The following is a 56,121-nucleotide window of genomic DNA, read 5'->3' as shown; positions in this document are numbered from 1 at the left end:
GGCGGCAGGAACAGTCGCCGTGATTGGTCTGGACATGCTCAAGTAACGGCAATAATCTCGAACTTGGTCTAGACCTGCACGCGAGCCCGCGCACGGCTCACTGAAGCTCACTGAACTGCTCACTGAACTCCCCACGTTCTCCAGGAGCGGCAGCATGCGCACAAAGGCCATACGCAAGAAGACCAAGCTCTACGCCGCCGTGGTGGGCCTCGCCACCACCGGAGCCTTCGTGCTCGCGTCCGGCGGTGCGAGCGGCCACGGCTACACCGACCTCCCCGTCAGCCGGCAGAAGCTCTGTCAGAACGGCTCGGTCGCCAACTGCGGCGACATCCAGTGGGAGCCGCAGAGCGTCGAAGGTCCGAAGGGCTTCCCGGGCTCAGGGGCGGCCGACGGACAGATCTGCTCGGCGAACAACACGCGCTTCGCCCAGCTCGACAGCCCGAAGACCCCGTCGGGCGGGGCCTGGCCGACCACCCGGGTGACGGGCGGTCAGAGCTACACGTTCCGCTGGCAGTTCACCGCGATGCACGCCACGACCGACTTCAAGTACTACGTGACCAAGTCGGGCTGGAACCAGAACCACAACCTGGCCCGCTCCGACCTCAACCTCACCCCGTTCCTGACCGTCCCCTACGGCGGCCAGCGCCCCCCGTCCACCCTCTCCCACAGCGGCACCCTGCCGTCGGGCCTCAGCGGCCACCACGTGATCCTCGCGGTGTGGACGATCGCCGACACGGGCAACGCGTTCTACGCCTGCTCGGACGTCACGTTCTGACCCTTCGTAGGAGGAACGCACCCTTTCGGGCAAGGTCCGCGTGCGCCGGAACCGGAGCAGGAGCCGGTACCGGCGCACGCGCCGTTTTTCTGAGCTTCCCTTGAGTCAGACCCGCAGGTCCCGGGGGTACGTTCCCTGCACGCGGGCCGCTCCGGCCGGCGTGCAGACCACGGGGGGTCTCATGGCGGTCCTGATCTACGTTGTCCCGTCGCTCGTCATCGCGCTGGTCCTGTTCGGCATGGCCTGGATGATCCGCGCCGCCCGGCGGACCCACCAGGCGTGGAACGGGCTCACCGCGCAGGCGCGCTGTCTGCGGACGTACACCACGACCAGCGGGGGCGGCGGCGACAGTTCGGTGACCACGACGCTGCACCACGTCTTCGAGTTCGCGACGCACGACGGCCGCACCGTCCGCTTCAAGGAGGACGACGCGTCGTCGACGGTGCTCGAAGGCGACGTCGTCACCGTGTACTACGCGCCGGACCGCCCGGAGGAGGCCACGGCGGAGCCTCCCTCGGTCGGAAAGCTCGTCGCGCGCACCGGGTGCGGGCTGCTGTTCCTGAGCCCGTTCATCGCCGCCTGCATCGTCGCCATGGTGCAGCTCTCGTCGCACGTCGGCGACTAGGACCTCGGGGGACCACATGGAAATCTTCTTCGTCATCATTCCGTCGGTGATGATCGCCGGACTGCTCTTCGCCGTCTACACGGTGATCGACCGCTCCCGTCGGGTCGCCCGGGCCTGGAGCAGCGGGCTCACCGCCGAGGCGCGCTGTCTGCGGTCGTACACGACCACCAGCGGCGGCGGCGACCACAGCGTGTCGACGACGCTGCACCACGTCTACGAGTTCGCCGCCCGCGACGGCCGCGTCGTCCGGTTCGAGGAGGCGGGCGGGCCGGGGACGACCCTCGAGGGCGACATCGTCACCGTGCACTACACGGCCGACCGCCCCGACCAGGCGACGGCCAAGGCTCCGGCCCGCGGGAGGCTCTTCGCGGAGTCGGGCTGCCTGCTGGTCTTCCTCGGCGTGGCCCTCTCCTTCTGCGTCTTCTTCATGATCACCGCCCACTGGATCTTCGCCGAGTCGGAGGGCATGTTCCCCTAGGGCGGACGCCTGTTCATCTGACGGTCCGTCAACTACCGTGCCCGCCCATGGAGTCCAGCGAATCCAGCGAATCCAGCGAATCCAGCGGGTCCAGCGGGTCCATTGGGTCCAGTGGGTCCACGAGGGGTACCGTCGCCGAACTCGTGGCGGCGCGGTGGGGCGACCACCGGCCGGGGCTGTGGTGCGGGGATCTGGTGCTCAGCCATCACGAGGTCGCCGCCGGGGCCGCCGCCCGGGCCGCGCTGCTGGCCGACCTGCTGCCGTCGGACGGGCCGCCGCACCTGGGGGTGCTGCTGGACAACACCCCGGAGTACCCGCTGTGGCTGGCCGCGGCCGCGCTGGCGGGCGCGGCGGTCGCCGGGATCAACCCCACCCGGCGCGGCCCCGAGCTGGCCCGGGACATCCTGCACACCGAGTCCCGCCTGCTGATCACCGAACGCGCCCACCTCCCCCTCCTCAGAGGCCTCGACCTGCCATGGGCGTCCCGCGCGAGCGCAGTCGAGCGTGGGGGAGTACGCCTGCTGATCACCGGCACCCAGGAGTACGACGAGCTGCTCGCCCCCTACGCGGACGCCCGCCCGGACCCCTCCCGCGCCGTCCCCGCCGACCGTCTCCTCCTCTACTTCACCTCCGGCTCGACCGGGGCCCCCAAGGCCGCGCTGTGCACCCAGGGCCGACTGGTCGGAGCGGGCCGCTCGCTGGCCCGGCAGTTCGGGGTCGGCCCGGACGACGTGCACTACGTCTGCATGCCGATGTTCCACGGCAACGCGGTGATCGCCGACTGGGCCCCCGCGCTGACCGCCGGGGCCGGGGTGGCGCTGCGCCGGCGGTTCTCGGCGTCGGGGTTCCTGGCGGACGTACGGCGCTACCGGGCGACGTACTTCACCTATGTCGGCCGGGCGATCCAGTACCTGCTGGCCACCGAGGAGCGCCCCGACGACCGGGACCATGTGCTGCGGCTCGGCTTCGGCACGGAGGCGGGGGCGGTGGACGCGGCGGCCTTCGAACGGCGGTTCGGGGTGCGGCTGGTGGAGGGGTACGGCTCGTCGGAGGGCGGGGCGGCCGTGCAGTGGACGCCGGGGACCCCGACGGGCGCGGTCGGCCGGGCGGGGCCGGGCCTCGTCGTCCTCGATCCGCAGACGGGCGCGGAGTGTCCGCCGGCCGTCCGCGACTCGGGCGGCCGCCTGCTGAACGGGGACGAGGCGATAGGCGAGCTGGTCAACCGCGGCCCCAACCCCTTCGAGGGCTACTGGCGCAACCCCGAGGCGGACGCCGAGCGCCGCAGGGACGGCTGGTACTGGACCGGCGACCTCTTCTACCGGGACGCCGACGGCTTCCTGTACTTCGCGGGACGCGGCGACGACCGCCTCCGCGTCGACAGCGAGAACCTCGCCGCCGCCGTGATCGAGAACATCCTCGCCCGGTACGACGGAGCCGACGCCGTCGCCGTCTACGCGGTGCCGGACCCGGTCGCCGGGGACCAGGTGATGGCGGCGCTGGCCGGTTCCTTCGACCCGCTCGACTTCGCGGAGTTCCTGCCGGCCCAGCCGGACCTCGGGACGAAGATGGCCCCACGGTTCGTGCGGGTGGTGGAGCGGATGCCGGTGACCGCCACCAACAAGATCCACCGGGCGGGGCTCAGACGGGAGGGCTTCCGGTGCGCCGACCCGGTCTGGTGGCGGCCGCCGGGGGAGGCCACGTACCGCCTGCTGACCCCCGACGACGTCGAGGCGCTGCTCGCGGAGTACCGACTGCACGCACGCGAAGGGCTCCTCACGCCTGTGAGGAGCCCTTCGTCCGTGCGCCGCCAGGGACTCGAACCCCGGACCCGCTGATTAAGAGTCAGCTGCTCTAACCAACTGAGCTAGCGGCGCATGACTCTCGCCCTCCGCCTTCGGCGGCTGGCGACGAAGAAAATACTACCCGGTCCGCGGGGGTGCTTCGGACCACCCGCTGGAGGGGGGCCTAGAGGGCGAGGGAGAGCAGTACCGGGGCCGCGTTCCTGTTCAGGGCGTCGGCGGCCTGGCGGAGGCGGTGGGCGTGTTCGACGGGCAGGGACAGCGCGAGGCAGCCCGCCGTGCTGCCGGCGGTGATCGGGACGGCCGCGCAGACCGTGCCGATCGCGTACTCCTGGAGGTCGAGCACCGGGACCGTGGGCGGCTGCGCCTCCAGGCGGGAGAGCAGCAGCTTGTCGCTGGTGATGGTGCGCGAGGTGAGGCGGGCCAGCTTGTGCCGGGAGAGATGGTCGCGCCGGCCGTTGTGGTCGAGCTGGCCGAGCAGGCTCTTGCCGAGCGCGGTGGCGTGTGCGGAGTAGCGGAAGTCGACCCACTCGTTGACGGCGGGGGTGGCGGGCCCGTCGGCGTACTGGGCGATCGTGACCTCGCCGTCGACGTACCGGCTGACGTAGACGGCCGCGCCGATCGTGTCGCGCAGCCGGTCCAGGGTCTGCTGGAGCGTGTCGCGCAGGGCCTGCTGATGCCCCTGGCTGGAGCTCAGGCGGGTCAGCGCCTCGCCGGTGACATACGCCCCGTCGGCGATCTGCTCGACGTAGCCCTCGCGGCGCAGCATGCGCAGCAGGGCGGTCAGTCGCTCCGGGGCGAGGCCGCTCTCGCGGGCCAGTTCGACGTCGGTGACGCCCGTGGAGTGCCGCGCCACCGTCTCCAGCACGCGCAGCGCTTCGTGGGCCGAGTGGTACGGCGCGGTCGGCTCGTGCGTGAGCGCCACGGTTCCCCCCTGGTCGCTTCTCTGGCCGTGATCCTGGCAGCCAATCACTGTCCACGATAACGGCCGAAGGGGCGCGGGGGAGGGGTTGTCGACGAGAATGTGTTCCACCTTCGATCCCCTCAACTGCGAGGCTGAACCTCTGGCATATGCCTGAGTCATGCCCCGACCCCTGGGCCTGCGGCCTCACAGCACCGCGCGCCTCACACCCCCGCGTCTCACGCCCTCACGCCCCGCGCCTCACGCCCCCGCACCTCACAGCACCGCGCTGAGGAACTCCCGTGTCCGCTCCTGCTCCGGATCGCTGAAGATCTTCTCCGGGGTGCCCGCCTCGACGATCCGGCCCGCGTCGAACATCAGCACCTGGTCGGAGATGTCCCGGGCGAAGTTCATCTCGTGGGTCACGCAGAGCATCGTGATGTCGGTGGAGTCGGCGATGTCCCGGAGGAGGTCGAGGACGCCCGCGACCAGTTCGGGGTCGAGCGCCGAGGTCACCTCGTCGAGGAGCAGCACCTGCGGCCGCATCGCCAGCGCCCGCGCGATCGCCACCCGCTGCTGCTGCCCGCCCGACAGCCGGGACGGCCGGGAGTCGCACTTGTCGGCCAGGCCGACCAGGTCCAGCAGCTCCCGCGCCCGCGCCTCGGCCTCGTCCTTGGACAGGCCGAGCACGCTCGTCGGGGCCTCGGTGAGGTTTCTGAGGACGCTCATGTTCGGGAACAGGTTGAACTGCTGGAAGACCATCCCGATCTGCTTGCGGATCTCGCGGACCTGCTTCTCGGGGGCCGGGAAGAGCTGCTGCCCGTCGACGGTGATCGTGCCCTCGTCCGGCCGGGTGAGGGTCATCAGCATGCGCAGGATGGTCGTCTTGCCGGACCCGGAGGGCCCGATGAGCGTGACATGGCTGCCGGCCTTCACGGAGAAGTCCAGCCGGTCGAGGACCGTATGGTCGCCGAACCGCTTGGTGACGTTGCTGATCTCAACGGACAAGGCGTCGCTCCAGGGTGCGCAGAAGGAAGGAGGCAAGGGAGGAGACGAGGACGAAGGCCACGCCGATCACCGTGAGGGGCTCGGTGAACTGGAAGTGCTGCTGGGAGAAGAGCCGGGCCCGGCCGAGCATCTCCAGCACGGTGATCGCCATCAGCATCGGCGTGTCCTTGAGCATCGCGATCACGTAGTTGCCGAGCGCCGGAACGACCCGGCGGACCGCCTGCGGCAGGATCACCGCACGCCAGGTCCGGTTCCGCGACAGGTTCAGCGCGGTCGCCGCCTCCCACTGCCCGGCGGGCACCGCCTCGATGCCGGCCCGGTAGACCTGCATCGTGTACGTCGAGTAGTGCAGCCCGATCGCGACGACCCCGGTGGTCATCGCCGACAGGGTCAGGCCCCACTCGGGCAGGACGTAGAAGAGGCAGAACAGCTGCACCAGCAGCGGGGTGTCACGGACGAACTCGGTCACGATCCCCACCGGCCACTGCACCCACCGCGTGGGCGTCCGCATCAGCAGCGCCCACACCAGACCCAGGGTGAAGGAGATCAGCGAGCCGAGGACCAGCGCCTGCAGGGTGACGAGCAGCCCGTCCCAGAACAGCGGCATGAAGTCGCGGACGGCGTTCCAGTCCCAGTTCATCGCGGACCTCCGTTCATGGCGGCCCGGTTCGTCCCAGCCCGGTTCGTCGCGGCCCGGTTCATCGCAGCCCCGCCTTCAGATGGTTCTCCAGCCCTCGCATCACCCGGGTGAGCAGGAAGGCGATCACGAAGTAGATGAGCAGGACGTACGTGTAGATCTCCGCGCTCTCCTGGAGGGCGAGGCGGACCAGGTTGCCGCTGAAGGCCAGGTCGCCCATGCCCATGACCGACACCAGGGCGGTGCCCTTGAGGAGCTCGATCAGCAGGTTGCAGAACGGCGGGATCATCTCCGGCACCGCCTGCGGCAGCAGGATCTTGCGCAGCCGCTGCCCGGGCGTGAAGCCGAGCGCGACCCCGCCCTCCCGCTGCGCCGGTTCCACCGCGCCGAGCGCCCCGCGCACGATCTCCGCGCCGTACGCGCCGTAGGTCAGGCCGAGTGCGAGCGTGCCCGCCCACATCGGCACCAGCTGCCAGCCGAAGGCGGGCGGCAGCACGAAGAACACCCAGAAGATCATCACGAGCGCCGAGGTGCCACGGAAGATCTCCGTGTAGCAGCCCGCGAGGAAGCGGACGACCCACCGCCGGCCGGTGCGCGCGATCCCGACGGCGAAGGCGACGGCCGCGCCCAACAGGGCACTGAACACCAGCAGTTGGACCGTCGTCCAGATCCCCTTGAGGACGAGTTCCCAGAGTCCCGAGGTCATCCGCCGCAGAGCTCCTTCGCGGTCAGGTCCGTCATCTCGGCCTTCGTGAACCCGAAGGGCCGCAGGATCCGCAGCAGTTCGCCGCTCCTCTTCAGCTTCCGCAGCTCGGTGTTGAAGGCGTCCCGCAGCCGTGTCTCGGTCGGCCGGAACGCGAACGCGCCCCCGTCGACGTGCGGCCTGCCGTCGACGAGCGGGCTGAAGGGCTTGGTCGACTCGGCCTTCGCGGACTTCTTCACGACCTCCCGGGCGGTGAGGGCCGTACCCGCGAACACGTCGACCCGCCCCGCCTCGACGGCGTTCAGCCCGGCGACCTGGTCCGGCACGATCAGGATCTCGCTCTCCTCGTACCCCGCGTCCACGGCGTACCGGATCTCGGCGTACCCGGTCCCGGTGGCGAACCTCGCCCGCTTGCGCACGACGTCCTGGTAGGTGTGCAGCCCCTTCGGATTGCCCTTGCGGACGATGAAGGCGTCCAGCATCCGGTAGTCCGGGTCGGCGAAGATCACCTGCTCACAGCGGTCGGGAGTGACGTACATCCCGGCGGCCACGACATCGAACTGCTGGGAGTTCAGCCCGGGGATCAGCGAGCCGAACTCGGTGGGCACGGGCTGCACCCGGTCCACCCCGAGCCGCTTGAAGACCGCCCGCGCCAGCTCGGGAGCCTCCCCGGTCAGCCGGCCGTCCCGGTCGATGTACCCGAAGGGGATCTCCCCCGCGATCCCGAGCCGTACGACCCCTGCGGCGCGCAGTCGCTCCAGCAGGTCGCCGCCGTCCGTCGTGGACGCGGTGGCCACCCGCGAGCAGCTCGCCACGGCGGGCACGCCGAGCGCCGCCACCCCCGCGAGCAGCGACCGGCGTGAGGGGGTGCGGGGACGATTTTCGGACTGTCTGTTCGGGGGAGCCATGGCGGCGCGGCTACCCGGGGTCATCCGGGATATGCCGGTGCGTCCTGTGAGGGGAGTGTCACGGGAATGTGCGGGAGCGTGCGGAACTGCTGTACGGCCTTCAGTGGCCGGGAACGTATCCGCGCTGCTTGTCGACCACGTTCTTCAGCGGCCGGCCCGCCGCCCACCGCTCGAACAGATCCACGAACTGCGCGGCGAGGTCGTCCCGCCAGCCGACCGTGTCGCCGCTCATGTGCGGGGACACATGCAACCCCGGAACCTGCCACAACGGGCTGTCGGGGGCGAGCGGCTCGGTCGCGAAGACGTCCAGCGCGGCCTCCGCGATCCACCGCCGCTCCAGCGCCCGCACCAGCGCGTCCTCGACCACCAGCTGCCCGCGGCCGACGTTCACGAACCGCGCGGAGGGCTGCATCACGCCGAACCGGCGCAGGTCGAACATGCCGTGCGTCTGCTCGGTGAGCGGGGCGGCGGCGATCACCCAGTCGGCGCGGGCCAGGAGCCGGTCGAGGTCCTCGGGGCCGTGGATGCCGGTGCGCGGGACGCGGCCGACGATCGCGGCGGTCACGCCGAGCGCCTTCAGGGTGCGGGCGATCGCCCGGCCGATCGGCCCCGACCCGACGACCACGGCCCGGGTCCCGGCGACCCGCCGGCTCTCCCGGTGCCGCCACTCGCGCCGCTGCTGCGACTCCCAGGTGCGGGGCAGCTCCTTCGCCATCGCCAGGACCAGCGCGGCGACGTACTCGGCGATCGGCTGGTCGAAGATCCCGCGCGCGTTGGTCACCACGGTGTCCGACGCGACGAGCTCCGGGCACAGCAGATGGTCCACGCCCGCACTCGCCGAGTGCACCCAGCGCGGCCGCGGCCCCTCGCCCGGCCAGGCGTCGCGCACCGCCCGCGAGGCGAAGTCCCAGACCAGGAGTACGTCCGCCGCCGGGAGCCGTGCGGCGAGACCGGCCTCGTCGGTGTGCACCACCCGGGCCTGCCCGGTGAGGCGGCCGAGCCGGGGGAGGGGTTCGGCGTCGAGGACGAGGAGCGTGGGGACGGCGGCCATCCGGTTCCTCGGGTTCTCGTGTGCGAGCAGTGCCTGACGTGCGCGGACGGACCACGTTCGCACCGCAGTCCACAGTCGTCAACACGTCCGCCTGTACGGCCCGTTGCCCTCGGGCCCGACTCGGCCGGCCGGGTGACGCCGGGGCGGCGTCGCGCCGACGGGGTACCCGGGCGATGGGAGCGTGACAGGCGCTGACAGGCGCCGACGGGTTTCGCCGGACGAACCGCGGCAGGAAGGCTGGACATGACCGCACTCGGATTCCTCTACCCGGGCCACTCGGCCGAGGACGACTACCCCCGGATCGAACAGCTCCTGGGCAGCGACGTCCGGCTGGACCTGGTCCACACGGAGACCGGCGAGGACGCGCACCGGGTCGACGTGCTGCGTCAGATGGGCGCGCCCGAGCGGCTCGCGTCGGGCGTGGGGCAGCTGCGGCTGGCCGGCTCCGAGGCGATCGTGTGGGCCTGCACCAGCGGTGGGTTCGTGCACGGCTGGGAGGGGGCCCAGGAGCAGGTGCGCACACTGGCCAGGACCGCCGGGATGCCGGCCTCCTCCACCTCCTTCGCCTTCGTGCACGCGGCCCGGGAGCTCGAGGCCGGCCGGGTCGCCGTCGGCGCGGCCTACCCGGACGACGTGACCGGCCTCTTCGTGGAGTTCCTGCGGGCCGGGGGCCTGGAGGTCACCGGGGTGCACAGCGCCGGGACCGGCGGCGCGGCCGAGGTCGGCGCCTGGGGCGAGGCGGAGGTGCTGGCCCTGGCCCGGGCCGCCGACGCCCCCGCCGCCGAGGCGGTCCTGCTGCCCCACACCGCCCTCCACACCGCCGCGAGCCTGACCGTCCTGGAGAAGGAGCTGGGCAAGCCGGTCCTCACCGCCAACCAGGTCACGGTGTGGGAGGCCCTGAGGCTGACGGACCGTCGGCTGAACGCACCCCGACTGGGAGTCCTGTTCACCCGGGAGCCGCTTGTGCAGGTGTGAGCCGATCGGCTGGGCGCGGGCCGTCGGGAATAAACGGGGACTGCCTCCTGTTAGGCGGCGTGGAGAGCGTACGCCGAGATCAGGAGGACCCCCGTGGCGGCAGACCAGACGCCGGACCCGACGCCGAACCCGACTTCGGATCAGACGCCGGATCGGCGGTCGGAGCAGACGTCGGCCGACGAGATCCGGGGCGTGGCGCACGGCAGCGCCCCCGTCCCCCTCTCCGTACTGGACCTGGTCACCGTCGGCTCCGGCCGCACCGCCACGGACGCCCTGCGCACCAGCGTGGAGCTCGCCCGGCTGACCGAGGCGCGCGGCTTCCACCGGTACTGGGTCGCCGAGCACCACTCGATGCCGGGCGTCGCCTCCTCCTCGCCCGCGGTGATCCTCGCCCACCTCGCCGCCCACACCGACCGCATCCGGCTCGGCTCGGGCGGCGTGATGCTGCCCAACCACGCGCCGCTGGTGATCGCCGAGCAGTTCGGCACCCTGGAGGCGCTCGCCCCGGGCCGCGTCGACCTCGGTCTCGGCCGCGCCCCGGGGACGGACGGCGCCACCGCGGCCGCCCTGCGCCGCAGCGACCGGCTGGCGGAGGGGGCCGACGACTTCCCCGAGCAGCTCGCCGAGCTGACCCGGTTCCTGGACGACGACTTCCCCGACGGGCATCCGTACCGCCGGATCCACGCCGTGCCCGGCCCGATCCAGGCGACGTCTCCCGGGGGCGTGCAGTCCCGGCACCGGCCGCCGGTCTGGCTGCTCGGCTCCTCCGGGTTCAGCGCCCGGCTGGCGGGCGTGCTGGGGCTGCCGTTCGCCTTCGCCCATCACTTCTCCGCGCAGAACACCGTCCCGGCCCTCGACCTCTACCGGCAGTCGTTCCGCCCGTCCGAGGCGCTCTCCGCGCCGTACGCCGCGATCGGGGTCTCCGTGCTCGCCGCCGACGACGAGCGCGAGGCCCGCCGGCAGATCCTGGCCACCGGCCTCAACATGGTCCGTCTGCGCGGCGGCCGCCCCGGTCTGTTCCCCACTCCGGAGGAGGCCGAGGCGCACGAGTTCAGCCCGCTGGAGCGGGAGTTCGTCGACTCCTGGACCGCGAACATCGTCCACGGCACCGCCGACGAGGTCCGCACCGGCCTCGACGACCTCCACAAGCGCACGGGCGCCGACGAGCTGATGCTCACCAGCCACGCCCACCGCGGCGACCTGCGCCTGCGCTCGTACGAACTCGTCGCCGACGCCTACGGGCTGCCCCGCACCTGACCTGCCCCGCACCTGACCTGCCCCGACCGGGGATTCACGCCTGCGGGCAGGCCCGTGCCCCCATCAGCTCGGAGATACGATCCGGCGGCACCGGACGGGAGTACAGCCAGCCCTGTCCGGTGTCGCAGCCGATGCTGCGCAGCCGGGTGGCCTGCGCGGCGGTCTCCACGCACTCGGCGGTGACGGTCAGACCGAGCCGGTGGGCGAGGTCGATCATCGCCTCGACGACGACCTCGTCGGCCGGGTTCGGCGGCGCGCCGGCGCCCTCGTACTGGAAGCCGCGCACGAAGGACCCGTCGAGTTTCAGCACCGACACCGGCAGCCGGCTCAGATAGGCGAGGTTGGAGTAGCCGGTGCCGAAGTCGTCGATCGCGATGTGCACGCCCATGTCGCTGAGCGCCTGCAGCGCCTGCAACGGTCGTCCCGCCGAGCCCATCACCGCGGACTCGGTCAGTTCCAGCTGGAGCAGCTGTGGCGCGAGACCGGTCTCGGCGAGGATCTCCGCGACGTCCGCCACCAGGTCGGAGTCCCACACCTGACGGACCGCCACGTTGACGCTCACGAACAACGGCGGCTCGTCGGGGTTCTCCTGCTGCCAGCGGCGGGCCTGCCGGCAGGCGGTGGCCAGAACCCATCGGCCGAGCGGCACGATCGAGCCGTCCTCCTCGGCCAGCGCGACGAACCGATTCGGCGGCAGCAGTCCGAACCGGGGGTGGTCCCAGCGCACCAGGGCCTCGACGCCGCGCAGCCGGCCGTCCGCCATGCCGACCAGCGGCTGGTAGTCCAGCCGGAACTCGCCGCGTTCGATGGCGGGCCGCAGGGTGGAGGCCAGGGCCTGGCGGGTCATCAGATGCGCGTTGCGCTCCGGGTCGAACAGCGTCCAGCGGTCCTTGCCGTCGACCTTCGCCCAGTACAGCGTCGTATCGGCGGCCTGCATCAGGCCGGTCGCGGTGGTGCCGACGGCGTGCCGCTCGACGACCCCGATCGACGCGGAGACGTTCATGCGCTGTCCGGCGAGGTCGAAGGGCGCCTGCAGGGCCTTCAGCACGGACTCGGCGAGGTCCGCGAGCTGTTCGGTGCCCGTGGAGTCCTCCACGAGCAGGGCGAACTCGTCGCCGCCGAGTCGCGCCACCAGCGGCACGCTCGGCCTGGTCTGCCCGGCCTCCTTGGCGCACTCCGTCAGCCGCTCGGCGACGGCGGCCAGCAGCCGGTCGCCGACGCGGTGACCGAGGGTGTCGTTGACGGCCTTGAAGCCGTCCAGATCGAGATAGCACAGGCCGATCCGGCCGGTCCCGCTCTGCTCGTACGACTCCGGCTCCAACGCGGCCGTCACCCGCTCGAAGAACAGGGTGCGGTTGGGCAGCCGGGTCACCGGGTCGTGCATCTGCAGATGGCGCAGCCTCGCCTGGAGGTCACGGCGGGCGCTGATGTCGGCGACGGACAGCAGGACGCCGGGCGCGCCGCCGGCGACCGGGGCGACGGGATCGAGGGGGTCGAGGCCTACGGGATCGAGGGGCGACACGGTGATCTGCGCCCACAGCGACCGTCCGTCGGGCCGCTTCAGCCGCCGGCTGCAGCGCAGTCGCGCCTGCCGGCCGCGCAGCACCTCGCGGTAGGCGTGCCAGGTGCGGGCGTCGGAAGCCAGGTCCAGCAGCTCGGCGGCCACCCGCCCGACCAGGCCCGCGGCCGCGCCGCCGAGCAGCTCGCCGAGCGCCTCGTTGGCGTCGACGACCTGGCCCTCGCGGTCGACGAGGGCCATGGCCAGGGGAGCCGCCGCGAAGACGGAACGGTAGGCCGGAGGGTCGTTCCCCACCGTTCCCTCCGTATGCCCTGGCGTTGCCTCCGTCGCACGAGGAGGCGCCTCTCGCGCACAGGGAGGCGCTCCCTCCCCACGGGGAGGTGTCTGGATGTCACTCTCTGTGACGGCGGACCGGTCGAGGTCTGCCGCGGGCGTCGGCCCTTCGGACGTTCCGCTCACCGCTCGCTCCCGCAGTGCACTCGATCTCTGTCCGCGCAGGAAAGTGTGCCGATCATAGAGGCTGCCCCCGGACCCGCGCAGCCACTGCCCAGTGTCCCCGACCAACCCACCCTTCTGACAGATCGTTTCTGCCCGCAGGTGGACTGGTTCTGCGGGCGGACGACCGCTTGTGACGTTCCGTGAGAATTCCGGGGGTGTCGGGATTGATGCCCGCTTTCCCCCTCCTCACTCTTCTGGTGCAGGCAAACAGGGCGTAGTGCGACAAATTCCCCCAGGCTGGGTGGCGGTGTCCCGTGAACCGCCTCCGGAGGTCTGACGTGCCGCGACTGCTCCCGCGCCCCCGACTGCGCAGCACCGCGGCCATGTTCACCACCCTGTCGGCACTCGCCGCGATGTCCCTGGTCACCGGCCCCTCGGTCGCCGAGCCCTTCTCCGTCGCCCCCTGCGCCCTGCAACGCACCGCCGCCCACCACTCGGAGGGCCTGGACACCTGGAACACCGCCTATCCGCGCCCCGCCCGCTCCCTCGACGCGGTGATGATCTTCCTGTCCTTCCCGGGCTGGGCCCCGATGTCCACCCCCGCCGAACTGGCCGCCGACCACTTCCCGGCCACCAGCCGCTTCTTCCAGCAGGCGTCCTACGGCAGGTTCACCCTGCGCCCGCACCCCCTGAAGCGCTGGATCCACATGCCGAAGCCGGCCGCCGCGTACGCCATACGGCGGGACTGGAAGACCGAGGACCGCGCCGCCTATCTGCACGACGCGCTCGCCGCCGCCGACGCACAGGTCGACTTCTCCCGCTACGACGTCGTCTACTTCGTCGCCGACCCGGACGCGCCCGGCGTCGACTCCGACGCCACGAAGGTCGTCAACCTGGACGCCCCGCTGCACGCCGACGGCGCCGACATCAACCGGGTCGTCACGGTCTTCGAGAAGCACCCCCCGGACCGGCTGGTTCTCGCCCACGAGACCGGCCATGTCTTCGACCTGCCCGACCTCTACCACCGCCCCGCCGACGGCAAGGGCGACTGGGACACCTACGTCGGCGACTGGGACCTGATGGGCAGCCAGTTCGGCCTCGCCCCCGACCTCTTCGGCTGGCACAAGTGGAAGCTGGGCTGGCTCGAACCCCGCCAGGTGGTGTGCGTACGGGGCATCGGCCCGACCCGGCTGACCCTGGAGCCGCTCGGCGCCGGACCGGGCGTGCCGGTCACCCGCGCCTCCGGCTCACCGGCCTTCGGCCTCGGCGACGGCGTCAAGCTCGCGGTGGTGCGCACCGGCACGGACAGCGTGCTCGCCCTGGAGGCGCGCGGCCCGGTGGGCAACGACCGGGCGGCCTGCCGCTCCGGCATCCTCGTCTACCGCGTCAGCAGCGACGCCCAGTCCGGCCGCGGCCCGGTCGAGGTGATCGACGCCCACCCGCACACCGAGGCCTGCTGGGAGGACTCCGTCTACCCACCCCTCGCCGACGCCCCGATCGCCCTCGGCGAGAGCTTCACCGTGCCGGGGGAGAACGTACGGGTGGACGTGGAGGGACGCACGGCGTCGGGGGCTTGGACGGTGAAGATCACACCGGGGGTGACCTCTCCGACGGACGGTCACGGCGGCGAACGGTAAAGGGGGTGCGGGTGGCGGAGCCCCCGCTACGCGCGGCGCAGCCGCGCAGAAACGACGATGGCGATGTTTGTTCGCGCTTTCCGCGAACAAACATCGCCATCGACAACGTGCGCCGCCAGGGACTCGAACCCCGGACCCGCTGATTAAGAGTCAGCTGCTCTAACCAACTGAGCTAGCGGCGCCTGCTGACGTCGTAGACCTTAGCATCCTGATCCTGGGGAGGAAAAATCGATATCCGCACGGCCGCGCGGGCCGCGCGCACGGCCGCCCAGAGCAGGATCTCGGGGCCCGGCAGCCATGGGTGGCGGGCGTCCGGGGCGACCATCCAGCGGGTCACCGAGCCCTCCGCGGCCGGGGTGAGCGCGGGCACGGTCACCGCGTCCCCGTTGCCGTGGCACAGCAACGGCGGCACCGAGCCCGTACGGCCGTCCTGGCGCCCGTCCGCGCTCCACTCCTCCCACTCCAGCAGCGAGGGCAGCCGCTGGGCGGTGCCCGGCGAGGCGAACAGCAGCGTCCGCCCGCGGAACGCGGCCACCGGACCGGAGCCCGGCCCCTCGCCCCACAGTCGGTCCAGCATCAGCCGCCCGAACATCGCCGGCGCGCTCACGATGTCGAACACCGATCCGCACGGCAGCACGACCGGGGCCTGCGGCCGCTCCTCCCAGAGGGCGAGGGTGCTGCGCGGATACGTTCCGGCGGAGGCCAGCCAGGCGGCGCCGTCCGAGGTGACCCCGGCGGCGTCGGCGGTGTCGGTGCGGTCGGTGAAGGTCGCGTCCCCAGTGCTGCTCATACCGCCAGGTCTACCGGGGGTGAGCGGTCGGTTTCACAGGGTTGCGGGAAATCGGGACGGGAGGGGGTGAGAGGGAGTATCTTGCCCGGTCGGCATATGCCAGGGTCGATGTCCGCGGGCGGGTTTCAGGGGCGGCTCACACGGGGTCGGCGTGCCCCCGCCCCTCCGCGTCGCCGCGCAGCAGATCCCGGCCGAACTCGACCATCTTCTTCGCGTAGTCCTCGGTCCACTCGGCCCGCTCGGCGATGTCCGCGTCCGTCAGCCGGTCGAACCGGCGCGGATCGGCGAGCTGCGCGGCCGCCATGGCCTGGAACTCCACGGCCCGGTCGGCCGCCGCCCGGAACGCGAGCGTCAGCTCCGTCGCCCGTGCCAGCAGCGCGCCCGGATCGTCTATCGACTCCAGATCGAAGAAGTGCTCCGGATCGCCGGCCGCCTCGGCCGGCTCGAAGAGCAGGGGCGCGGGGCGTAGCCGCGGTTCGTTCCGACGCGGCGTGGGCTCCGCCATGTCTGATCCTCCTCGTACGGTTCGGATGCGGACCGCCTTCCATTGTCCCCCGCCGACGCAAGGGGCCCTCGGCCCAGCCTTCTCAAGCCATCCCACCCCCGCGATGTTCCCCACAGATCAGTGCCGCCAAGCCACCCGGTGTTCCGCCAGATGTGCCAGGACCGCGTGGTTCGCCTCCCAGCCGTCGGGGCTGTGTTCATCGGCCGCCTGCGGCGGTGTGCCGGACTCCGTCCGGCGGGTGGGAGGTGTTGGGCCCGGTGCCGGTCGGGGAGGCGCCGATCGTCGGTCATGGTCTCCAGGTCACCCGGTGTTCCGCCAGATGTGCCAGGACCGCGTGGTTCGCCTCCCAGCCGTCCGGGAACTTCACGACCGTCCCCAGTTGGACCGGTTCCGTCGACGGGTAGTCGTCCAGGAGGTCGGTGACGCCTGCTCGGCAGACCACCACGCAGGCGTGGCGGTGGCGGGAGGCGAGGACGCAGAGGCGGCCTGTCTCCAGGTGGAAGGCGGTGGCGTCGGGGCGGCCGGAGAGGGGGTGGAGGATCACGGTGACGTCGAACTCCATGCCCTGGAGCCGGTTCGCGGTGTCCACGGTGACGTCCGTGACGCCCAGCTCGGCCAGGGCCGCCCGCACCGCCGCCGCCTGGTCGCGGTGGGCCGTGCCGACGGCGACCCGGTCGGCGGTCAGGGGGGTGGGGTGCGGGGAGCGTTCCGAGGTGGCCGCGCCGCCGCGGTCCAGCAGGCGTCGTACGACCGTGGCGAGCGCGCGCACCGCCTCCGGGTCCGTGCGGGGCGTGTGGCGCGCGGGCAGCTCCAGCAGGCCCCAGCCGGCCTGAGCCGCCTCGTCGATCACCCGGTCGGGCCCGGAGCCGTCGGAGGGGACGGCGAAGGAGAGCCGCCGGTCGCCGTGCCCGGTGCCGCTGCGGAACGGGGTGTACGGGTAGAACGCGTCGGAGACCAGCGGCGCGGCGGACGCCGGGAGCCGCCAGGACACCGGCAGCCGGTGCTGGGGCAGCTCGGGGTTGTGCGCGAGCAGCGTCGACACCGCTGACGCCGACGGGTCGTACGACAGCCCCGCCCACTGCTCGCTGCCCACGATCGCGAACGGGTCCAGCTGCCCGGGGTCGCCCACGAACAGCGCCCGCTCGAACAGCCCGGCCACGGCCAGCAGCCCGTCCGACCGCATCTGGTACGCCTCGTCCACGATCGCGTGCCGCCACGGCTCGTCGACCTTCACATGCGCCCACTTGGCCGCCGTGGAGATCACCACCGGAAGCCCCGCCAGATCCCCGGCCTTCGCCGACTTCCGTACGGCGGGCAGGTCGTCCAGCGCCTTGTCGTACGGGTCGGCGTCACTGCTGTGCAGGCGGCCGACGGGCAGCTCGGGGTTCTTCTCGGCGAGCCGCAGGACGAGGTCGTCGACCTGGGCGTTGGTCTGCGCGACGACCATCAGCGAGCGCCCCGCGTCGGCGAGTTCGAGCGCGGCGCGGACGACGAGCGTCGACTTGCCGGCGCCGGGCGGGGAGTCGACGACCACACCGCGCGCGGTGCCGTGCAGGGTGTCGCGCAGGATCGCGTCGGTGGCACGGCCGGCCGCGGCGCCCGGATCGAATGCGGTCTGGGCGGTCACAGCACGTCCTCCTGGGTGACGGAATCCGGCGCTTCGGGCGCCTGCTCCCCGGGCGGCCCGCCGTGCGTCCACGGCGTCTCCTCCGGGTCGGGCAGCTTGGCGCCGCCGCGCTGCTCGTGCTCGAAGAGCGTGAAGCACAGCCGGTCGCCCCGCGCGGGCACCGACCCCTCCTCGGGCTCCTTGCCGCGGCCCATCTTGTCGACGATCCGCAGCACCAGCAGCCCCGCCCCGTCCGCCCCGTCTTCGTCGGGCTCGCCTTCCCGCCCCACGAACTCGACGGCCTGCGGTTTCCCGCCCAGCGACCGGAACGCCTTCGCCCGCTCCCCGAGATACGGCCGGTCGTCCGTGCGCACCGTGATCAGCGGGCGCGGGCTGGGCCGCTTGCCCTCGCTGTACGTCATGACGACGTCGACGACCTCGCCCGCGAACGCCTCCCCGTTCAGCCGCCGCCCCGCCATCACCAGCGGGTCGTCCAGCGCCTCCTGGGCCTCCAGCCGGGCCTGTTCGCGCTCGCGCGTGGCGAGCTTGTTGGCGGCGGTGACCGCGTCGTCGCGGCGCGGCTGCGGGGGCTCGCCGGCGACGACGCGGTCGCGGTGGCCGGTGAACGACCAGCGGTCGCGCGTCCACCGCTCCTCGACGTGCGCTCCCTCGGGCAGCGTCCGCAGCAGGTCCAGGCCGTGCCACACCGCGTCCCAGGTGGGCAGGGTACGGCTGCTCACCAGCTCGCGGACCTCGCGCTCGGCGGCGCTCAGCACGGCCAGCCGGTCGTCGGCCTGCAGCCCGTCCTCGGCGGCGGCCAGGGCGGTGCGCGCGCGGTCGTAGCGCTCGAAGGCCGGGGCGAGCAGTTTGTTGTCGAACGCCGGGTCGGTGGCCGGACCGGCCGGCGGGCATAGCAGCTGGCCGTCGGCGTCCCGCGCGAGCTCCGCCCGCAGCGCGGCCTCGGCGCCCCGCTCCCCCTGCGGCGGGTCGATCCAGGCGAGCAGCGCGCCCAGATGCTGGTCCTCCAGGCTGGACTGTCCACTCGCCCAGTGCCGGCCCAGCACCTCGGTGAGCGCCAGCAGCAGCGACGATCCGGGCACCCGGGCCCGCTCCCCGAAGTGGGTCAGCCACCGCCCGAGCAGCGGCACGCGCGGGGGAGCGGGATACGGCGTCTGGGGGTCCTGCTCCGCCGTACGCCGGAAGCGCATGGAGCGGCCGAGGAGGCGTACGAGGTCGACGCCCGCGCGGCTCGGGACGATCAGCTGGGGGGCGTCGGCGCACAGCTCGACCTCGACCTTGACGCGCTTGCCGGTCTCCGGGTCGGTCTCGCTGCGCTCGGCGGCCTCGACGACGTCCGCGTAGGAGTCGATGTACGGCAGGAGCACGTCCGCCAGTTCGGCCAGGAACGCGAACCTGAGGTCGCGGTCGCGCGGCTGCGGGACGACGAGCAGCCGGGGCGCGTTCCGGTCGGTGCCGACCAGTGCGCCGAGCGGGGCGCCGGCCTCACCGGCGGTCGTCAGCGGCACGAAGACCAGGGGGCGCTCGGACAGGCGGCGGTGGCGGACGGTGGCGGTGGGCTGGGCGCGGCCGGTGGCGACGGCCTCGAGGCGGGCGAGGGTGGCGATCAGCGACACACCGCCTCCTGAGCCGTCGGCGCGTCCTGAGGCGCGGGGGCCGACCGGGCGGTCTGCTGACCGAGTGCCTCGGCGCGCAGGCGGGCCGCTCTGCGTAGGGCGGCCACCGCCGGGTCCGTGGGGTCGCCGGCCGTTCCGTGCGCGGCCGCCAGGACGTCCTCGACCGTCGTCAGCCCGCCGAGGTCGGCGCGGACCGAGCGGCCCAGGGAGGTCACCGCGCCGGCCGCGCGGGAGCGGTCGCGGCAGTGGAACGCCAGCTCGCACGCGGCCAGGCACTCCGGTGCGTAGGCCGCCGGGACCGCCTCGACGGCCGCCGTGAGCTCCTCGGCGGGCAGCTCGGGGGAGAAGCAGGTCCCCTGGGGGAGGGCGTCGGCGATGTCCTCGACGCGGGTGAGGCGGGCCAGCTGGCGGCTGGTCACCGCGCGCTGCTTGCGGACGTCCACGGCGGACGCGGTGGGCAGGTTGGAGAAGTCCTTGGGGCAGACGAGGAGGACCCGGTGGCGGACCCTGGGCGCCGGGTCGAGGCGGGCGGCGACCTGCTCCAGCGCCAGCACGTACACCGCGGCCTGGCGGGCGGCCGCGCCGACCTTCGCCGGGTCCGCCGAACCGTCCAGCATCGGGAAGGACTTGATCTCCACGACCGTCCAGCTGCCGTCCGGGTGCACCACCACCGCGTCCGGCTCCAGGAAGGCGGGGGAGCCGGCGACGTCGAGCGCGAGCATCGGGTGGTCGAGGAGCGTCCAGCCGCCGCGGCTCTTCTCGGCGGCCTCGCGCAGCGCCAGCGCGGTGCGCGCGGTGCGGCCCTCGGGGCCGATCGCGGCCAGGTCGGGCACGGCCGCCCCGGTCGGCGGCTCGGCGCCGGGATCCAGCCGCTCCCGGACCAGTCGCAGCAGTTCCGCGCCGCCGTCCGCCTTCACCTTCGCCTCGAACGCGTTCCCGCGGGTGAGGGCGAACTGCGACTGGCCGAACGTCGACGGCGAGCCCAGCGCGCCCGCCAGCGCCGCCTTGTCCACGCCGGCCCCGTCGAGGATCGCGCGCCGCTCGCAGCCGGGGTTCGCGGCGAGCGCCGCGAGGGCACGGGCGTCCAGCGCCTTGGCCGGTACGTCGGGACCGCGCAGCTCAGCGAGCCGCTGCCGGAGCGCCGTCCCCCGCGTCCGTGGGAGAGGCGTCCGGGTCGGGGTCCGCCCCGAACCGTGACTCGCGCTGCCGTGGAATTCGCTCACCCGGGGAAGTCTGGCATCCGCCACTGACAATCGAGGCGTTCGCGCCCACAGAGCCTGCCGGGACCGACGGGTTCGACGGGTCCGACGGGAGCGACAGGTCCGACGAGGCTGCCGAGGCCGCCGGGGTGCGACCCGCCGTGAACGAGGTCCGGATCCGGTCGGCGGTCCGCATCACGAGCGGCGCCAGCAGGAACCCGACCCCCATCACGGCCGCGCCCGCGGCCGCGTCGAGGAAGTAGTGGTTCGCGGTGCCCATGACCACGACCGTCGTCAGCAGCGGGTAGAGGACGCCGGCCGTCTTCGCCGTACGCGTGCCGCCGTGGCGCCACAGCATCACTCCGCACCACAGCGCCCAGCCCACGTGCAGACTCGGCATGGCCGCGTACTGGTTCGTCATGCCGCCCATGCCGCGCGGCGCGCTGGCCTCGCCGCCCCACCAGCCGTACGAGCTGTACTGGGCCATCGTGTCCACGAAGCCGTGGCCCGCCGTGAGCAGGCGGGGCGGGCAGGTGGGCAGCAGGGTGAAGCCGATGAGGCCCATGAAGGTGGACGTCATCAGCCAGGTGCGGGCCGCCCGGTAGTGGGCGGAGCGCGAGCGGAACAGCCAGACCAGGATCGCGGGCGTGACCACGTAGTGCAGCGACGCGTACCAGAAGTCGGCCGGGACGCCGAGCCAGGCGTGCTGGGTGAAGAGGCGGTTCAGCGGGTGCTCGGCGTTGAGGCGCAGGGCCTTCTCGACGCGCAGGATCGCCAGTCCGTGGTCGACCGCGGCGGAGACGTCGCCCCGCGCGAGCAGTCGGCCGGCGGAGTAGCAGGCGTACACCAGCAGGATCAGCGGCAGCTCCGTCCACCAGCGCAGCCGGGTCCGCGAGGCCGCCTCGGTGCCTGGTGTCTCGGTCTGCGGCATCCGATCGCCTCCCCCTTCATGTGGCTTCTTGTCGCTTTTCGTCGCTGCGCCGCCGACGGCACGGACGTGCCACTTTACGGCGTATGTACGCGCCCGCTTCGAGCGCCCTCGGACCTCAAAGACGCCGAGATCGCCCGCCGGGTTGCCCCTCTTCAGGGTGAGCGATGATGGAGGGGTACCGCCCCTGACTTCCCGCTGGTTCTCCCTCGGGTCTCCCCGGAAAGGTCCCCCATGGCACCGCGCATCCTGCTGGCCCGGCACGGACAGACGGAGTGGTCGCTGTCCGGAAAGCACACCGGCAGGACCGACGTGCCCCTCCTGGAGGAGGGCCGCCGCGGCGCCAAGCTGCTCGGCGAACGGCTGCACCGCGCGCCCTACGACGGCCTCGCGGACGTGGAGATACGCACCAGCCCGCTGTCCCGCGCGCGGGACACGTGCGAACTCGCCGGCTTCGGCGAGCGGGCCACGTCCTGGGACACGCTCATGGAGTGGCACTACGGCGCGTACGAGGGCATGACGCCCGCCGAGATCCAGGCCGTGCGGCCCGGCTGGCTCATCTGGCGCGACGGCGTCCCCGACGGCGAGAGCCTCGCCGAGGTGACCGCCCGCGCGGACGAGGTCGTCGCCTGGGCGCGCTCGGCCGACCGGGACGTGCTGGTCTTCGCGCACGGGCACATCCTGCGGTCCATCGGGGCGCGGTGGCTGGGCCTGCCGCTGGACTTCGCGGCCCGCATCCGGCTGAACCCGACGTCGCTGTCGACGCTGGGCTGGGCCTACGGGGAACCGGCGATCGAGAGCTGGAACGACCTGGGGCATCTCGCGTGACAGGGCGTTTCCCACGGTCTCAGGCTCGGTAGGTTCGGCATCAGATTCGGTCTCAGGCTCAGGCTGGGTCTCAGGCTCAGGTTCGGTCTCAGGCTCAGGCTCGGTCTCAGGTTCGGTCTCAGGCCATCCGCGGTGAAGAGGCGTGCCGTTCCAGGAACGTCGACACGCCGCCGGCCCGCCGGTGCGGCAGCAGCACGCGCGCCGTTCCCGCCAGCATCGTCTGGATGCGCGACGACTGGACCTGGTCCAGCAGATCCAGCACCCGCATCCCGGCCGCCGCCGCCTCGTCGGGGTGGCCCCAGCGGGCGAGGTCGTCCGCCAGCTCGGCCGTGTACAGCGCGATGTTCCGGCTGAAGTGGGGGTCCTGGAGGTTCGCCGCCCGCCCCGCGTGCCGGGCCGCCCGCGGCCAGTCGCCCAGGGTGGACCAGCACTGCGCCTCCAGACCGGCCAGCTCGGCCTCGCCGTAGAAGGTCATCCACTCGGGGTCGGCGTCCGTGGAACCCCGCCCGTAGAGGGCGTGCGCCTGGGCGAGGGCCTGCTCGCAGCCGGTGCGGTCGGCGAGGCCCGCCCAGCCGCCCGCCTCGCGCAGCGCGAGCAGCGACATCAGCCGGGGCGAGCCCAGCGGGCGGGCCACGCGCTGGGCGGCCTGCGCCGCCCGGACGGCCTCGCGGGGGCGGCCCGCGTCGCGGGCGAGGAACGCCATGTTGCAGAACGCGTGCGCCTCCAGCGCCTGGTCCCCGGTCATCCGCGCGGTCGCGAGCGCCTCCGCGTAGTGCGAGCGGGCGTCGTCGAACCGGCCCGAGTCGTGCGCCAGCCAGCCTACGGAGATGGCGAGTTCCCCGGCCCCCGAGTGCAGCCGGTCGGCGGTCGCCTGCCGGGTCGCCCCGGCGTCCAGCAGCGCGTACGCGGCGCGCAGCGGGGCCGCGGCACGCCGGTAGAGACCGTCGGCGCCGTGCCGGTCGTCCAGCAGCCGGATCCTGCGGACCGCTTCTTCGAGGGCGCCCGCCTCGCTCGCCCCGGCGCGGTGCGGGGGACGGTCCGCCGCCGACGCGTCGTGGGCGAGCCCCAGGGGGCCGAGTGAGGCGGCGGCCACCGTGGCGCCCCCGCGGGTCATGAATGCGCGACGCAGCACGTCGCTCTCCTCGTGGTCGTGGTGCGTGTCGTACGGGTTCTGCGTGTCATACGGCTCGTGCGCCCCGGGCGTCTCACTCGCACCCGGAGCGTCGCCGGTGGCGCAGGCCGGGCTCGTGGCGTGAGCGCGGGGCGTGTCCTCGGCGTCGCGCGCCCCCCGTCCACGTACGGACGCACGGGGTGCGAAGCCCAGATCGGTGAGCGTGCGGCCGGGGTACATGTGCAGGAACACCCGTTCGTACGCGTAGTTGGGGCAGCGGATCTCCCCTGCCTCGACCCGCCCGACATAGCGTGCGTCGCAGCTGACCTGCTCGCCGATCTCGCGGGCGGCCCGCCGTACCAGTGCGGCGAACTCGGCCGGCGAGCGCTGTCCGCGCAGCCGCCGGAAGGCGAGGTTGGGCCGGGGTGGCCGGTCGGGCCGAGGTGGGGGCACCGTTGACGACGCCATGGCCGGGTCCTCTCGTGCGAACCGTCGAACCATGCCGGTGTGGGAGCGAGTCGGTTGATGTGCCAACGTGATCACCCGTGTGTCCGGCGGGCAAGAACGTACCTGCTGTGGTCGGGCCGCCATGCTGTGTTTGGCTACAAACCGGATATCTCATCCGGGATCTGCCATGAACTGCCATCCTTTGCGGCGGACTTCCGCCGTAGCCCTTGACGCGGTGGCGCGTTGAAGCCGGTGGACCGGGAGCCGCCCGACTACCCGAGCCGCTCTCGTACAAGGAGGGGTGCCGTGGTGGAGGCCGGGATGCAGACCAGTCGGAGCGTCGACGTCGAGCGTGGCGAGCCGCCGCAGTCGGCCTGTGACGTGGTGACCGTGCCCACGAGGCAGGGACTGGAGGCCGTCGACATCCTGCGGAGGGGGGCGGCCGGGGACGCGGTCGGGCCCGTGCTGCACGACGACTGCTGCGACACGCTCGGCTTCGTGGTGCCGGCCGGCACGGCGGCCGCGTGGGACGTGCCCGGCAGCACCTGTATGCAGACCGACGGCCGGGGACTGAGACTGGCCCCCGAGCCGCCGGTCGAGGGATCGGACTGGCTTCTCCCGCCCGGCGAGGCGGACCTGGCCACGGATCCGGCGGTGCTGCGGCGGGCGCTCGGCGAGGCGGCCCGGTTGATCGAGGCGGCCGACAGCTGCCGTTGACGCCTGGCGCGGCTGGCCGAGTGCGCGGGGCGCCGGCCGGGCGCGCGGGGTGCACCCGCCGCCTGGGAGGATGCCTCCATGGCGAAGTCGGCGAAGTCCAGGAACACCCGGCGCGAGCGCGACGCCGACGCCGTCGTCGAGGCCGTCGACGGCGGGCTCGCGCAGCTCATGCCCGACCGGGACCGGGCGCGGGCCTGGACGCTGCTCCTCGACGGGGCGCCGCAGTCGCACGTCGACCTCGACGACCCGGCGTACCTCTCCTTCGAGTACCAGCGGCGACTCGGACATGTCGTCGACCTCGTCGCACCGCCCGGCAAGCCGCTGCACGTCGTCCACCTCGGCGGCGGCGCCTTCACCCTCGCCCGCTACGTCGCCGCCACCCGCCCCCGCTCCACCCAGCAGGTCGTCGAACGGGACGCGGCCCTCGTCCGACTGGTGCGCCGGGAGCTCCCGTTGGACCCGGGGGCCAGGATCAGGGTCAGGTCCGTCGACGCCCGGGAGGGGCTCGGCAAGGTGCCCGACGGCTGGGCCGATCTCGTCATGGCCGACGTCTTCAGCGGGGCCCGCACCCCCGCCCATCTCACCTCGGCCGAGTTCCTCGACGAGGTCCGCCGGGCGCTGCGGCCCGGCGGGGTCTACGCCGCCAACGTCGCCGACGGGCCGCCGCTCGCGTATCTGCGCGGCCAGATCGCCACCGCCGCCGCCCGGTTCGCGGAGCTCGCGCTGGTCGCCGATCCGACGGTGCTGCGCGGCAAACGCTTCGGCAACGCCGTCCTGGTCGCCTCCGACCTGCCCCTGCCGATCACCGAACTCACCCGCCGGGCGGCCGGCGATCCCCACCCGGGACGCGTCGAGCACGGCCGCCCGCTCCTCGACTTCACCGGCGGGGCCACGGCGGTCGACGACGCGTCGGCGGTGGCGTCCCCGGCCCCGCCGCCCTCGGTGTTCCGCTAGAACCGGGCCCTCACCCTGGCCCTGGCCCCGGCCCCGGGACCGTCACCTCTCAGAAGGCCAACCCCCGCGACAGCGCCGGCAGATGACGTGCGTACAGCGCCGCCAGGTCCTCCTTCCCGTCGCCCTCCACCCAGTGCCGTACGAGGGTGGTGAAGACGGCGATGATGGCGGCGGCCGCGCACTTGATCTCCAGGTCGGCGGCGTCGCGGCCGGTGCGTTCGGCGATGATCTCGGCGATGGCGCGCTCGCTGCGCTCCTGCTCGGCGATGCTGCGGGCGCGGATCGCGGGGTCGGTGAAGGTGATGCGGGTGCGCAGGAGCAGGTCCTCGCGGTCCTGCTGGAGCATCGCGCCCAGGGGGCCCCGCAGGGAGGCGAGGATCGCGTCGACGATCGGCTCGTCGGCGGGGCGCTCGCGCAGGGCGGTGGCGAGGGCGGGGTCGTACTCGTCCTGGGTGACCACGTCCTCCTTGGCGCCGAAGTACCGGAAGAAGGTGCTCGGCGAGACCTCCGCCGCGTCCGCGATCTGGTCGACCGTGGTCGTCTCGTAGCCCTGCTCGGCGAAGAGGCGGTAGGCCTCGCGGCGGATGCGCTCGCGGGTCTGTCGCTTCTTGCGTTCGCGCAGGCCGAGGACGGGTGCGGCGGAGGTCTCGTGCGGTGTCATGCGATCGATTCTGCGTGCTCGGCCGGGGCGGCGGCCACCTTCCGGGCGCAGCCGCGCGCCACCGTGCGGGAGCAGGCGGTGCGGCCCGGCAGGAAGGCCGCGGCCAGGACGGCGCCCAGCAGGGCGATCGCCCCGCAGGCCGCCAGGACCAGGTCCATGCCGTGGACGAAGGCGCCGCGGGCGGATGCCGTGAGCGCCGCGTCGTGCAGCCGGGCGGCCACCGCGTCCGCGCCGGAGACCGAGTCGCGGGCCGCGTCCGCCGCCTGCGCGGAGAGGCCGTCGGTGTGCAGGCGGGCCAGATAGCCGTAGCCGAGCAGGCTGCCGAGGCCGGCCACGCCCAGGACCGAGCCGAGTTGCTGCACGGTCTCCAGGAGGCTGGTGCCGGACCCGGTGTTCTCGGTGGGCAGGGCCGCCATCACCAGGCTGGTCGCCGGGACGACCGCCAGCCCGAAGCCGAGGCCGGTGAGAGCGAGCCACAGGGCGGCGAAGCCGTAGCCGTCGGCGGGGGCCGTGGTCGCGCCCAGCAGGGCGCCCGCGGCCAGGAGGGCGAGGCCCAGCGGGATCACCGTACGGACGCCGAGGCGCGGGACGACCGCCTCGCTCGCCGCGGCCGCCGCCATCAGACCGCCGATCAGGGGCAGGACGCGCAGACCGGTGCCGAAGGCGTCCTCGCCGAGGACGGCCTGGAGGTACTGGGGGACGACGAACAGGATGCCCATCACCGCGAAGTTGACGAAGACGGCGATCAGCGTGCCCCACAGGAAACGGCGGTCGCGAAACAGCGTGAGGTCGACGATCGGGTGCGGGACGCGGCGCTCGCGCACGACGAAGGCGGTGAGCAGCCCGGCCGCGGCGGCGAGGGAGAGGAGCACGGCCGGCGCGGTCCAGCCGTCGCCCGGGATCCGGATCGTGCCGTGCACCAGGGCGGTGATGCCCAGCCCGCCGAGGACCGCGCCGAGGACGTCGAAGGGGGCGTCGAAGGGGGCGTCCGACGAGGCGTCGAAGGGGGCGTCCGACGAGGCGTCGAAGGGGGCCGAGCCGTGCACGGCCCGGTCCTTCGGGAGCAGCCAGAGGCCGGCGGCGAGGGCCAGGGCGGCGACGGGGACGTTGAAGAGGAAGACCGAGCCCCACCAGAAGCGGTCGAGCAGCCAGCCGCCCACGACGGGCCCGACCGGCATGCCGAGCGCGGTGGCGGCGGTCCACACGGCGATGGCCCGGGGCAGCTCCTCCTTGGCGAAGACGCGCGGCAGGATCGCCATCGACAGCGGCATGATCGCGGCGGCGCCGAGGCCGAGGACGGCCCGGGCGGCGATCACCTGCGCCGGGGAGTGGGCCAGCGCCCCGCCGAGCGAGGCGAATCCGAACAGGGCGATGCCGGACAGCAGCAGCCGTCGGTGGCCGAGCCGGTCGCCGAGCAGGCCGACCGGGAGCATCGCGACCGACAGGGCGAGCAGATAGCCGCCGCCGATCCACTGCAACTGGGCGCTGTCGGCGTGCAGTTCGCCGGCCATGGTCGGCAGGGCGACGTTGATGACGGTGCCGTCGAGGCCGACGATCAGCACGCTCAGGGTGAGCGCGGCGAGCGCGAGCCAGCGGCGGGGCGACGGGCGTGGAGCGAGTGCGGTCATGGTGACCTCCCCTGGGAAGCAGCCTTAATGAGAGGCTACTGCCAAATGGGAGTCGACTGTCAATATGTAGTTGTCTCTCAGATTGTTCAGTAGGTCCCCACCTCCACGCGCGGCGGTCCGTCGTGCCAGGTGCAGAACACCGACACCTGGTCCGCGCCCGAGGTGAACTCCACCCGGATCCAGGTCTCCGTCTTCCACACCTGCATGGACCAGCCCGCGCCCGGGGTGGCCGAGACGAGGGTCGCGGAGGTGTCGCCGAGGTCGAAGACGACCCGCCCGCCGTCGGTGTCGTAGCTCTTGACCTCGCCGGAGGCGGTGGCGGTGGCGGCCGACGAGGGGGAGGGGGCGGGGCTGGTGGCGGGCGTCGGGCTCGACGGGGGTGCGGCGGTGGGGGTGCGGCTCGGCTTCGGGGAGGCGGACGGGCTCGGCGAGCGGGACGGGCGGCTCGTCGGGGAGGCCAGCGGCTTCGACTCCTGGGTGGTCGCGTCGCCCGCCGTCAGCGGCAGGGCGCGCGGAGGGTCGTAGGCCGTGCCCGCCATCACCGTGTGGACGCCCCACCACGACAGCGTGACCGCCGCGCCCGTGGCGAGCGACCAGGCCAGCAGGTGTACGAGTCCTCTGCGCATCGCGGCCATCTTGCCCCACGCGCCCCACCGGTGTCGCTCGGACGGAGCACCGGTCATCCACAGACGCCGAGTTGTCCACAGGCCCGGATGGCGCTCGTCGGCATGGCGTAGGTTGCCGCGCATGGCAAGTGTGCTCGTGGTCGAGGACGACCAGTTCGTACGCTCGGCGCTCATCCGGCAGCTGACCGACGCCTCGCACACGGTGCGCAGCGTCGGCACCGCGCTGGAGGCGCTGCGCGAGGTCGCCCATTTCCGTTTCGACGTGGTCGTCCTGGACCTCGGACTGCCCGATCTGGACGGCTCCGAGGCCCTGAAAATGCTGCGCGGCATCACCGACGTGCCGGTCATCATCGCCACCGCCCGCGACGACGAGACGGAGATCGTCCGCCTGCTGAACGCGGGCGCGGACGACTATCTGACCAAGCCCTTCTCGGTGGAGCACCTCTCGGCCCGCATGGCAGCCGTCCTGCGACGGTCCCGCGCCGGCGCCGGAGAGGCCCCGCCCTCCCCCGTCCTGCGCGTCGGCGGCCTGACCGTCGACCCGCTGCGCCGCCAGGCCGAGCTGGACGGCGCCCGACTCGACCTCACCCGCCGCGAGTTCGACCTGCTCGCCTTCCTCGCCGGCCGGCCCGGCGTCGTCGTCCCGCGCCGGGAGCTGCTCGCCCAGGTCTGGCAGCAGTCCTACGGCGACGACCAGACCATCGACGTCCATCTGTCCTGGCTGCGCCGCAAGTTGGGCGAGACGGCGGCCAGGCCGCGCTATCTGCACACCCTGCGGGGCGTCGGCGTGAAGCTGGAGCCGCCTGCCGCGGACGCTCCCGGGGGAGGGCCGGCGCGATGAGGTGGGCCCTGGTGAAGGTCTGTCTGGCGGTCACCACGATGGTCGTGATCGCCTTCGCGGTGCCGCTCGGACTCGTCATCAAGGAGATGGCCCGCGACCGCGCCTTCTCCAACGCCGAACGCGAGGCCGCGGTCGTGGTCCCTGCGCTGTCCATCACCACCGACCGCGACCAGCTGGAGCGGGTCGTCGCCTCCGCCGGCTCGGACGACGGGATGGCGGTGCACCTCCCGGCGAGCGACGGCCGGGCCGCCGTCGACCTGGGCCGCCGACGCGCTTCCGAGACCGACATCGCGGCCGTACGGAGGCTGGGCCGCGCCTCCACCGCCGAGGTGCCCGGCGGCTCCGCGCTGCTCCAGCCCGTGGCGCTGAGCCTGGGCACCGTGGTGATCGAGGTGTTCGTCCCCGAGTCCGAGGTGAGCAACGGCGTCGCCACGGCGTGGGCGGTGCTGGCCGCCGTCGGCGCCGCGCTGGTCGTCGGCTCGGTCGCGGTCGCCGACCGGCTGGGAGTACGGATGGTGCAGCCGGCGCGGCGGCTGGTCGAGGGGGCGCACGAGCTGGGGGAGGGGAAGCTGGGGGCGCGGGTCCCGGAGGAGGGGCCGAACGAACTGCGGCTGGCGGCGGTGGCGTTCAACTCGATGGCCGACCAGGTCGTACAACTTCTGGCGAACGAGCGGGAGTTGGCGGCGGATCTGTCGCATCGGCTACGGACGCCGCTCACCGTGCTGCGGCTCAACGCGGCCTCGCTCGGGGACTCCCCGGCCGCGGAGCAGACCAGGACGGCCGTCGCGCAGTTGGAGCGCGAGGTCGACACGATCATCCGGACGGCGCGGGAGGCCAAGCCGCAGACCGCGGCGGCGGGGCCGGGCGCGGGGTGCGACGCGGCGGAGGTGGTGCGCGAGCGGATGGCGTTCTGGTCGGCGCTCGCGGAGGACGAGGGCCGCAAGGTGCGGCTGGCCGGGGTCGACCGGCCGGTGCGCATCCCCGTGGCCCGCGCCGACCTCGTCGCCGCCCTGGACGCCCTCCTCGGCAACGTCTTCCGGCACACCGCCGAGGGCACGGCCTTCGCGGTCGACGTGCACAACGCCGAGGACGCGGTGATCGTGCTGGTGTCGGACGCGGGGCCGGGGATCCGGGATCCGCGGGCGGCGATGGCGCGGGGGCGCGGCTCGGGCGCGGCCGGGTCGACCGGGCTCGGGCTGGACATCGTGCGGCGGCTCGCGGAGTCGACCGGCGGAGACGTGCGGATCGGGTCGTCCGTGCTGGGCGGGACCGAGGTGCGGATCTGGATCCAGCTGGACGGGCGGGAGCGTGCGCCTCTTGGACGCGGGCACCGGGGGACCGTGCGCCGCCGCAGACGCGGCACACGGACCCGCTGACGCCCGCCGACCTCTCACCGGCCCTCACCGGCGCCCGTTCGGCCTCTCACCGGCTCCCGCCGGCTCCCGCTGCCCCCTCACCGGCGCCCCCGGCGCCCGTCGGCCTCTCACCGGCTCCCGCTGCCCCCTCACCGGCTCCCACCGGCCCTCACCGGCTCCCACCGGCCCTCACCGGCCCTCATCGGCTCCCACCGGCCCTCACCGGCCCTCATCGGCTCCCACCGGCCCTCACCGGCCCTCATCGGCTCCCACCGGCCCTCACCGGCCCTCATCGGCCCTCACCGGCTCCCACCGGCCCTCATCGGCTCCCACCGGCCCTCACCGGCCCTCATCGGCCCTCACCGGCTCCCACCGGCCCTCATCGGCTCCCACCGGCCCTCACCGGCCCTCATCGGCCCTCACCGGCTCCCACCGGCCCTCATCGGCCCTCATCGGCTCCCATCGGCCCTCATCGGCTCCCACCGGCCCTCATCGGCTCCCACCGGCCCCGCTGACTCCCGGCGGCCCCACCGGCCCCCACCGGCTCAGGCGCATCACGCATGAGCCGTGCGTGGGTCCGCACGCGGGCCACGCGGGGGTCGTACATGGCGCATAAGTGATCTAGGCGTGTCGATTACGTTTCGACAAATGAAGCCAACGGCTCTTGACGTATGACCGGACATACGGCTGTTATTGCGCCACCCAGTGTTCGGTCAAGTTGATTTCTGGTCGATTACGACCGGCTTTCAGCCAGACCTCCATGGCCGAACCTTGCGTCAGGAGCCGTTCATGCACGACCTCTCCCCTTCCGGCCTCGTCTCGGCCTCCGGCCTCTCCCGGGTCGCGCCCAGCCGTCGCACCCTGCTGCGCGGCATGGGCGGCGCGGCCGTCCTCGGCGCCGGCATACCCCTGCTGTCCGCCTGCGGCGGCAGCGGCACCGCGGCCGACCCGAAGACCGTCACCCTCGGCTCCAACGCGTCCGACGCCGTGCCGAAGAAGGCCTTCGCGGAGATCTACGCCGCGTTCAAGAAGCAGTCCGGGATCACGGTCGACGTGAACACCAAGGACCACAACACGTTCCAGGAGCAGATCAACTCCTACCTCCAGGGCACCCCGGACGACGTGTTCAACTGGTTCGCCGGCTACCGCATGCAGTTCTTCGCGGCCAAGGGCCTCGCCACGCCGATCGACGACGTGTGGCAGAAGATCGGCGGGAACTTCCCCGACGCGATGAAGCAGCTCGCCAAGGGCGAGGACGGTAAGTACTACTTCGTCCCGCTGTACACGTACCCCTGGGCCCTCTTCTACCGCAAGAGCGTCTTCCAGCAGCACGGCTACACCGTCCCCACCACCTGGGACCAGCTGGTCGCCCTGTGCAAGCAGATGAAGAAGGACGGGCTGGTCCCGATCGCCTTCGGCGACAAGGACGCCTGGCCCGCGCTCGGCACCTTCGACCAGATCAACTTCCGCACCAACGGCTACGACTTCCACGTCGAGCTGATGGCCGGAAAGGCCGCCTGGACCGACGCCAAGGTCCGCAAGACCTTCGACCACTGGGCCGAGATCCTCCCCTACCACCAGGACGGCGCGGTCGGCCGCACCTGGCAGGACGCCGCCCAGACCCTCGTCTCCAAGAAGGCCGGCATGTACCTGCTGGGCACCTTCGTGGCGCAGCAGTTCACCAACCAGGCCGACGCCGACGACCTGGACTTCTTCGCCTTCCCGGAGATCGACCCGGCCTACGGCCAGGACACCGTCGAGGCGCCCACCGACGGCTTCATGCTCTCCAAGGCCCCGAAGAGCAAGGCCGCCGCCGTCAAGCTCCTGGAGTACCTGGGCACTCCGGAGGCCGAGGCGATCTACCTCAAGGCCGACCCGAGCGTCGTCGCCGCCTCCAGCAAGGCCGACACCTCCTCGTACACCGCGCTGCAGAAGAAGGCGTACGCCATGATCAGCGGCGCCAAGAGCCTCACGCAGTTCATGGACCGCGACAGCCGGCCGGACTTCACCTCCACGGTGATGCAGCCCGCGCTGCAGAAGTTCGTCCGCGACCCGAAGGGCATCGACAGCCTGCTGACGTCGATCGAGCGCCAGAAGAAGACGATCTTCGCCTCCGGCTGAGACCGCCTCCGGCTGACCCTGCTGAAACGGATGAGCGCCGACACCATGAGCTCCGAAACGGGCACGACGTCCCCGGAGGCGGCCGCCGCGCCGCCTCCGGGCACCGCATCCCCCGCATCCTCCCCGTCCCCCGGATCCCGCAAGAAGCGGGTCCCCCGGGGGCACCGCCGACTCCTCACCCGCCGCGACCGGCTCACGCTCGGCCTGATGGCGGGCGTGCCGACGATCCTGCACGTCGCGCTCGTGTGGCTGACCGCCCTCGCGTCGATCGCCCTCGCCTTCACCACCTGGGACGGCATCGGCTTCGACTCGATCAAGTGGGTCGGCCTGGACAACTTCAAGGAGCTGTTCACCACCAACCCGCAGTTCTGGCCGGCCGTCGAGCACAACGTCATCTGGTTCGTCGTGCTCATCCTGATCCCGACCCCGTTCGGGCTGTTCCTGGCCGTCCAGCTGGACAAGAAGATCCGGTTCAGCCGGGTCTACCAGACGGCGTTCTTCCTGCCGGTCGTGGTCTCGATGGCCGTCATCGGCTTCGTCTGGCAGCTGGTCTACAACCCCGACACGGGCCTGATCAACAGCCTGATCGGCGCGAACAAGCCCGGCCACTACATCGACTGGATCGGCGACCCGAACCTCAACCTCTGGGCCATCCTCATCGCCGCCTCCTGGCGGCACGCCGGCTACATGATGATCCTGTACCTGGCCGGTCTGAAGGGCGTCGACCCAGCCCTGCGGGAGGCGTCCTCGCTGGACGGCGCCAACGAGTGGCAGACGTTCAAGAACGTCGTCTTCCCGACCCTGCGCCCGACCAACACGGTCGTCCTGGTCGTCACGATCATCGAGGCCCTGCGCGCCTTCGACCTGGTCTTCGTCTTCAACAAGGGCGCCCAGGGGACCGAGCTGCTGTCGATCCTGGTCACCAACAACATCATCGGCGAGTCCAGCCGCATCGGATACGGGTCGGCGATCGCCGTCGTCCTCCTGGTGATCTCCCTGGCCGTGATCATCCCGTACCTGATCGCGACCTTCCGGAAGGAGCGGCGCGCATGAGCACGACCGTCCCGCTCAAGCGGCGCACCCCCGTCCGCCCCGCCCGCGTCCTGCTGCACACGTTCCTCGTCGTGACGTCCCTGGCCTGGCTGGCGCCCCTGCTGTGGGCGCTGTTCGCGGCCCTGCGCCCGTACGCCGAGACCAGCGCCAAGGGCTACGTCTCCTGGCCCGACAAGCTGAGCTTCGACAACTTCACGAACGCATTCCAGCAGTCGGACATGCTGCACTACTTCGGCAACACGCTGCTGATCGCGATCCCGGCCGTGCTGCTGACCCTGTTCCTGTCCTCCTGCGTGGCGTTCTACGTCAGCCGCTTCGACTTCCGGGTCAACCTCTTCCTGCTGCTCGTCTTCACGGCCGGCAACCTGCTCCCGCAGCAGGTGATCATCACCCCGCTGTACCGGCTGTACCTGCTGGTCGACCTGCCCGGCATCACCGTCAGCGGCAAGCTGTACGACTCCGCGCTCGGGCTCGTCCTGATCCATGTGGCGTTCCAGTCCGGCTTCTGCGCCTTCGTGCTCAGCAACTACATGCGCTCGCTGCCCCACGAGCTGACCGAGGCCGCGCTGGTCGACGGCGCGTCCGTGTGGCGGCTGTACTGGCAGATCGTGCTGCCGCTGTGCAAGCCCGCGATGGCCGCCCTGGCGACCCTGCTCTCCATCTGGATCTACAACGACTTCTTCTGGGCCATCGTCCTGATCTCCACCGGCGAGAACATGCCGATCACCTCGGCCCTGAACAACCTCTCCGGCCAGTACTTCACCGACCCCAACCTGGTCGCCGCCGGCGCCCTGCTCACCGCGATCCCGACGCTGATCGTGTACTTCGTGCTCCAGCGCCAGTTCGTCAGCGGCCTGACGCTGGGCGCCAACAAGGGCTGAGCCCCTTCGTCCCGTTGTGAAAGAGACCTCCGTGCAGCACCCCTTCACCCCCGTCGCCTCCGTCCCCGTGGACCCGCGCCGCGCCCGCGTCCACGAGGAGGGCTGGCAGTCCTGGAGCCCGAGCGGGGCCTACGCCCTCGACACTGCCCCCCACCGCCCGACCAACGACAACTGGGCGACCGTCTGCTACCGGCCCGGGGTCACCGTGCCCGCCGGGGTCTTCCAGGGCGAGGGGCTGCTGGCCCTCGACCCCGGCGACGGCTCGCCGGTCCGGCTGTGGGCTGCGATCGACCCGACCCGCGAGGTCCCGTCCGTCCGGCTGACCGTGCGCGGCGACGTCGCCGAGGTCGGCGCCGACGGCCCGGTGAAGGAGTGGACGGGCGCGGACGTCCAGTCGGTGCTGGCGGACTGGGCCGACACCCTCGGCCTCACGGCCCCCCGTCCGGCCCCCACCGTCTGGTGCTCCTGGTACGAGTACTTCACCGCCGTCACCGAGGACGACGTCCACGAGAACCTCCGCGCGATGGACACCCTCGACCTGCCCGTCGACGTCGTCCAGATCGACGACGGCTACCAGCGCGCCCTCGGCGACTGGCTCACCCTCTCCGGCCGCTTCCGCTCCCGTGCCGGCATCGCGGACGCCATCCGCGCCCGGGGCCGGCGGGCCGGCATCTGGACGGCGCCCTTCCTGGTCGACCCGAGCAGCGAACTGGCGGCCGCCCACCCCGACTGGCTGGTCCGGGACGCCGACGGCGGCTTCGCGCACGCCGGCCACAACTGGGGCCACGACCTGCGCGTCCTCGACACCACCCACCCGGAAGCGGCGGCGTACCTGACCGAGGTCTTCACGACCCTGCGCGCCGAGGGCTACGACTACTTCAAGGTCGACTTCCTGTACGCGGGCGCGCTGGACGGCGTACGGCACGATCCGGCGGCCGACCCCCTGACCGCCTACCGCGACGGGATCGCGCTCATCCGGGACGCCATCGGACCGGACGCCTACCTGCTGGGCTGCGGTGCGCCGATCCTGCCCTCCCTGGGCCTGTTCGACGCGATGCGGGTCAGCCCGGACACGGCCCCGCACCGCCGTCCCGAGGCCGACGACTACAGCCAGCCCGGCCAGGACCCGGCCGAGTTCACCGGCGTGGGCCGGCAGTGGCAGCACGGGCGGCTCTGGATCAACGACCCCGACTGTCTGATGGCCCGCCCCGCGGTGGAGACCCGGGAGCGGTGGGCGGCGCACGTCGAGGCGACGGGCGGTCTGATGGCGTCCAGCGACCGGCTGCTGTCGCTGGACGAGTGGGGCGTGAACACCACGCGCCGACTGTTGTCGGGAGGCGAGCGATGAGCCGTGAACTGAACGTCCCGGGCCTCGCCTACGGCGGCGACTACAACCCCGAGCAGTGGCCCGAGGAGGTCTGGGCCGAGGACGTGCGCCTGATGGGCGAGGCCGGGGTGAACATGGTCAGCGTCAACATCTTCTCCTGGGCGCTGCTGGAGCCGTCCGAGGGCGTCTACGACTTCGCGCGCCTCGACCGCGTCCTGGACCTGCTCCACGCCCACGGCATCGCCGCTGACCTGGCCACTCCGACGGCCGCCCCGCCGGCCTGGTTCTTCCGCGCCTACCCGGACGCGCTGCCGGTGGACAGCGGCGGCCGCAGACTGTCGTACGGCAGCCGTCAGACGTTCTGTCCGAGCAGCCCGGCCTACCGGGAGGCGGCGCTGCGGATCGCGCGGGTGCTGGGGGAGCGGTACGCCGACCATCCGGCGGTCGTCATGTGGCACGTCCACAACGAGTACGGCTGCCACAACGCGGAGTGCTACTGCGACACGAGCGCGCAGGCGTTCCGGCGGTGGCTGCGGGAGAGGTACGGCGACGACCTGGCGGCGCTGAACCACGCCTGGGGTACCGCCTTCTGGAGCCAGTGGTACTACGACTGGGACGAGATCCTGCCGCCGAGGGCGACGGGCGCGGTCCCGAACCCGACCCATCGGCTGGACTGGCGGCGCTTCTGCTCCGACGAGCTGCTGGCGCTGTGCAAGGCGGAGCGCGCGGTGCTCGCGGAGGCCGCCCCGGCCCTCCCCGCCACCACCAACTTCATGGTGATGTACAACTTCGACGCGCTGGACTACTGGCGCTGGGCCCCGGAGCTGGACGTCGTCTCCAACGACCACTATCTCCGCTCGACCGACCCCGAGTCGGAGATCGACATCGCGATGAGCGGTGACGTGGTGCGCTCGCTCGCGGGCGGCCGGCCCTGGCTGCTGATGGAGCACTCGACGGGCGCGGTGAACTGGCAGCCCGTCAACAGGGCGAAGGGACCGGGGGAGTTGCGTCGTAACGCGCTCGCCCATGTGGCGCGCGGCGCCGACGGGATCGCCTACTTCCAGTGGCGGGCGGCGAAGGCGGGCGCCGAGCAGTGGCACTCGGCGATGCTGCCGCACGCGGGCACGGACAGCGTCATCTGGCGGGACGTGGTCCAACTCGGCACGGATCTGCGGGCGTTGGCCGAGGTGCGGGGCGCCGTCGGCACCGCTGAGACGGCCATCGTGTGGGACTGGGACGCCCGTTGGGCTCTTGAGCTGCCTTCGCAGCCGAGCGAGGAGGTCCGCTATCTGGACCTGGTCCGGTCCTGGTACGAGCCGCTCTGGCGGGCGGGCGTCGCCGTGGACTTCGTCCGCCCGGACGCGGACCTGTCGGCGTACCGGCTGGTCCTGGCCCCGAGTCTGTATCTGGTGGACGACGCGGGCGCGGCGAACCTCACCGGCTTCGCGCAGCGCGGCGGCACGCTCGCCGTCGGCTTCCACAGCGGGGCCGTGGACGAGAACTGCCATGTGCGGCTGGGAGGTTACCCGGGCGCGTTCCGGGAGACGCTGGGCGTACGGACGGACGAGCTGTTCCCGTTGCTGCCCGGGGAGTCGGTGGGGCTGAGCGGGGGAGTCGGCGAGGACAGGGGCAGGGACGGGGGCGGGAGCGGTACGGGTTCGGTGTGGTCGGAGCGGGTGCGGCTGGCCGGCGCCGAGGCCGTGGCCTCCTACACGAACGGCCCCTTGACGGGTGTCCCGGCGGTCACGCGCCAGGGCCACGGGACGGGCGCCGCCTGGTACCTGGCCACCCTTCCCGACCCGGACACCCTGGCGGCGCTGCTGGAGCGGATCCGGGAGGAGGCGGGGGTACGGCCGGTGGCGGAGGGCGTGCCGGAGGGGATCGAAGCCGTCCGGCGACGCGGGGCCGACGCCGACTATCTCTTCCTCATCGACCACGGAGGCGTCGGCGCCGACCTTCCCGTCGCCGCCGACTCCGTCGAACTGCTCACGGGCGAGCGGCTGACGGCGGGTACGGTCACCGTGCCGCCGGGCGGGGTCGCGGTGGTGCGGGAAGTGGTGGCCCGGTAGGCGGTAGGGCGGTGGTGCGGTGGGGTCAGTGGAGTGTGTCGTCGCCGGGGGCGGACGGGCCGCGTTTGTAGGTGTGGGTGACGACGTCCGTGTCCAGGTCGAGGATGTGCGGGAGCGATCCGAGCCGGTCGACGACAAACCCGTAGAGCCGGCTCTCGTGCTCCAGGCAGACGTCCGCCAGCAGGTTGTGGGAACCGGTCACGGCGGTGCAGCGAAGCACGTCGGGGCAGGCGGCCAGGGTCTCGCCGACCGTTTCGATGCCCGCGGGGTGGACCTTCAGCCGCACCCGCGCCTCGACGGGCCGGCCCATCAGGGCCGGGTCCACCACCGTGCGCAGATGGAGCACCCGGCGCTCCAGGAGGGAGGCCACCCGGCGGCCGGCCGTGGCCGTCGAGAAGCCCAGTTCCCCGGCGAGGTCCGTCAGGCTGACGCGCGCGTTGTCGATCAGGGTCTCGGCGACCCGCCGGTCGGTGGGCGTGAGTTCATAGTGGTCCGCCAGGCCGGGCAGGGGCTGGACCATGCTCGCCCGCAGGCGGCTCTTCTCCTCCTCGGTCAGGACGGGGGCGTGCCACTGCGCCTCGGTCTTGAAGTGGCGCAGGGTGATGTGGGCGTCGAGCACGTCGGCGTCGGGCAGACCGGGAACCCCGTCCGCCATCAGGGAGTGCAGCAGCGGCCGGGACGGCACCAGCAGCTCGCACCAGAGACGGCCGGCCCCCGCGGTCACGGCGGCGACGTGCGGCACGTCGGGGCGCTTTGCCAGTCCTGCGGCGACGTCTTCCAGACAGCCTCTGCGGGGTGTGAGGCGTAGCTGCACGGTGTGGCCGAGCCCGCACCGCACCGGGTCGTACTGGGCCGTGGTGCGCACGACCCGGGTGGCCAGGAGCCGTTGGACCCGGCGGGCCGCCGACCGCTCGTGCTCGCCGAGGATGCGGCCCATCTCCGCGACGCCGGCCCGGGGGTTGATCTGGAGGGCGCCCACGATGCGCTGGTCGGAACGATCAAGAGGGCCATCAGGGATGTCTGAATCATTCATCATGTCGCCATGATGGCAGGATCTTTCTCGGAAGATCGACGCCTGTTGTCGGAATCGATCTCCTGGGGCAGACTATTGATCTGTCACCAACTGTGATGCGCGGTGAGCTTCTTGTATCCGAACGGGCCGTCATACGCCGAGAGGACAGAGCTTGTTAGGCGAGAGCACCTCCCCGACAGTCCAGGTCCACGTCACTTCCAGCACGTTCCGCTCGGTCATGGGGCACTTCTGTTCCGGCGTCACCGTGGTCACCGCCATGGGGCCGGAGGGACCCGTGGGCTTCACCTGTCAGTCGTTCTCGTCGCTCTCCCTCGATCCGCCGCGCATCCTCCTGGGCGTCGGCCGCACCTCGACGAGCTGGCCCGCCGTCAGGGTCGGCGCGAAGTTCTGCGTCAACGTGCTGGCGCAGCACCAGCGTTCGGTCAGCGAGCGGTTCGGGCGTTCCGGCGGTGACAAGTTCGCGGACGTCGACTGGACCGTGTCCCCGTACGGCACTCCCCGGCTGGCCGGTGCGGCCGCGTGGGTCGACTGTCGGCTGCAGGCGGAGTACGACGGCGGCGACCACCTCGTGGTGATCGGCGACGTCCGCCGGCTCGAAGCACCGGCCGAGCCACAGGAGCCCCTGCTCTACCACCGGGGACGCTACGCGCGTATCGCCTACCTTCCCTGAGCCCTACCCGTCCCGCAGTGCCCTGTCCCACAGCGCCCTGCCCCGCAGTGCGGACACGCCTGCCCGCACACGTGCCTCATCGACGGTGCCGTGACGGTCGCGGCGTGACGCAGGGTCGTTACTCCCTCACTCCCTCACTCCCCCACTCCCTTCCTCGCCTCCATCGACCTTCCTCCCCCCTCCTCCCACCCTTCCTCCCCCCTCCTTCCCCACCTCCCTCCATGAACAGGAGCACTACCGCCATGGCAGAGAACACCGCTCAGAAGTCCGGTCTGCTCGCGGGCCTCGACGTCTTCGTCGGCGGACCGATCCAGCACGCCATCCTGGAGAACGGCTTCGTCGGTCAGTTACAGGACGCGATCACCACGGCCATCGGCACGGTCACCGACCACGGGGCCAACGTCTTCTCGGCGCACGTCGTCGAGAAGTTCGGCGCCGAGACCGCCGCGTTCACCCCGGAGCAGGTCTCCGTGCGGGACTTCCGCTGGATGAAGAAGTGCGACGTCTTCGTGCCCGTCCTGCCCGTGCAGGAGGACGGAACCCTGCGGCGCACGGACGGCACCCATGTCGAGCTCGGCTGGGCCACGGCCCTGGGGCGTCCGATCGTCCTCATCACGAAGCAGCCCTTCGTCGACTCCGCGAGCCACCTCCTCAAGGGGCTGCACCGGGTCGGCTTCGTGCAGCACATCGACTTCGACGAGTTCGTCGAGAAGCCGAGCCTGCTCATCGACGCCGTGCTCGCCACGACCGAGCGACAGCGCGAGGCGATCGGCGCGAGCCTGGTCGCCTAGGCGCGCCTTACCCGTACCCCCATCCGCACCTCCGGACGGAGCAACGAGTGTCCGACGTGTCCATTCTGGGCCTGTCGATCGCCAACCCCGTGATCGTCGGATCCGGCCTGCTGACGGACCAGGAACGCAACATCCGCAGACTCATCGAACGAGGAGCCGGCGCCGTAGTCACCAAGACCATCCACCCCAATCCGCCCCAGGGGCTGGACGAGCGGATATTACGGCTGCCAGTCGGCATGCTGAACAGCACCACGTACTCCAAGCGGCCGGTCAACCACTGGCTGGACGTGCTGCGTTCGTTCGCCGCCGACGGGCTTCCCGTCATCGCCTCCCTGCACGCCGACACCCCGGCCGAACTCGCCGCGCTGGCGGCGGACGTCGAGTCGACCGGCTGCCGGGCCCTGGAACTCGGCATCTCCTGCCTCAACGAGGAGGACGGGCTCGAGGACGACAACCCGGACCGGATCTACGCCTACACCTCCGAGACCCGTAGCCGCACCGGCCTGCCCCTGTCGGTCAAGCTCGCCATCGGCGAGGGTCTGCAGGACCGGGTCCGCGCCGCCATCGCCGGCGGGGCGGACGCGGTCACCGTCAGCGACACCATCGCGGGCGCCGCCGTCGCCCCCGACACGGGCGAGCTCGAACTGAACGGCGTCTACGGCTACTCGGGCCCCGGCATCAAACCGCTGGTCCTCGGCGCCATCTGGCAGCTGCGCCGCCGGGGCTTCGACCTGCCCGTGATGGGCTGCGGCGGCGTCGCCGGCGGACGTGACGTGGCCGACTACCTCAGCGTCGGCGCGAACGTGACGCAGGTCTACACGGCCCTGCACACCGACATGTACGACACGCTGGACCGGATCCTCGCGGAGACCCGGGAGCTGGTGGAGACCGGGGACTTGACGGAGACCCGGGACCCGGCGGACCAGGCAGCCGCCCCTCGCTCCACGCCCGAGGGGGCGGTCCTGTGACCCGCCTGACCGACCTGACGAGTTCCCAGGTCGCCGACGCCGTACGCGGACGCACCGTCGTCTGGCCCCTCGGCGCGATCGAGCAGCACGGACCGCATCTGCCGCTCTCGGTCGACCTGCTGCTCGCGGAGGCCTTCGCCGAGGAGATCGCGCGGGAACTGGACGCGTTCACCCTGCCCGCCCAGGCCGTCGGCGCGCGTTCGCTGCCGCAGAGCGGAGGCGGACTGTTCTTCCCCGGCACCGTGCACGTCGCCGGCGACACCCTCATCCGCTTCCTGCGCGAGACGCTCACCTCGCTGACCGCGCTCCCCATGGCCCGCCTCGTCGTGGTCAACGGCCACTACGAGAACGAGCCGTTCCTCTTCGAGGCGCTGGACCAGGTGCGCGAGCACGGGAAGCTGGACGGCACGGAGGTCTTCGCGTTCAGCTGGTGGAGCCTGGTCCAGGACACCTGGACCGACGCCGAGATCCCGGCCTTCCCCGGCTGGCACGCCGAGCACGCGGGAGTCACCGAGACCAGCCTGATGCTCCATCTGCGCCCCGACCTCGTCACCGACGAGCGCCCGGGCCACGACCGGCCGCCCCGCGCGGGCGTCTACCTCCACCCCGTGGACGTCGAGCAGACCACGAACCAGGGCGTCCTCTCCTCGACCTCGGGATCGAGCGCCGCCCTCGGCGAGAAGCTCCTGCGCCATGTCGTGGACGAGGCGACGACCCTGGTCCGGGAGGGCAAGGGCCTGCTGTTCGCCCAGACCCGCCCCGACCGCCGCCGTACGACCGGAGGGAAGCAGACGTGACCCGGAAGTTCCATCTCGCCTTCATCTTCAACTTCACGCCGGACGACTGGCAGGGCCCCTTCGGCACCGGCGGCGCCCCCTGGGACGGCGCGTTCCACACGGACGTGGCCAAGGCCCTCGAACGGGCCTGCTTCGACTACGTCATCGTCGAGGACAAGCTCATGGTCCCGGAGAGCTACGGCGGCTCCTCGGAGGCGGCGCTCAAGCAGGCCATGGTCGTCCCCAAGCACGACCCGGTGCCGCTGGCGGTCGCCATGGGCGTGGCCACCTCCCGGCTCGGGATCGTCGCGACCCTCTCCACGCTGGCCTATCCGCCGTTCATGACGGCCCGGCTCGCCTCGACCATGGACAGCATGCTCGGCGGCCGGTTCGGCTGGAACATCGTCACCAGCGCCGAGGACCTCGCCGCCCGCAACTTCGGCATGGACAAACTGCCGCCGAGGGACGTCCGCTACGAGATGGCCGACGAGTACGTCGACGTCGTCAAGCAGCTCTTCGCCTCCTGGGACGCGGACGCCGTCGTACTCGACCGGGAGAAGGGGATCTACGCCGACCACACCAAGGTCCGCCCGGTCCATTTCCAGGGCAAGTACTTCAGTGTGCGCGGCCCCCTCAACACAGTGCCCTCGCCGCAGCACCGGCCGGCGTTCGTGCAGGCCGGGGCCTCACCCCGGGGCCGGGCCTTCGCCGCGCGCAACGCGGACTCGGTCATCGCCATCGCGGGCGGGGTGCAGGGCATGAAGGAGTTCCGCGACGACGTGCGCCGCCATGCCGAGGAGATCGGCCGCGACCCGGACGACGTCAAGGTGCTGTTCTGCGTGACGCCGGTGCTGGGCGAGACGGAGCAGGACGCGCGGGACAAGCAGGCCCGGATGGTCTCCTCCCCGGAGTTCATCCAGGACATCCTGGCCCAGGTCTCGGCGCTCACCGAGATCGACTTCGCCCAGTTCGCGCTGGACGAGCCGCTGCCGTACCGGCTGACCACCAACGGCGAGCAGGGCACCCTCGACAAGTTCCAGCAGTGGGGGAGCGGCAAGGCGCTGCGGGACCTGGTCATCGACGGGGCAGGCGGTCTGGTGTCCTCCGTGGACCTGGTCGGCACTCCGGACCAGGTCGCCGAGCGGATGGGTGAGGTGATGGCGGAGGTCGGCGGCGACGGCTTCATGCTCACCACCCCGCTGCTGCGCCTCAACCGGCGCTACATCGCCGAGGTCACCGACGGGCTCGTCCCCGCGTTGCAGCGGCGGGGGCTGACCCGGTCGGTGTACACGCAGGGGAACACGCTGCGGGAGAACCTCGCGGAGTTCTGACGCCGGGAGTTCCGCTGCCAGGGCTTCCGCTGCCAGGGCTTCTGCTGCCAGGGGTTCCGCTGCCAGGGGTTCCGCTCGCCGTCAGGGGCTGGGGTCGGTGGGGGCCGTGCGTACCGTCTCCCGGTACCAGCGCCCCCACTTGTCCAGCTCGTCGGTGAGGGACTCCAGGCTGCGGCCGACCTCGGTGAGCCGGTAGTCGACCCGGGGCGGCACCTCCCGGTACACCGTCCGCGTGACCAGCCCGTCGGCCTCCAGCTCCCGCAGCTGGCGGGTCAGCATGCGCTGGGTGACGCCCGGCAGGGCCCGCCGCAGCTCGCCGAACCGCAGTGTCCCTGCCATCAGTTGCTTCAGGACGGCCAGCTTCCACCGCCCGCCGAGCCGCTCCATCGCGAACTCGATCGCGCACTCGTCCGGGGCGTCTTCGACGTCGGAACGCACGGCTGACCTCCATTGGTATACAGCGCGGCACTAGGGGACACAAAAGACCGTACTTGTGACCTGTGTCGGTACGTCCAGAAACTGAGGCTATGTCAAACAAGGAAGCGCCCGCGCCGGTACGAGCGGCACAGGACCAGGGCGCCGCGCCCGACCGGCGGCGGTGGCTGGTGCTGGCCGTGGTGTCCGGCAGCCTGCTGCTGTGCGGCATCGACCTCACCGTGCTGCATGTCGCCGTGCCCAGCATGAGCCGCGAACTGGAGCCGTCCCCGGCGCAGTTGCTGTGGATCGTGGACGTCTACTCGCTGACGCTCGCCGCCCTCCTCGTCACCTGCGGCACGCTCGGCGACCGGATCGGCCGGCGGCGCATGGTGCTCAGCGGCTTCCTCACCTTCGGCCTGGCCTCGGCGGCGGCCGCCTTCGCCATGTCCACGGCCCAACTCATCGCGGCCCGCGCGGCACTTGGCGTGGGCGCGGCGATGATCATGGCGTCCACGGTGGCGATCATCAGGGTCGTCTTCACGGACGACCGCGAACGGGCCGTGGCCCTCGGCATCTGGACCTCCGCGCACAGCGTCGGCGCGACCATCGGCCCGCTGGTCGGCGGGCTGGTCACCGAGCGGTGGGGCTGGGGCGCGGTCTTCCTGATCAACGTCCCCGTCATCGTCGTACTCCTGGCCGTCGGCGCGCGGGTCATCCCGGAATCCCGCAACCCCGTCCCGCGCCGCTGGGACCTGGCCAGCGTCGTGCTGTCCGTCACCGGCCTGGCGGGCGTCGTCTACGCGCTCAAGCAGGCGGGCGAACACGCCGGAGTGAACGCGGTCATCGTCACCACGGCGGCGGCGGGCGGCGCCCTGCTCTACGTCTTCGTCCGCCGCCAGCACCGCCTCGCGGAACCGCTCCTGGACTTCACCCTCTTCCGCGAACGCCGTTTCACCACCGCCACGTTGTGCGTGATCGGCTGCTTCGGCAGCTATGTCGCCCTGCTGTTCTTCCTCACCCAGTGGCTCCAACAGGTGGGCGACTACTCGCCGTTGCGTGCGGGCCTGGCCCTGATGCCACTGGCCGCCGCGAACGCCGTGGGCGCGATCACCGCGCCCTGGACGGCGGCCCGCTGGGGCGACCGCCGCTCCCTCACCGGAGCGCTCGCCCTCTTCGCGACCGCACTGGCGTTCATCGCGCTGGTCGGCGACACGGGCCACTACGGCGTACTGCTCCCGCCGCTGCTCGCCGCCGGCTACGGCGCCGGCATCGTCATGACCCTGGGCGCCGACTCCATCATGGGCGCCGCCCAGCCGGAGCGCTCCGGCGAGGCCGCCGCCATCCAGGAGACGTCCTTCGAACTCGGTGCGGGCCTCGGCGTCGCCGTCCTCGGCACCGTTTTGACCGCCGCGTACCGCACAGGCCTGCCCCAGGTGTCCGGCCTCACCCCGTCCGAACGGACCACGGCACAGGAGTCCTTCGAGGCGGCGGAAGGCCTCGCGGCCCGACTCCCGAACGGCACGGGGGACTCTGTCCTGCACGCGGCCCAACAGGCGTACGACCGAGGTTTCACGGCGGTCGTCGCCATCGCGGCGGTGGGCCTGGTGGCCACGGCGACCATGGCGGCGGTCCTGCTGCGCGAAAGAGAGGGGACGGAGGAGAAGGACGGTACAGGGGAGGCCGAGGCCCTCTTGCCGCCCGGTTGAGGGCCTCCTACCCTGCTCTTCCCACTGGTTGGCTGGGGGGAGCGGCGTTGGCCATGGGCGTACCGTCCGTACCGTCCGACGAAGAGATCCTCCAGGCCGTCGAGCGGTTCCTCTCCCGGCGCGGCGTGCCCGTCAGCCGCCTCGCCGACCCCGGTGCGGCGGCCGTGTCCTGGCAGTCGGTGCTGGAGTGCCGGATCGTAAGGTCCATCGAACGGCGCGAGGAGCGCCGGATCCGGGTCGAGGGCAGGAGGAGCGGGAAACGGGGCGTCGCGAGCGGCCCGACGTACACCGACCTCGCGACCCATTCCGTGGCCCCGCCCGCCGACCCGGCGACCCCGCACCAGGTCACGCTCCTGCGCGAGGGATCCCTGACGGAGACGGAGTGCGGCGACTGCGCCGCCGGGAAACAGGACTGCGAGCGGTGCGACGGCCGAGGCGGCCACACCTGCCGCCGTCATGTCGAATGCGACGTCTGCCACGGCGGCCCCGACGCCTGCTGGGAGTGCGACGGTACGGGCCACCCGCGCACCCATCGGGTCCGGCGCACCGCCCCCCGCCCCGAGGACGCGCGGGAACGGGCCGAGTGCCGCCGCTGCAAGCGCCCGGAGGTGGCCTGCCCGAAGTGCCTGGGCGAGCGCCAGCTGCCCTGCCCGACCTGCGCAGGCTCCGGCCGGGTGACCTGCGACGCGTGCAGGGGCGCGAAACGGCTCCGGCACGGGGAGTGCGCGGGCACCGGCTGGTTCACCGAGTGGACCCAGGGAGTCGTCACCCACACGCCCCACACCGACGAACTGAGGACCGCCGCCTACCCGTTCCTTACCAGACTTCGGAAGGGCCAGTGGCACTACGCGACCCTGACCGCCGCCACCGACGACCTCCCGGACTTCCTGGAAGACGCCCACCGCAAACAGCTCACGCCGGTTCTGGCCGTCAAGAAGCAGGAGGTACGACGCCGGGTCGACCTGCGCTACCTCCCCGTGGCCCGGGTCGTGATCACTGGGGAACCGGACAGCGTCTACTACGCCTACCCCGGCCACACCGCCGTCAAGGTCCTCCACCGCCCCAGCAAGGACCGCGTCACGGCCCTGGCCTGGTGCGTCGCGGCCGTCATCGCCCTGGTCGCGGTGCTGTGGCTCACGGTGTGGCGCTGAGCGGACCGGCTTTGAGCGCGTGCAGGAGGTGCGCGAGGGCGCGGGGGGTGGGGGTGGCGATCTCTTGGGGGCGGTCGCTCTCGCGGAGGTGGAGATAACCGGGGGAGGGGGCCGCCAGCTCTACGCACTCGCCCTCGCCGCCCGTGCTGAACGACGACTTCTGCCAGACGAGTTGAGGCACGGCGGGTTCCTTTCACAGGGTGTACATGACGTGCTGGATGAGGCTCAGCGAGTCGCGTGACTCATGTGACTCGGGTGCTGACTGCGGGTCCACGGGTGCCAGCGCCAGCTCCGAGAGTCGCTCGAACATCTTGGCGTACTCATCGAGTTCGGCTCCATCCCACAGCAGGAGCGAGTTCGTCGGGTGTTCCAGGTAGACCGTGTCCAGTTCAGGGACGCCGGTCCCGAAGATGACGAACGACCGGCTGTGGGCGGCGTAGACACCTGCCTCGAACGGGTACACCTGCACCGTCACGTTGGACAGCCGGGAGACCTCCATCAACCGCAGCAGCTGCTTTCGCATGACCTCCGGGCTGCCGACCCGGGTGTGCAGGGCGGCTTCGTGGATGATCGCGTGGTAGGCGGCGGGTGAGCCGCTGGTCAGCACCTGTTGCCGGGCCATGCGGAACTCGGCGTATCGATCGGCCCGTTGAGGCTCCGACTCGGTCGCGGTGAGGACGGCGTGGGCGTACTCCTCGGTCTGGAGCATGCCCGGGATCACCAGCGGATTGTGGGTCCTCAGTATCGTCGAACGGGATTCGAGCTCGGCCAGATCCCGGCCCGCCGGGCCGATGGTGTCGGTGAACTCGTGCCACCAGCCTTTTCCGTTCTCCTGTGCCATGGCCATGACGGCGTCGAAGTACGGCCCCGGCGGACAGTCGTAGTGCCGGAGCACCATGTACAGGCGGTTGCGGGACACGTCGATGCGCCCGGTCTCGATGTTGCTGATGCGGGCGCGGTCCGCGCCCAGGAAAGCCGCCGCCTGCTCGCCGGTGAGTCCGGCGCGGAGGCGCAGTTTGCGCAGCTCGGCTCCGAGCCTGCGCTGACGTTCGCTGGGGTTGCTTCTGGGTGCCATGTGGACCTCCTGGCCAGCAGTCTGCCGACCTCGACGACCGTGAGTCATCGCGCTGTCGGCTGATCACCCACTTGGGTGACAGGTGCGGGAGAAGCTTGCGGCAAAGGAAAACATTTCCCTACCGTCGACAGCAAGCGCCACCCGGAAGTACCCCCGCCCTCAAGCCAGTTACAGAGGCCCGGACCTGGTCACCGCGTGGACACCCACCCCCGAGAAGGAGCCCTCCGTGGACGACCCGCCCAGCGTCTCCCTCACGTTCCCACCCCACCCCGCCTGGGTCCGCACCGCCCGCGAAACGATCCGCACCCTCCTCACCGCCTCGGCCCGCCAGGACCTCACCGACACGGCAGTCCTGCTGACCTCGGAAGCCGTCACCAACGCCATCAACGCCTGCACGGACAAGGGCTGCACCACCCCCGTCACCCTCCACGCCGGCTGGACCGATCCCCACCGCCTCCGCATCCTCATCCAGGACGAGGCCCCCGGCCTGCCCGCCCTCCGTACCTCCACCCACAACGACGAGGACGGCCGCGGCATACACCTCATCTCCACCGGCGCCGACGCCTGGGGCGTGTGCACACACGGTCCGGGCCGGGGGAAGGCGACGTGGTTCGAGCTGGTGGGAATCCAAGAGGCCGAAATGGCCAGCGTCTGGCATGAGTCAGAGGCATAGTCATTCGTTCGACTGAACGGGCTACTGTTTCGACCGCCGGAACTGAGACGCCTCGCTACGTTCCTGTCTCATGGTCAGCTCAGCACACGAGGCGATGCACCAGATCTTCAGGGAGGACCCGGGGCTGTTCGCCCGGGCGCTTCCCCGGGCCGGCATCCCCTTCCCCGAACCCACGGAGATCCGGACCCTCGACACGGATCTCACCGAGATCAAGCCGCTCGAACGCCGGGTGGACACCCTGCTCCGGGTCGACACGGCAGACAGCGGCAGCTTTCTGCTCGCCGTCGAGGCCCAGAGCAAACCGGTCCAGGACAAGCTCAACAGCTGGACGTACTACTTGGCTCACCTCTACGCCAAGTACGCGCTCCCGCCGATCCTGCTGGTCGTCTGCGGGGACAAGGCCACCGCGTCTTGGGCCGCCGAACCCATCCGCATCGGCCTTCCCGTCCACACCAGCCTGGCGGTGTTTCCCCTGGTCCTGGGCCCGGGCAACCTTCCCGCGATCACCGACCCCGAGGAGGCGGCGCAGGACCTGCCACTCGCCGTCTTCTCCGCGCTCGCTCACGCCAAAGACCCGGGCCTTCCTGTGATACTGGAAGCGTTGGCGACGGCACTGACCGGCGCTCATAGCAAGACCGCGGAGGCCTGGGCCGAATACACCGAGATCGGCCTGGGCGACGCTCGGGCTCGTCGACTCTGGAGGCAACTGATGAACCTGCCGCCCGCAAGCCGCTTCCCCGGCAGTGGCACCCTCATTGAAGAGACCCGCCTCCGGGGACGCGCAGAGGGTGAAGCCAAGGGGCGAGCCGAGGGTCGGGCCGAGGGCCGGGCCGAAGACATCATTCGCATCCTCGGTCTGCGAGGCGTCGAGGTCCTCGAAGACGCTCGGGAGCGCATCACCGCCTGCACCGACCTGGACACCCTGGGCACCTGGTTCGACCGGGCGCTTACGGCGGCGGACACCAACGAGCTGTTCGAGGTGGCGTAACCAGCGCTCACTCACATGAAGTGCCTCCGGCGGGTGTCGGTCAGGGTGTCGCTTGGCGTGGCGGTCGTGGCCCCGGAGGACGGGCTCGGTTCCCTGGCTCGTTAGGTACAGCGAGCGTTCCTCGGGGGTGAGGTCGCGGTTGACGGCTCGTTGGATCCGGCGGATCGCACTGGCTGGGGTGGGTAGGTCTGCGTCCCAGGTGCGTACGGAGCCGTCGTGGCTGCCGGTGGCGAGGGTACGGCCGTCGGGGCTGAGAGTCGCCAGGACCGGGGCAGTTCGTAGCCCGACAGTATGGTCTTGGTCCGGCCGGTGACCGGATCGAACAGCCGTATCTCGTCCGAGTCGAGCGCCAGAATACGGCCATCGGGGCGGAACACCGGGGCACGGCAGGTGCCGCAGTCGGGGAACGTACGCACCAAGGGTCCGCTCTCCATGGCATAGAGCCTGGTCTCGGCCTCCCGCGTAGGACTCGTCCGGTACGCCTCCACGGCCAGCAGCGCCGCCAGGTCCGGATCCGTGTCGGCCAGTGCCGTCGACTGGGCGGCGAGCTGGCGGGAGAGCGCGGTGCGTTGCTGCGCGAGGGCGGTCTGGCGTTGGCCGTAGGCGAGGCCTGCGGCGAGGACGGCGAAGACGAGCAACACGGTCACGGCGGTGGAGAAGACCCGTAGGCGTCGGGTCGCGCGGACGGCCGTCCGGCGTTCCCGGTCGCGGGCGGTGACGCCGAGGCCGCCCTGGAGCCGGAGACCCGCCAACGGGCTCTCACCGAGCGCATCCGGACGTTCATCCGGCAGAACCTGCACGACCCCGAACTCACCCCGCCTGTGATCGCCGCTGCCCACCACATCTCCCTCAGCTACCTGCACCGCCTCTTCCAACAGCAGCCACAGAGTGAGACCGTCGCGGCCTGGATCCGCGGCCAACGACTCGAAGGCGCCCGCCGCGACCTGGCCAACCCCACCCTGCACGCCACCCCGATCCACACCATCGCCGCCCGCTGGGGCATCCCCCGCCCCGCCGACTTCAGCCGCGCCTTCCGAACCGCCTACGGAATACCGCCCACCGAATACCGTCACCAGACGCACCAGACGCACCAGACGCACCAGACGCACCAGACGCACCAGACGCACCAGACGCACCAGACCCGCCAGCTTCCCCCGCCGCACTGCTCCTGACGGAGGGCGACCTGGTTCGAGCTGGTGGATATACTGGAGTCGTTCGTGGATATCCAGGAGGCCCTCTCGTGACCAAGACGCTGATCGACATCGACGAGGACCTGCTGGCCGAGGCGGCCATAGCGTTCGGGACCAAGACCAAGAAGGACACGGTCAACGCCGCCCTCAGGGAAGGCGTCGAACGCAAGAAGCGTGCCCTCGCGCTGGCCCGGCTCGCGGCGCGGGCGGACGCGGGCGACTTCGACGTGTTGCTGGACAAGGAGAACTACCGTCGATGAGCACGGCCGTCTACCTCATCGACACCAGCGCTCTCGTCCGCATCCTGCGGCGGCCTGCCCGCGCCCTCTGGGAGAAACCCTTGGAAGAGGGCCTGATCGCGCGCTGTCCGCTGACCGAGGTCGAGTTTCTGTGCAGCGCCAGGAACGCCGAGGACCGGGCCGCGCTGGCCCACGATCTGGACCTGCTGTTCGGCTGGACTCCCTTGGACGACCGGGCGGTCACCCGCGCATGGGACGTGCAACGGGAACTCACCGAGAAGGGCCGACATCGATCCGCGGGTGCGGTGGACCTGCTCGTCGCCGCGACGGCCGAACTCCAGGGGCTGACCATGCTGCACTACGACAACGACTTCGAGACCATCGCCTCGGTCACCGGGCAGCCCACTCAGTGGCTCGCGGCCCCAGGCCGCCTCTGAGTTCAGCGGCTCCGACCGGGACGGGATCCGCGCCGCACATGACAGCGGGGCACTGCCGTACATGACAGCGGGGCGCTGCCGCACACGACAGTGGGGCGCGGCACGCCCCCACAGCGTGCCGCGCCCCTCCCCCTGCCCCCAGGCCAGATGGTCATGTGAGCCACGTGGGTCGTGTGGGTCAGGTGAGCCACGTGGGTCATGCGATCAGGCCGTCTCGACCCCCGGCAGCGTCCCCGTCCGAGCCGCCTCCCCGTACCACCGTGCGCTCGACTTCGGGGTGCGGGCCAGCGTCGCGTAGTCCACGTACACCGCGCCGAAGCGCTTCTCGTAGCCGTACGCCCACTCGAAGTTGTCCATCAGGGACCACAGGTAGTAGCCACGGACGTCCGCGCCGTCGGTGATGGCGCGGCGGACCGCCGAGAGGTGGCCGTGGAGGTACGCGATCCGCTCCGGGTCGTGGACGCGGCCCTCGGGGTCGGGCTTGTCGTCGTAGGCCGCGCCGTTCTCCGTCACGTACAGGGGCAGGCCCGGGGCCTCCCTCGTGTAGCGCATGATCAGGTCGTGCAGGCCCGTCGGGTCGATCGTCCAGCCCATCTCGGTGCGCTCGCCCGGGGTCTGGTGGAAGGCGACGTCGTCCGCGGCCGGCCAGGGGGAGTGGTCGCTCGCGCCGTGGCCGTCCGACCTCGGACCCTTCGCCGCCGCGTCCGTCGCGGAGACCAGCGTGGGCGTGTAGTAGTTCAGGCCCAGCGCGTCCAGGGGCTGGTTGATGGCGCGCAGGTCGCCGTCGAGGACGTAGGACCAGTCCGTCAGCGACGAGGTCGCGGCCAGCAGCGTCTCCGGGTACGCGCCGCGCAGCATCGGGCCGTGGAAGACGCCGTTGGCCAGGTCGTCGATCTTCTGGACCGCCGCCAGATCCGCCGGGTCGCCGGGCGAAAGAGGCCGTACCACCGAGGAGTTGAGGCTGACGGCGATGGAGTTGCGGGCGGGCATGGCCGCGCGCAGCGCCGACGTGCCCAGGCCGTGCGCCAGGTTGAGGTGGTGTGCCGCCTTCAGGGACGCCGCCGGGTCCGTGCGGCCCGGCGCGTGCACGCCCGACGCGTAGCCCAGGAACGCGCTGCACCACGGCTCGTTCAGCGTGATCCAGTTCTCCACGCGGTCGCCGAGCGCCTCCCCGACGATCTGCGCGTACTCCGCGAACCGGAACGCCGTGTCCCGCTCCGGCCAGCCGCCCGCGTCCTCCAGCTCCTGGGGCAGGTCCCAGTGGTAGAGCGTGACGGCGGGCTTGATGCCCTTCGCCAGCAGCTCGTCCACCAGCCGGCGGTAGAAGTCCAGGCCCACCTGGACCGCGGGGCCCCGGCCGGTCGGCTGGACCCGGGACCAGGAGATCGAGAAGCGGTACGCCGTCAGGCCGAGGTCCGCCATCAGGGCCACGTCGTCGCGGTAGCGGTGGTAGTGGTCGACAGCGATGTCACCGGTCTCGCCGCCGGCCGTCCTGCCCGGCGTATGACTGAAGGTGTCCCAGATCGAGGGGGTACGGCCGTCCTCCCGCACCGCTCCCTCGATCTGGTACGCGGACGTCGCCGCGCCCCAGAGGAAAGCGGGAGGAAAGGTCACCGGGGTAACGGGCTGAGGCATGGAAGCGCTCCCATGAGTGGTCGTCGAGATCGACGAGGTTGGGGGGAAGTCGTGCGAAGGGGGCCGAGGCCGCGGTGACTCGACCCCCTGGAAACGAAGGCGTCAGCCCTTCACAGCGCCCTGCATGATGCCGCCCACGATCTGCTTGCCGAAGATCGCGAAGACCAGCAGCAGCGGCAGCGTGCCCAGCAGCGCGCCCGCCATGATCAGGGACTGGTCGGGCGTGTACCCGCGGCCGAGGCCGGCGAGCGCGACCTGCACGGTCGGGTTGCCGGTCTGGCTCAGCACCAGGAACGGCCACAGGAAGTCGTTCCACGTCTGGACGAACATCAGCATGCCGAGCACCGCCATCGCCGGGCGCGCCGCGGGGAACACCACGTGCCACACCACGCGCCAGCTGCTCGCGCCGTCCACCCGGGCCGCCTCGATGATCTCGTCGGGCAGCGCCTGGATGAGGTACTGCCGCATGAAGAACACACCGAACGCGCTCACCAGCGACGGCAGGATCACCGCCTGGAGCTGGTCCGTCCACTCCAGCTTGGCGACCATCATGTACATGGGGATGATGCTCAACTGCGGCGGCACCATCATCGTGCCGATCACGATCAGCATCAGCGCGCCCCGGCCCCGGAACCGGAGCTTGGCGAAGGCGAATCCGGCGATCGTCGACAGGAAGACGACGGTCGCCGCCGAAATCCCCGCCACGATGGTCGTGTTGACGAACGCCTTGCCCAGGTTCGCGTCGTTCCAGGCCACGTCCAGGTTGTGGAAGAGGTTGGAGCCGAACACGAACGGCGGCGGGTTCTCTGCCAGCCGGTTGTTGTCGCGGGACGCGGCGATCGCCGTCCACACCAGCGGGAGCAGCGAGACGAGGGTGAACACGCCCAGGATGATGTAGGCGATCGGTCCGCCGTGCATCTGCCCGCCGGCCCGCGCGGACTTCGGCCGGCGCACCTTCCGGGCCGTCGGCACGGCGTCGTCGGGTTCCACGGACTTCGCGGTCGTTGTCGTCGTCGTCACGGCCGGTACTCCTAACTACTGGCGCGCAGCCGGCGCGAGATGACGTAGTTGACGATGCCGACCACGATCAGGATCAGGAACATCGTCCAGGCGATGGCCGAGGCCCGGCCCAGGTGCTGGTTCACCCAGCCCTGCTCGTACAGGTACAGGCCCAGCGTCTGGAACTGGTGCTCCGCGCCGCCCGACGCGCCCTTGTTGGCGTCGAACAGCAGCGGCTCGCCGAAGACCTGACTGGCGCCGATCGTCGACACGACGACCGTGAACAGGATCGTCGGCCGCAGCGACGGCAGCGTCACGTGCAGGAACTGCTTCCAGCGGCTCGCGCCGTCCAGCGCCGCCGACTCGTACAGGTCCTGCGGGATCGCCTGCATCGCGGCCAGGTAGATCAGCGCGTTGTAGCCGGTCCACCGCCAGATGATGATCGACGAGACGGCGATCTGCGACGGCCACTTGTCGTTCTGCCAGTCGATCGCGTCGATCCCGACGAAGTGCAGCGCCCAGTTGATCATGCCGTAGTCGCGCCCGAAGAGCAGCACGAAGACCAGGGAGGCGGCCGCGATCGAGGTCGCGTACGGCGCGAGCATCGCGACCCGGTAGAAGGTCGAGGCGCGCAGCTTGTAGTTGAGGATGTGGGCGAGGCCCATGGCCATCAGCAGCTGCGGAACGGTCGAGATGATCCCGATCGTCAGGGTGTTCTTCGCCGCGTTCCAGAAGAAGTCGTCGTCGAAGATGCGCGAGTAGTTGCGCATCCCCACCCATGTCATGTCGGTGGGCGAGGTCAGCTCCACCTGGTGCAGCGACGCCCAGCCGGTGTAGATCAGCGGGAACAGGCCGAACGCGACGAACAGCAGGAAGAACGGCGAGACGAAGGCGTACGGACTCCAGCGCTTGTCCCGCTGCCAGCGGCGGGACAGCCGGGCCCGATGCCGCTGCTCCGCCTCCGTGGGAACGGCGGCCGGGCGGCCCGGGGCCGCGCCCCCCTCCTTGGCGGGGGGCGCGGCGGTGTCGTGGCGGGTGGCCATACGGGTCACTTGTCCAGGTTGTTGTCGATGGTCTTGGTGGCCGTGGACCAGGCCTCCGCCGCCGACTTGCCCTTCGTCACGAGGAAGACGCCGTTGTCGGACAGGCCCTGCTGGATGATCTGGTCCTTCGGGCCGATCACCTGCACCGGGGCGGTCTTGGCGGCCTCGGAGAAGACCGTGCCGACCGGCGAGTCACCGGTCATCGCGTTCTTGGCGCCGGTCACCTCCGCCATCGTGTACGTGCTCGGCGCGCTCGGGAAGTTGCCCTGCACCTTGAAGAGCTTCGCCTGCTGCTCGGGCGCGGTCAGCCACTTGACGAGCTCCTCGGCCTCCTTCACGTGCTTGCCGCTCTTGGGCACGCCCAGGAAGGAGCCGCCCCAGTTGCCGGACTTGGGCGCGACGGCCACGTCCCACTTGCCGGCGTCCTCGGCCTTCGCGTTGCCCTTGATGGTGCCGAGCATCCACGGCGGGCAGGCGATGGTGGCGAACTTGCTCTGGGCGATCGTCGTGTTCCAGGCCGGCGTGAACTGGGACTGGGCCTGGACCAGGCCCTCCTCGGCGGCCTTCGCGCTCAGGTCGAACGCGGCCTTCACGGCCGGGTTCGTCTTGTAGATGATCTCGCCGGAGGAGTCGTAGAACTTCTCCTTCTCACTGCTGAGGATGGCGTTGAGCAGACCGCCGGGGGAGTCCATGAAGAACGTGCCCGCCTTGGCCTTCTCCTTGTACTGCTCGCCGGCGGTGATGAACTTGTTCCAGTCGCCCGCCCACAGCGCGCCGACCTTCTCGCGGTCGGTGGGCAGACCGGCCGCCTCGAAGAGGTCCTTGCGGTAGCAGAGGGCCATCGGGCCGACGTCGGTGCCGAGGCCGATCGTCTGGCCGTCCTTGGAGGTGGCCTGCGACCACTTCCAGTCCAGCCATTGGCTCTTGTCGACGCCCGAGACCTTCGACATGTCCTCGAACTTGGCCGCCTGGGTGGCCACGACCTCGGCGATGTTGCCCACTTCGAT

Annotated in this window: 55 protein-coding genes, 2 tRNA genes and 1 pseudogene (2 of these 58 running past the window's edge); 30 read left to right on the top strand and 28 right to left on the bottom strand. The window is 71.7% G+C overall.

Features of this window, described 5'->3' with window-relative positions; translation table 11 throughout:
- The 5 genes from OG562_RS15785 to OG562_RS15765 form a co-directional block, all read left to right on the top strand.
- Positions 1–23, top strand: the 3' portion of a protein-coding gene (locus OG562_RS15785) for an SPFH domain-containing protein (protein ID WP_266397882.1). 1,099 nt of this gene lie to the left of the window's left edge; only the last 23 of its 1,122 coding nucleotides appear in the window; its start codon lies beyond the left edge, outside the window; it ends in the stop codon at positions 21–23.
- A gap of 146 nt (positions 24–169) precedes the next feature.
- Entirely contained in the window at positions 170–775 is a 606-nt protein-coding gene (locus OG562_RS15780; protein WP_266409283.1) for a lytic polysaccharide monooxygenase, read from the top strand.
- A 181-nt stretch (positions 776–956) separates the two neighbouring features.
- Positions 957–1,400, top strand: a complete 444-nt coding sequence (locus OG562_RS15775; protein WP_266397880.1) for a DUF3592 domain-containing protein — start codon at positions 957–959, stop codon at positions 1,398–1,400.
- A gap of 16 nt (positions 1,401–1,416) precedes the next feature.
- A complete protein-coding gene (locus OG562_RS15770) occupies positions 1,417–1,878 on the top strand; it encodes a DUF3592 domain-containing protein (RefSeq protein WP_266397877.1) in 462 nt (153 codons plus the stop codon).
- A gap of 47 nt (positions 1,879–1,925) precedes the next feature.
- A complete protein-coding gene (locus OG562_RS15765; protein WP_266397874.1) occupies positions 1,926–3,713 on the top strand; it encodes a long-chain-fatty-acid--CoA ligase in 1,788 nt (595 codons plus the stop codon).
- On the opposite strand, the gene OG562_RS15760 is transcribed toward OG562_RS15765, so the two are convergent.
- From OG562_RS15760 to OG562_RS15730, 7 genes are all read right to left on the bottom strand, one after another.
- Positions 3,679–3,752: transfer RNA gene (locus OG562_RS15760), tRNA-Lys, on the bottom strand. The two genes, OG562_RS15765 and OG562_RS15760, sit on opposite strands and share 35 nt — an antisense overlap.
- A 91-nt stretch (positions 3,753–3,843) precedes the next feature.
- Entirely contained in the window at positions 3,844–4,602 is a 759-nt protein-coding gene (locus OG562_RS15755) for an IclR family transcriptional regulator (protein WP_266397872.1), read from the bottom strand.
- A gap of 252 nt (positions 4,603–4,854) precedes the next feature.
- Entirely contained in the window at positions 4,855–5,586 is a 732-nt protein-coding gene (gene ehuA / locus OG562_RS15750) for an ectoine/hydroxyectoine ABC transporter ATP-binding protein EhuA (RefSeq protein WP_266397869.1), read from the bottom strand.
- Positions 5,576–6,226: an ectoine/hydroxyectoine ABC transporter permease subunit EhuD gene (gene ehuD, locus OG562_RS15745; protein WP_266397868.1), complete on the bottom strand. Its 651-nt coding sequence runs from the start codon at positions 6,224–6,226 to the stop codon at positions 5,576–5,578. Before ehuD ends, ehuA begins: the two co-directional genes overlap by 11 nt.
- A gap of 58 nt (positions 6,227–6,284) precedes the next feature.
- Entirely contained in the window at positions 6,285–6,929 is a 645-nt protein-coding gene (ehuC, locus tag OG562_RS15740; RefSeq protein WP_266397866.1) for an ectoine/hydroxyectoine ABC transporter permease subunit EhuC, read from the bottom strand.
- On the bottom strand, positions 6,926–7,834 hold the full coding sequence (gene ehuB / locus OG562_RS15735) for an ectoine/hydroxyectoine ABC transporter substrate-binding protein EhuB (RefSeq protein WP_266397865.1): 909 nt from the start codon (positions 7,832–7,834) through the stop codon (positions 6,926–6,928). The genes ehuC and ehuB overlap by 4 nt, the downstream gene beginning before the upstream one ends.
- 100 nt (positions 7,835–7,934) lie before the next feature.
- Entirely contained in the window at positions 7,935–8,885 is a 951-nt protein-coding gene (locus tag OG562_RS15730; RefSeq protein ID WP_266397863.1) for a D-2-hydroxyacid dehydrogenase, read from the bottom strand.
- A 243-nt stretch (positions 8,886–9,128) separates the two neighbouring features.
- Between OG562_RS15730 and OG562_RS15725 the strand changes: the two genes are divergently transcribed.
- Both OG562_RS15725 and OG562_RS15720 read left to right on the top strand, forming a co-directional pair.
- Positions 9,129–9,860, top strand: coding sequence for a decarboxylase (locus tag OG562_RS15725; protein ID WP_266397860.1), 732 nt, complete (start codon positions 9,129–9,131; stop codon positions 9,858–9,860).
- Positions 9,861–10,043: 183 nt separating this feature from the next.
- On the top strand, positions 10,044–11,117 hold the full coding sequence (locus OG562_RS15720) for an LLM class flavin-dependent oxidoreductase (RefSeq protein WP_266409282.1): 1,074 nt from the start codon (positions 10,044–10,046) through the stop codon (positions 11,115–11,117).
- 34 nt (positions 11,118–11,151) lie between these two features.
- Here the strand turns inward: OG562_RS15720 and OG562_RS15715 are convergent, their stop codons facing one another.
- Positions 11,152–13,095 (bottom strand): bifunctional diguanylate cyclase/phosphodiesterase, encoded by a 1,944-nt coding sequence (locus OG562_RS15715; RefSeq protein ID WP_266397858.1) that lies wholly within the window; start codon positions 13,093–13,095, stop codon positions 11,152–11,154.
- A 317-nt stretch (positions 13,096–13,412) separates the two neighbouring features.
- Between OG562_RS15715 and OG562_RS15710 the strand changes: the two genes are divergently transcribed.
- On the top strand, positions 13,413–14,711 hold the full coding sequence (locus OG562_RS15710) for a M6 family metalloprotease domain-containing protein (protein WP_266397855.1): 1,299 nt from the start codon (positions 13,413–13,415) through the stop codon (positions 14,709–14,711).
- A 108-nt stretch (positions 14,712–14,819) separates the two neighbouring features.
- Here OG562_RS15710 and OG562_RS15705 read toward each other — a convergent pair.
- The 7 genes from OG562_RS15705 to OG562_RS15675 form a co-directional block, all read right to left on the bottom strand.
- Positions 14,820–14,893: transfer RNA gene (locus OG562_RS15705), tRNA-Lys, on the bottom strand.
- Positions 14,884–15,501 carry a bifunctional DNA primase/polymerase gene (locus OG562_RS15700; RefSeq protein ID WP_266397852.1) on the bottom strand — a complete coding sequence of 206 codons (618 nt, stop codon included), beginning with the start codon at positions 15,499–15,501 and terminating at the stop codon, positions 14,884–14,886. The genes OG562_RS15705 and OG562_RS15700 overlap by 10 nt, the downstream gene beginning before the upstream one ends.
- 136 nt (positions 15,502–15,637) lie before the next feature.
- Positions 15,638–16,006, bottom strand: a complete 369-nt coding sequence (locus tag OG562_RS15695; protein WP_266397851.1) for a hypothetical protein — start codon at positions 16,004–16,006, stop codon at positions 15,638–15,640.
- Positions 16,007–16,292: 286 nt separating this feature from the next.
- A complete protein-coding gene (locus OG562_RS15690; protein ID WP_266397849.1) occupies positions 16,293–17,633 on the bottom strand; it encodes an AAA family ATPase in 1,341 nt (446 codons plus the stop codon).
- A complete protein-coding gene (locus OG562_RS15685) occupies positions 17,630–19,246 on the bottom strand; it encodes a hypothetical protein (RefSeq protein ID WP_266397847.1) in 1,617 nt (538 codons plus the stop codon). The genes OG562_RS15690 and OG562_RS15685 overlap by 4 nt, the downstream gene beginning before the upstream one ends.
- Complete coding sequence (locus OG562_RS15680) at positions 19,237–20,364, bottom strand: hypothetical protein (RefSeq protein WP_266409281.1); 1,128 nt, start codon at positions 20,362–20,364, stop codon at positions 19,237–19,239. The genes OG562_RS15685 and OG562_RS15680 overlap by 10 nt, the downstream gene beginning before the upstream one ends.
- Position 20,365: 1 nt before the next feature.
- Positions 20,366–21,376, bottom strand: a complete 1,011-nt coding sequence (locus OG562_RS15675) for a phosphatase PAP2 family protein (protein WP_266397844.1) — start codon at positions 21,374–21,376, stop codon at positions 20,366–20,368.
- Between the two features lie 231 nt (positions 21,377–21,607).
- Here OG562_RS15675 and OG562_RS15670 point away from each other — a divergent pair, with 231 nt between their 5' ends.
- On the top strand, positions 21,608–22,201 hold the full coding sequence (locus tag OG562_RS15670) for a histidine phosphatase family protein (protein ID WP_266397842.1): 594 nt from the start codon (positions 21,608–21,610) through the stop codon (positions 22,199–22,201).
- 118 nt (positions 22,202–22,319) lie between these two features.
- Here the strand turns inward: OG562_RS15670 and OG562_RS15665 are convergent, their stop codons facing one another.
- The gene (locus tag OG562_RS15665; protein WP_266397840.1) at positions 22,320–23,780 is read right to left on the bottom strand and encodes a tetratricopeptide repeat protein; all 1,461 of its coding nucleotides are present in this window, start codon (positions 23,778–23,780) and stop codon (positions 22,320–22,322) included.
- Between the two features lie 300 nt (positions 23,781–24,080).
- Here OG562_RS15665 and OG562_RS15660 point away from each other — a divergent pair, with 300 nt between their 5' ends.
- The gene (locus OG562_RS15660) at positions 24,081–24,476 is read left to right on the top strand and encodes a hypothetical protein (RefSeq protein WP_266397838.1); all 396 of its coding nucleotides are present in this window, start codon (positions 24,081–24,083) and stop codon (positions 24,474–24,476) included.
- 78 nt (positions 24,477–24,554) lie between these two features.
- Positions 24,555–25,430 carry a spermidine synthase gene (locus OG562_RS15655; protein ID WP_266397836.1) on the top strand — a complete coding sequence of 292 codons (876 nt, stop codon included), beginning with the start codon at positions 24,555–24,557 and terminating at the stop codon, positions 25,428–25,430.
- A gap of 49 nt (positions 25,431–25,479) precedes the next feature.
- Here OG562_RS15655 and OG562_RS15650 read toward each other — a convergent pair whose 3' ends face one another.
- The 3 genes from OG562_RS15650 to OG562_RS15640 all read right to left on the bottom strand — a co-directional run bounded on the left by OG562_RS15650 (position 25,480) and on the right by OG562_RS15640 (position 28,345).
- Positions 25,480–26,091 (bottom strand): TetR family transcriptional regulator, encoded by a 612-nt coding sequence (locus tag OG562_RS15650; RefSeq protein ID WP_266397835.1) that lies wholly within the window; start codon positions 26,089–26,091, stop codon positions 25,480–25,482.
- Positions 26,088–27,719 (bottom strand): MFS transporter, encoded by a 1,632-nt coding sequence (locus OG562_RS15645; RefSeq protein ID WP_266397833.1) that lies wholly within the window; start codon positions 27,717–27,719, stop codon positions 26,088–26,090. Before OG562_RS15645 ends, OG562_RS15650 begins: the two co-directional genes overlap by 4 nt.
- Before the next feature lie 86 nt (positions 27,720–27,805).
- Positions 27,806–28,345 (bottom strand): hypothetical protein, encoded by a 540-nt coding sequence (locus tag OG562_RS15640; RefSeq protein WP_266409280.1) that lies wholly within the window; start codon positions 28,343–28,345, stop codon positions 27,806–27,808.
- 121 nt (positions 28,346–28,466) lie between these two features.
- Between OG562_RS15640 and OG562_RS15635 the strand changes: the two genes are divergently transcribed.
- The 7 genes from OG562_RS15635 to OG562_RS15605 all read left to right on the top strand — a co-directional run bounded on the left by OG562_RS15635 (position 28,467) and on the right by OG562_RS15605 (position 37,992).
- On the top strand, positions 28,467–29,186 hold the full coding sequence (locus OG562_RS15635; protein ID WP_266397829.1) for a response regulator transcription factor: 720 nt from the start codon (positions 28,467–28,469) through the stop codon (positions 29,184–29,186).
- Entirely contained in the window at positions 29,183–30,562 is a 1,380-nt protein-coding gene (locus tag OG562_RS15630) for a HAMP domain-containing sensor histidine kinase (protein ID WP_266397827.1), read from the top strand. Before OG562_RS15635 ends, OG562_RS15630 begins: the two co-directional genes overlap by 4 nt.
- A 768-nt stretch (positions 30,563–31,330) precedes the next feature.
- Positions 31,331–32,662, top strand: coding sequence for an ABC transporter substrate-binding protein (locus OG562_RS15625; protein WP_266397825.1), 1,332 nt, complete (start codon positions 31,331–31,333; stop codon positions 32,660–32,662).
- Positions 32,663–32,707: 45 nt separating this feature from the next.
- Positions 32,708–33,715 (top strand): carbohydrate ABC transporter permease, encoded by a 1,008-nt coding sequence (locus tag OG562_RS15620; RefSeq protein ID WP_266397823.1) that lies wholly within the window; start codon positions 32,708–32,710, stop codon positions 33,713–33,715.
- Positions 33,712–34,596 (top strand): carbohydrate ABC transporter permease, encoded by an 885-nt coding sequence (locus OG562_RS15615; protein WP_266397821.1) that lies wholly within the window; start codon positions 33,712–33,714, stop codon positions 34,594–34,596. The genes OG562_RS15620 and OG562_RS15615 overlap by 4 nt, the downstream gene beginning before the upstream one ends.
- Positions 34,597–34,627: 31 nt before the next feature.
- A complete protein-coding gene (locus tag OG562_RS15610; protein WP_266397819.1) occupies positions 34,628–35,944 on the top strand; it encodes a glycoside hydrolase family 36 protein in 1,317 nt (438 codons plus the stop codon).
- Positions 35,941–37,992: a beta-galactosidase gene (locus OG562_RS15605; protein ID WP_266397816.1), complete on the top strand. Its 2,052-nt coding sequence runs from the start codon at positions 35,941–35,943 to the stop codon at positions 37,990–37,992. The genes OG562_RS15610 and OG562_RS15605 overlap by 4 nt, the downstream gene beginning before the upstream one ends.
- 25 nt (positions 37,993–38,017) lie before the next feature.
- Here the strand turns inward: OG562_RS15605 and OG562_RS15600 are convergent, their stop codons facing one another.
- Positions 38,018–39,028, bottom strand: coding sequence for an Lrp/AsnC family transcriptional regulator (locus OG562_RS15600; RefSeq protein ID WP_266397813.1), 1,011 nt, complete (start codon positions 39,026–39,028; stop codon positions 38,018–38,020).
- 214 nt (positions 39,029–39,242) lie between these two features.
- Between OG562_RS15600 and OG562_RS15595 the strand changes: the two genes are divergently transcribed.
- From OG562_RS15595 to OG562_RS15575, 5 genes are all read left to right on the top strand, one after another.
- Positions 39,243–39,695, top strand: a complete 453-nt coding sequence (locus OG562_RS15595; RefSeq protein ID WP_266397812.1) for a flavin reductase family protein — start codon at positions 39,243–39,245, stop codon at positions 39,693–39,695.
- Between the two features lie 242 nt (positions 39,696–39,937).
- Positions 39,938–40,486: a nucleoside 2-deoxyribosyltransferase gene (locus tag OG562_RS15590; RefSeq protein WP_266397811.1), complete on the top strand. Its 549-nt coding sequence runs from the start codon at positions 39,938–39,940 to the stop codon at positions 40,484–40,486.
- Between the two features lie 47 nt (positions 40,487–40,533).
- Entirely contained in the window at positions 40,534–41,454 is a 921-nt protein-coding gene (locus OG562_RS15585; RefSeq protein WP_266397810.1) for a dihydroorotate dehydrogenase, read from the top strand.
- On the top strand, positions 41,451–42,251 hold the full coding sequence (locus OG562_RS15580) for a creatininase family protein (RefSeq protein ID WP_266397809.1): 801 nt from the start codon (positions 41,451–41,453) through the stop codon (positions 42,249–42,251). The genes OG562_RS15585 and OG562_RS15580 overlap by 4 nt, the downstream gene beginning before the upstream one ends.
- Positions 42,248–43,561 (top strand): NtaA/DmoA family FMN-dependent monooxygenase, encoded by a 1,314-nt coding sequence (locus OG562_RS15575; protein ID WP_266397806.1) that lies wholly within the window; start codon positions 42,248–42,250, stop codon positions 43,559–43,561. The genes OG562_RS15580 and OG562_RS15575 overlap by 4 nt, the downstream gene beginning before the upstream one ends.
- A gap of 81 nt (positions 43,562–43,642) precedes the next feature.
- On the opposite strand, the gene OG562_RS15570 is transcribed toward OG562_RS15575, so the two are convergent.
- Positions 43,643–43,999 (bottom strand): helix-turn-helix domain-containing protein, encoded by a 357-nt coding sequence (locus OG562_RS15570; protein WP_266397804.1) that lies wholly within the window; start codon positions 43,997–43,999, stop codon positions 43,643–43,645.
- An 89-nt stretch (positions 44,000–44,088) separates the two neighbouring features.
- Here OG562_RS15570 and OG562_RS15565 point away from each other — a divergent pair, with 89 nt between their 5' ends.
- Positions 44,089–45,684 (top strand): MFS transporter, encoded by a 1,596-nt coding sequence (locus OG562_RS15565; protein WP_266397802.1) that lies wholly within the window; start codon positions 44,089–44,091, stop codon positions 45,682–45,684.
- A 53-nt stretch (positions 45,685–45,737) separates the two neighbouring features.
- Positions 45,738–46,835 carry a hypothetical protein gene (locus OG562_RS15560; RefSeq protein WP_266397800.1) on the top strand — a complete coding sequence of 366 codons (1,098 nt, stop codon included), beginning with the start codon at positions 45,738–45,740 and terminating at the stop codon, positions 46,833–46,835.
- Here the strand turns inward: OG562_RS15560 and OG562_RS15555 are convergent.
- On the bottom strand, positions 46,819–47,016 hold the full coding sequence (locus OG562_RS15555; RefSeq protein WP_266397798.1) for a DUF397 domain-containing protein: 198 nt from the start codon (positions 47,014–47,016) through the stop codon (positions 46,819–46,821). The genes OG562_RS15560 and OG562_RS15555 overlap by 17 nt on opposite strands.
- Positions 47,017–47,028: 12 nt before the next feature.
- Positions 47,029–47,910, bottom strand: a complete 882-nt coding sequence (locus OG562_RS15550; protein WP_266397796.1) for a helix-turn-helix transcriptional regulator — start codon at positions 47,908–47,910, stop codon at positions 47,029–47,031.
- Between the two features lie 226 nt (positions 47,911–48,136).
- Here OG562_RS15550 and OG562_RS15545 point away from each other — a divergent pair, with 226 nt between their 5' ends.
- Together OG562_RS15545 and OG562_RS15540 are read left to right on the top strand one after the other, a co-directional pair.
- A complete protein-coding gene (locus OG562_RS15545) occupies positions 48,137–48,583 on the top strand; it encodes an ATP-binding protein (protein ID WP_266397793.1) in 447 nt (148 codons plus the stop codon).
- A 70-nt stretch (positions 48,584–48,653) separates the two neighbouring features.
- Positions 48,654–49,571, top strand: coding sequence for a hypothetical protein (locus OG562_RS15540; RefSeq protein ID WP_266397792.1), 918 nt, complete (start codon positions 48,654–48,656; stop codon positions 49,569–49,571).
- 101 nt (positions 49,572–49,672) lie between these two features.
- Here the strand turns inward: OG562_RS15540 and OG562_RS15535 are convergent, their stop codons facing one another.
- Positions 49,673–50,323, bottom strand: coding sequence for a hypothetical protein (locus tag OG562_RS15535; RefSeq protein ID WP_266397791.1), 651 nt, complete (start codon positions 50,321–50,323; stop codon positions 49,673–49,675).
- Here OG562_RS15535 and OG562_RS15530 point away from each other — a divergent pair.
- The 3 genes and pseudogenes from OG562_RS15530 to OG562_RS15520 all read left to right on the top strand — a co-directional run.
- Positions 50,288–50,743: pseudogene (locus OG562_RS15530) on the top strand (helix-turn-helix transcriptional regulator); the annotation flags it as partial. The gene OG562_RS15535 and the pseudogene OG562_RS15530 sit on opposite strands and share 36 nt — an antisense overlap.
- A 68-nt stretch (positions 50,744–50,811) precedes the next feature.
- Positions 50,812–51,021 carry a type II toxin-antitoxin system VapB family antitoxin gene (locus OG562_RS15525; protein ID WP_266397790.1) on the top strand — a complete coding sequence of 70 codons (210 nt, stop codon included), beginning with the start codon at positions 50,812–50,814 and terminating at the stop codon, positions 51,019–51,021.
- Positions 51,018–51,437: a PIN domain nuclease gene (locus tag OG562_RS15520; RefSeq protein ID WP_266397788.1), complete on the top strand. Its 420-nt coding sequence runs from the start codon at positions 51,018–51,020 to the stop codon at positions 51,435–51,437. The genes OG562_RS15525 and OG562_RS15520 overlap by 4 nt, the downstream gene beginning before the upstream one ends.
- A gap of 204 nt (positions 51,438–51,641) precedes the next feature.
- On the opposite strand, the gene OG562_RS15515 is transcribed toward OG562_RS15520, so the two are convergent.
- From OG562_RS15515 to OG562_RS15500, 4 genes are all read right to left on the bottom strand, one after another.
- A complete protein-coding gene (locus OG562_RS15515) occupies positions 51,642–53,072 on the bottom strand; it encodes a GH1 family beta-glucosidase (protein WP_266397787.1) in 1,431 nt (476 codons plus the stop codon).
- Positions 53,073–53,174: 102 nt separating this feature from the next.
- Positions 53,175–54,062 carry a carbohydrate ABC transporter permease gene (locus OG562_RS15510; RefSeq protein WP_266409279.1) on the bottom strand — a complete coding sequence of 296 codons (888 nt, stop codon included), beginning with the start codon at positions 54,060–54,062 and terminating at the stop codon, positions 53,175–53,177.
- A 41-nt stretch (positions 54,063–54,103) separates the two neighbouring features.
- On the bottom strand, positions 54,104–55,114 hold the full coding sequence (locus OG562_RS15505; RefSeq protein ID WP_266409278.1) for a carbohydrate ABC transporter permease: 1,011 nt from the start codon (positions 55,112–55,114) through the stop codon (positions 54,104–54,106).
- Positions 55,115–55,119: 5 nt separating this feature from the next.
- Positions 55,120–56,121: the 3' portion of an ABC transporter substrate-binding protein gene (locus OG562_RS15500; RefSeq protein ID WP_266397784.1), read on the bottom strand. 327 nt of this gene lie beyond the right edge of the window; the window shows 1,002 of its 1,329 coding nt (coding positions 328–1,329); its start codon lies off the right edge, out of view — the gene reads right to left on this strand; it ends in the stop codon at positions 55,120–55,122.

It is taken from the genome of Streptomyces sp. NBC_01275, from assembly GCF_026340655.1.
Lineage (GTDB): Bacteria > Actinomycetota > Actinomycetes > Streptomycetales > Streptomycetaceae > Streptomyces.
The sequence above is the reverse complement of the archived record's forward strand: the minus strand, read 5'-3'. Positions and strand labels throughout refer to the sequence as shown.

Bases quoted from the DNA above. Each gene is read 5' to 3' on its own strand.
- OG562_RS15775 (WP_266397880.1), top strand. From the start codon at position 957: ATGGCGGTCCTGATCTACGTTGTCCCGTCGCTCGTCATCGCGCTGGTC.
- OG562_RS15770 (WP_266397877.1), top strand. From the start codon at position 1,417: ATGGAAATCTTCTTCGTCATCATTCCGTCGGTGATGATCGCCGGACTG.
- OG562_RS15765 (WP_266397874.1), top strand. From the start codon at position 1,926: ATGGAGTCCAGCGAATCCAGCGAATCCAGCGAATCCAGCGGGTCCAGC.
- ehuD (WP_266397868.1), bottom strand. From the start codon at position 6,226: ATGAACTGGGACTGGAACGCCGTCCGCGACTTCATGCCGCTGTTCTGG.
- ehuC (WP_266397866.1), bottom strand. From the start codon at position 6,929: ATGACCTCGGGACTCTGGGAACTCGTCCTCAAGGGGATCTGGACGACG.
- ehuB (WP_266397865.1), bottom strand. From the start codon at position 7,834: ATGGCTCCCCCGAACAGACAGTCCGAAAATCGTCCCCGCACCCCCTCA.
- OG562_RS15730 (WP_266397863.1), bottom strand. From the start codon at position 8,885: ATGGCCGCCGTCCCCACGCTCCTCGTCCTCGACGCCGAACCCCTCCCC.
- OG562_RS15725 (WP_266397860.1), top strand. From the start codon at position 9,129: ATGACCGCACTCGGATTCCTCTACCCGGGCCACTCGGCCGAGGACGAC.
- OG562_RS15700 (WP_266397852.1), bottom strand. From the start codon at position 15,501: ATGAGCAGCACTGGGGACGCGACCTTCACCGACCGCACCGACACCGCC.
- OG562_RS15695 (WP_266397851.1), bottom strand. From the start codon at position 16,006: ATGGCGGAGCCCACGCCGCGTCGGAACGAACCGCGGCTACGCCCCGCG.
- OG562_RS15675 (WP_266397844.1), bottom strand. From the start codon at position 21,376: ATGCCGCAGACCGAGACACCAGGCACCGAGGCGGCCTCGCGGACCCGG.
- OG562_RS15670 (WP_266397842.1), top strand. From the start codon at position 21,608: ATGGCACCGCGCATCCTGCTGGCCCGGCACGGACAGACGGAGTGGTCG.
- OG562_RS15665 (WP_266397840.1), bottom strand. From the start codon at position 23,780: ATGGCGTCGTCAACGGTGCCCCCACCTCGGCCCGACCGGCCACCCCGG.
- OG562_RS15660 (WP_266397838.1), top strand. From the start codon at position 24,081: ATGCAGACCAGTCGGAGCGTCGACGTCGAGCGTGGCGAGCCGCCGCAG.
- OG562_RS15655 (WP_266397836.1), top strand. From the start codon at position 24,555: ATGGCGAAGTCGGCGAAGTCCAGGAACACCCGGCGCGAGCGCGACGCC.
- OG562_RS15650 (WP_266397835.1), bottom strand. From the start codon at position 26,091: ATGACACCGCACGAGACCTCCGCCGCACCCGTCCTCGGCCTGCGCGAA.
- OG562_RS15645 (WP_266397833.1), bottom strand. From the start codon at position 27,719: ATGACCGCACTCGCTCCACGCCCGTCGCCCCGCCGCTGGCTCGCGCTC.
- OG562_RS15640 (WP_266409280.1), bottom strand. From the start codon at position 28,345: ATGCGCAGAGGACTCGTACACCTGCTGGCCTGGTCGCTCGCCACGGGC.
- OG562_RS15635 (WP_266397829.1), top strand. From the start codon at position 28,467: ATGGCAAGTGTGCTCGTGGTCGAGGACGACCAGTTCGTACGCTCGGCG.
- OG562_RS15630 (WP_266397827.1), top strand. From the start codon at position 29,183: ATGAGGTGGGCCCTGGTGAAGGTCTGTCTGGCGGTCACCACGATGGTC.
- OG562_RS15625 (WP_266397825.1), top strand. From the start codon at position 31,331: ATGCACGACCTCTCCCCTTCCGGCCTCGTCTCGGCCTCCGGCCTCTCC.
- OG562_RS15620 (WP_266397823.1), top strand. From the start codon at position 32,708: ATGAGCTCCGAAACGGGCACGACGTCCCCGGAGGCGGCCGCCGCGCCG.
- OG562_RS15615 (WP_266397821.1), top strand. From the start codon at position 33,712: ATGAGCACGACCGTCCCGCTCAAGCGGCGCACCCCCGTCCGCCCCGCC.
- OG562_RS15605 (WP_266397816.1), top strand. From the start codon at position 35,941: ATGAGCCGTGAACTGAACGTCCCGGGCCTCGCCTACGGCGGCGACTAC.
- OG562_RS15600 (WP_266397813.1), bottom strand. From the start codon at position 39,028: ATGATGAATGATTCAGACATCCCTGATGGCCCTCTTGATCGTTCCGAC.
- OG562_RS15595 (WP_266397812.1), top strand. From the start codon at position 39,243: ATGGGGCACTTCTGTTCCGGCGTCACCGTGGTCACCGCCATGGGGCCG.
- OG562_RS15590 (WP_266397811.1), top strand. From the start codon at position 39,938: ATGGCAGAGAACACCGCTCAGAAGTCCGGTCTGCTCGCGGGCCTCGAC.
- OG562_RS15565 (WP_266397802.1), top strand. From the start codon at position 44,089: ATGTCAAACAAGGAAGCGCCCGCGCCGGTACGAGCGGCACAGGACCAG.
- OG562_RS15560 (WP_266397800.1), top strand. From the start codon at position 45,738: ATGGGCGTACCGTCCGTACCGTCCGACGAAGAGATCCTCCAGGCCGTC.
- OG562_RS15550 (WP_266397796.1), bottom strand. From the start codon at position 47,910: ATGGCACCCAGAAGCAACCCCAGCGAACGTCAGCGCAGGCTCGGAGCC.
- OG562_RS15540 (WP_266397792.1), top strand. From the start codon at position 48,654: ATGGTCAGCTCAGCACACGAGGCGATGCACCAGATCTTCAGGGAGGAC.
- OG562_RS15520 (WP_266397788.1), top strand. From the start codon at position 51,018: ATGAGCACGGCCGTCTACCTCATCGACACCAGCGCTCTCGTCCGCATC.
- OG562_RS15515 (WP_266397787.1), bottom strand. From the start codon at position 53,072: ATGCCTCAGCCCGTTACCCCGGTGACCTTTCCTCCCGCTTTCCTCTGG.
- OG562_RS15505 (WP_266409278.1), bottom strand. From the start codon at position 55,114: ATGGCCACCCGCCACGACACCGCCGCGCCCCCCGCCAAGGAGGGGGGC.